Genomic DNA, 56,857 nt, shown 5'->3' with positions numbered 1-56,857 from the left:
CTGGAATACCTTCCTTCAGGTTCATCAGGACCGCGAGGATATTGATCTCGACCAGCAGCCCCGGCCGGTGAAACAGCCAGGCACCACAGATGAACAGCGCCAGCGTCATGAATGTCGTGATCATATGGGCGAGGTAGAGCGTGAATGCCCGCTTTGCCGCTTTGACCGCCGTTGCGAGCCGCTTGCCCGGTTCGAAGCGGCTCCCGTAAGCAAGGCCGACGGCAATGCCCGATATCAGCACGAAGGCTTCCGCGGCATCGGAGAAGCCGAAATTCTTCGTCGTGACATATTCGAAGATCTGTCCGGGAACATGATTGATGAAGATCATGATCAGGGCCAGGCCACGCAGCACGTCAAGCCGTGTATCGCGCCCCGGCGCAGCTGCGGAGAGGGAACTGCGCTTGGCGCCGATGGCTTCGGTCAGCGTGCTTGCCATGGGGTGTCTCCTGTTGTCCGACTTGCAAACGCGACGACGGCCAAAAGGGTTCCCTTTTGGCCGCTCGCCAAACGCCGTGATGTCAGCGTGAAGAAACGCTTTTATCCGAGCGGATATCCCTCTTCGGGGTCGGCGACTTCGCTGCCGTTGATCGACAGAGTGTAGCCGCTGGCATTGGACGCTTTTGAGACCGAAATGCGGTATTTGACGCCGCTCCGCTCTACCTCCGCCGCAAAACCGTCCCATTCCGACGGGAGCGACGGGCGCACATAGAGCCGGCCGTCCTTCAAGCGAATGCCGAGAATGCCCTCGACGGCGGCCCGGTAGAGCCAGCCGGCCGACCCAGTATACCAGGTCCAGCCGCCGCGCGACGTATAGGGCTCATGCCCATAGACGTCGGCTGCCACGACATAGGGTTCGACCCGATATTGTTCGGCCGAAGTCTTGTCGAGCGCATGCGTGATCGGATTGAGGATCTGGAAGCAGCGCAGCGCATCGTCGCCCCGCTTCAGTTCCGCGAGCGCCATCACCACCCAGGTCGCGGCATGGGTATATTGCCCGCCGTTTTCGCGTACGCCCGGCGGGTAGGCCTTGATGTAACCGGGATCCCTGGCGGAGTTGACGAAAGGCGGCGTGAACAGCCGGATGATGCGTGCCTCCTCATCGACCAGTTGGTCAAGCACGGCATCCATCGCCTTTTCGGCGCGGGCTGGGTCGCCCTCTCCGGATAGAACGCTCCAGGATTGTGCGATCGAGTCGATCCGGCATTCCGGGCTCTCCTTGGAGCCGAGCAATGCGCCGTCGTCAAACGTGCCGCGGCGATAGTAGCTGCCGTCCCACGCAGCAGTTTCCAGCGCCTTCTTCAATTCGGCGAGATGTGCCGACCAGCGTTTTACACGGGCCATGTCGCCGCGCTCTTCGGCATAGGGGATAAAGGCGCGCAATGCACCGGCCAGGAACCAGCCGAGCCAGACGCTGGTGCCGCGCCCGCCGATGCCGACGCGGTTCATGCCGTCGTTCCAGTCGCCGCCTAGGAACAGCGGCAGACCATTTGCGCCCTTGCGGGCGATGGCGACATCCAGCGCCAGCGCCGCATGTTCGTAGACGCTTGCCTTTTCCTCCGAAATCTCCGGCTTGTAGAAAGAGTCGTGCTGACCTTCGAGAAGAGCGGGACCCTCCAGGAAGGCAAGCTCCTCGTCGAGCACGCTCTTGTCGCCGGTGGCGCTGCAATAATGCTGGATCGCGTAGCTCAGCCAGACGACGTCATCGGAGATCAAGGTGCGAACGCCCGCACCCGTTCCCGGCAGCCACCAATGCTGAACGTCGCCTTCCCGGAACTGCCGTGAGGCGGCATTCAGAATCTGCCGCCGGGCGATCGAGGGGTTGTGTAGCAGGAAGGCCAGCGTGTCCTGCAACTGGTCACGGAAACCGAAAGCGCCGCTTGCCTGGTAGAAGGCGGTCCGAGCCATGATGCGGCAGCCGAGGCTCTGATAGGGCAGCCAGGTGTTGACGAGATTGTTCATCCCGCGATCCGGCGTCGAGATCTGCAGCCTGCCGGTGAAATCCCGCCAGAAGGCGCGATTTCCCTCGACGGCATCGTCGAACGAAGACTTGCTTATATCGCCGATCAAGGCGCGCGCTTCTTCTTCCGTTGGCGTATCGCCGAGGAAGAAGGTGAAGTCGCGCTCCTCGCCGGCCCCGAGTTCGATGTCGATCGCCAGAGCCGCAGCCGGATCGCCATCGAGTTCGGTGGCGCCCGAAAGCGGTGCTGCGGAGGTGACGGCGTGGGGCATCTGGATCGTTCCCGCCTTGCCGATGAATTCGCGCCGGCTTGCCGAGAAGCTCGAAAGCGTCTCGCTCGCCGCGAAGAAGGCGGTTCGGTTGGAAAAATCGATGCTGTAGGGATTGGTGGCAAACAGCGCCCCTGTCTCCTCATCATGTCTCGACAGGATGAATGGCGCCGTGCGACCCGGATTGTTGCCAAGCACCCATTCGACGTAACCGTAGAGACGCAGCTTGCGGCCGATCGAGCCGGTGTTGCGCAGGCGCAGGCGCTGCAGCTTTACCGGCTTCTCGCGGTCTATCGTCTGCGTCAGCTCGAGCGCGATCTCGTGCTGAACGGTGGAGAAGACGGAATAGCCCAGCCCGTGGCGGGCTTCGAAACGAATATCCGGCCGGCGCGAAAGCGCTGCGAACGGCGTCATGACGGCGCCGCTTTCGAGATCGGCGAGATAAAAGGCCTCGCCCGAGCGGTTGACCACCGCATCGTTCGACCAGGACGTCAGCTGGTAGTCGCGCGAATTGACGCTCCAGGTGAAGCCTGCGCCTTCGGCAGACACGTGGAAACCGAACCTGTCGTTGGAGATGACGTTGATCCACGGCTGTGGCGTCGCATGACCTCCCGGCAAGCGAACGACATATTCGCGGCCGTCGCGGGCAAAGCCGCCAATGCCGTTCCAGAAGTCGAGGTCGCCTTCCTCCTCGATGGCAACTGCCGGCACCACAGGCGGCGGCACCGGTGCGATGCGCTTGACCGGCGCCCTGTTGCGCTCGGCGCGCTCCATCTCCTGCAGTTCGTCCTTCGAAGGTGCAAAGAGGGCAACGGCGCGGTTGATCTGGTCGACCACCTTACCGTTCTTCGCATGCAGGGTGACACGGGAAGCCGCGATCAGCGCGTTGTAAGTGCCTTCCTCCATCAGGTCCTTGCGAACCGCGAAGATATGCTGGCGCAAGCCGTCGGCCTGGCCAATGCGGCGAACGTTCTCGCACATGGCGTCCAGCGCATGTTGCATATCCTGCGCATAGGAAGAGGCGCGTTCATTCATGATGACCAAATCGGCGGTGACACCGCGCGAGCGCAGATATTCCTGCGCCAGCAGCGCCTCGCGGGCGATATCGAGATCCATGTCGTCGTTGACGCGCAGCGTGAAAATCGGGAAGTCGCCGGAGATCGCCAGCGGCCAGAGCGCCGATTGCGATTGCAGGCCGGCCTCTACGGTCGCCTCATCCTTGCGCAGCTGCATGTCGGGATAGACGAGGTAGCGCCCGAGATGCTGGAAGGCGGCCGCCTGCTGCGAGGTGACGCCGACATGACGCATCTGCACCTGCGTGCGCGTCCAAGCCTGGACGAGCTCATGGTTGAAGGCATCGGGGTGACGGTAGCGGTTGACCGCCTTGTCGACCTCGTCGCGGCTCGGCGCGGCGATCGTCCAGAAGAACACGCTGACCTTCTTGCCGGCCGGCACCCGTACGGTGCGGCGCAGCGACATCACGGCATCGAGCATGAAGCCGTCGCTGCCGGAAAGCGTCGCACCCGGATCGAAGGCCGCCGCATCGGCAAGGCTGCGGCCACGGCCGATGAACTTGCGCCGGTCGGTCTCAAATTCGGTGTGACGGGTGTCGCCGGCATTGTCGACGATCAGATGCGCGATGCTGATGTTCGGCTCGTTCGGATCACGCTTGTTGCGTTCGGCGCGGATGACGTCGCCGCGCTTGCCGATCTCGGTCTTGATGAACATGCGGGCGAATGCCGGATGCGCGTTGTCCGTATCATCAGAGGTGATCACCGGCTCGAGATAGGATGTCACTTCGATGAAACGATCTTCCGTGCCCATGTTGAGCAGGGTGACGCGGCGGGCTTCGGCATCGTGCTCGGTCGCGATGATGCACTCCACCTCGCTCGTCAGGTCGCCGACCGTCTTGGTGAACTGCGCCTTCTCGTCGGCGAATTCGACCTTGATCTTTTCGCCCTCGACACCCTTCGGCTCTGCTGTCGCCGACCACCATTCGTTTGTGGCGGTATCGCGCAGGAAGATGAAGGTGCCCCAGCGGTCTTCGGTCGGATCGGCTTTCCAGCGGGAAACGGAAAGACCATTCCAGCGGGAATAACCAGCGCCCGTCGCCGTCAGCATCAGCGAGTAATGACCGTTCGACAGGAAGACGAGTTCGCGGTCGCGCGAAAGGGGATCACTGATCTTCCTGATTTCCGGCCGCAGCAGATCGTCCTGGATACTGGCCGGCGTATCGGATTCGTGCTTTCCGCTCATCACGGGAATGTCGCGCGGCGCCTTTTCCTGCAGCAGAAGTTCCGCCGCCTCGATGACCGGGTCGGAGTGGAAGAGCTCACGCAGATGGCCGTTGAAGGCGACATTGGCGACGGCCGCGATCGACATGCCGTGATGGTGGGCATAATAGTTGTAGACCACTGCGCATTTCTTGCCTTCCGGCACGCGCGTCGGCGTGAAATCGACCGCGTCATGGAAGCCGAACTTGCCGAGCGCGCCAACCTTGCGCAGCCTCTGCAGGTTTTCGAGCGCGCCCGGCGGGTCGTACTGGCTGGCCAGCAGCGATGCATAGGGTGCGATGACGGCATTGTGGCCGAGGCCGCGCTTGAGACCGAGCGTCGGCACGCCGAAATTCGTGTACTGGTAATTGAGGTTATGGTCGCGGGCATTGAAGGCCGCTTCCGAAATGCCCCACGGGATACCGAGCTTGCGGGCATAGTTCATCTGCTCGACGACGACCAGATTGTTCGTCTGGTTGAGAATACCGCCGCCACGCTCCTGCATGACGAGCGGCGGCATCAGATATTCGAACATCGAGCCGGACCAGGACACCAGCGCGCCGCGTGATCCGACTGGTACGACCTGGCGGCCGAGACGGTACCAGTGTTCCGTTGGCAGATCACCCTTGGCGATGCCGAAGAGACTGGTCAGGCGGCATTCCGAGGCGAGAAGGTCATAGCAGGCCTGGTCGAGCTCGCCGCTTTCGACGCGGTAGCCGATCGACAGCAGGCGCCGTTCCGGCCGGAACAGGAAGCCGAAATCCATCGAGAAGGCGAGATCGCGGGCCTTGTCACGCAAAGCCACAAGGCGCGGCCGGAGCGCATCGACTTTCGAGAGATCGAAGGTGCTGTCTGATATATGCGCCTCACAGACCTTCACCAGCGACGCCGCCCATTGGGTGACCTCTTCGCTCTGCTTCGACTTGACCTCGTGGTCGAGATTGGCGGCAAGCTTCTCGATGTCGCGTGCGAGAACGGCAAGGTTGATGATGCGGATCGAGGCGAATTCGTGCTCGCGCTTGACGGCGGCAAGCGCATTCTGGAAGCCGATGATGCGCTCTTCCAGGCGCCGGCGCAGTGGGCGCACGGTCTTGCGGTCGTCGGGTAGATCCGCCAGCACTTCGCCGAGGATGCCGGCGGTGTCGCCGACACCGTCGAGATTGCCCTGCATGTGGGCCGACGGCGCCTCGGCCCAGTTGCGGCAGGCCGAGGAAACTGCGATCAGGTGACCGGCGAGATTGCCGCTGTCGACGGCAGAGACGTAACGCGGCCCAAGCGTCTGCAGCGTATCGGTATGATACCAGTTGAACAGATGGCCGCGGAATTTCTCCATTTTGTCGATCGTCGCGATCGTCTGCTCCAGCCGCTCGATTGTCTCTTCAAAGGAGAACCATCCGAAATGCCGGCCGGAAACCACGGAGAGCAGGTAGACGCCGATATTGGTCGGCGAGGTGCGCGCCGCCACAATGACATGCGGCGTTTCCTGGATATTGTCAGGCGGCAGATAATTCTGCTCGGGAGTGGTGAAGGTCTCGAAATAACGCCAGGTGCGCCGGGCGATCTTGCGCAGTTCGCTTGAAACGGAGTCGGCGACTTCGAGCCGGTCCTCGGTCTCGGCCGACTGGCTGACATACCAGGCGACGACAGGCGAGAGGATCCACAGCAGCGCGAAGGGGATGCCGACAAGGAAAGCGTTGTCGCCGGGAAGGGCCGCGAAACCGAGCGCCAGCAGTGCCAGCACCGGCGCATGCCACATCTGCTTGTAATAAGAGGCGAGGGTACCTTGCCCGCCGGCCTGAACGCTGGCGGCGGTCCGCCACTGCAGCATCAGCTTGCGGCTGACGAACAGGCGGTAAAGCGAACGGCCGATCGCATCCGCCATCATCGCCGCCGAATCGGCGATGAAGACGATCCGCAATGCGACCTGCGCATTGGCAGCCGTGATATCCGACCAGACGGTATAGAGATGGGCGCGGGCGACGATATCGCTGGTGCGCGGGATGATCCCGTTGATGAGCGACAGCGTCGGCGCCACGAACAGGCAGAAAATCAAGAGAATCTGCCAGACGAGCGCGCCGAGCGGACCCATGAAATACCAGCCGAGAACGGAGGCGAAGAACCAGGCGATCGGCGTCAGCGAACGGCGCAGATTGTCGAACATCTTCCAGCGGCCGAGCGCTGTGACGCCGTATTTCGGATTGAACATATAAGGCAGAAGCTGCCAGTCGCCACGTGCCCAGCGATGCTGGCGCGAGGTCTCGACCTCGTAGCGGATCGGAAAATCCTCGACCAGTTCAAGGTCGGTGACGAGCGCACAGCGCGCCATCGAGCCTTCGAGAAGATCGTGGCTTAGCACTGAGTTCTCCTCGATGCGGCCCTTCAGCGAGGCTTCGAAAGCATCGACATGATAGAGACCCTTACCGGTGAAGGTGCCTTCGCCGGCGAGGTCCTGATAAACGTCTGACACGGTGAAGACATAGGGGTCTAGGCCGCGGTTGATCGAGAAGACGCGCTGGAAGACCGAGGCATCCTTGCCCGTCGTCAGCGAGGGCGTCACACGCGGCTGCAGCACGCCATAACCGCTCTCAACGCGGCCGGTCTTCGGGTTGATGACTGGGCGGTTGATCGGATGATAGAGCTTGCCGACGAGCTTGGTGACGGCATCGCGCATCAGGCGCGTGTCGGCATCGAGCGTCATGACATATTGCACATTGGCCGGGACGGTGTTGGCGCCGGGCAGATAAGTCGTGTCGCGGTCGCCCCGCAACAGCATGTTCAGCTCATGCAACTTGCCGCGCTTGCGCTCCCAGCCCATCCACACGCCTTCCGAGGGATTGTAGAGGCGGCGGCGATGCAGGAGGTAGAAGCGCGTCTTGCCGTCATAGGCGTAACGGGCGGAAAGATTGGCGATCTCGCGCCTTGCATAGTCGAGAACCTCGAGATCGGCGGGCGTTTCCTCGACATCACTGTCCGGCCAATCGCTGAGCAGCGCGAAATAGATTTCCCCGCGCGGATTGGCAAGATAATGAACCTCGAGATTGCGCACCTGGTCGTCAACACTGTCGCGGTTCGAGATCAGGCACGGCACGACGAGCAGCGTGCGTGCATCCTCCGGAATGCCTTCCTTGAACTCGTAGCCGACGAGGCGGGCTGGCGTCACGAAGAAGGACAGCAGGGTATTGAAGAGGCCCGTCGCGCCCTCGGACGCCGGCAATGAGAACATGATCAGCAGGACTGCAATCTCGATCGCGCCCATTCCGGCACTTGCCATGAACCTGCCGACGATCGCCATGGCGATGATCGTCAGGAGCATGACAGGCAGCGCGATCGCCAGCCAGTTGAATCGGCGCACGACCCGCACGAAATGCTGGGTGAACGTCGGGCGATAATTCGCCCGCGCCTCGAGTTGCGGCCGTTGCGCTCCGGACAGGAAGCCGCCGACATTCGGCTCATGCGGCTGTGGCTTACCGGAGGCCTTGGCCCCTTCTGTCATATCGAGCGCCAGCTGGGCGATTTGCATTTCCGTCAGCGGCGAGCGCTTGGCCAGTTTCTCGATCTGCTTGCGGTACTTGTTACGCGAGCCGGAATCGAGGATGCCGTAATCCGAATGCTCCCAGAGCAGCTTGTCGACATGGCTGACCTGCTCGACCCAGACCGACCATTCTGTGTCGTCGATCTCGCGAAGGCTGCGGATGATGTTGCCCATCGTCACGTTGCCGGAAGAGAGACGGCTGTGTTCGGCCGTCGTCGCCTCTTCGGTGTTGCGGCCAAGCTCTTCCAGCCGCTGATCGAGCCAGGTGATCGCCAGGCTCGACGTCTGCGAACCGTCACGCAGGCGATAGAGGAACTGGGTCGAGAAGGTATTGTCCTCGGCAAGCGGCTCCAGCGTCTTCAGATAGGCGGCAGCCTTCGCCGAATCCGTCAGGCGCACCAATTCGTCCGCCGCCTCGTTGGCGCGGCGGCGCAGGCGGCGGCTGGCTTCGACACGGCTCGAAATGCGGCGAAGATTTTCCACCAGCACGTAGCGCACGAGCGAGGGCAAAGCCCAGAGTTCGCCGATCCTCAGCGTCTCGCTGGTTTGGAAGCCATCGACCAGGGCCGTCAGGCTTTCCTGCGAGACCGTGCTATGGGTATGGGCGACATAGAGCCAGGCAAGAACCAGCGTACGCGGAATGTCGACGCCGCCGACGCGCATGGTCGGCAATTCGCGGTAGAAGCGGCGAGGAAAGTCGCGGCGCACCTCCTGGATCGCCTCTTCGACAATATAATGATTGTCGAGCAGCCATTCCGCCGCCGGCGTGATCGTCTCGCCAGCCTCGACGTCGGTCGCCGTCGTGCGGTAGACGCGCAGGATTTCCTTCTCGTTTTCCTTATGGCGCGCGAAGAAATCGAAGGCAGCGAAAGCCGGCAGCTTATTGACGCCGTTGCGGGCGACCGCCTCGCCCATCGCCTTGATGTCCTCGATGGAAAGATAGGTCGAGCGGATCGAATCATTGTGATCGATTTGCTTCGTCTCTGATTCGCGGGAAGGGCTCGGAGTAAGATAGGCAATAGACATGGGTTCGGTTCTGGATCCAAACAAAGTTATGGCTGTTTTGCTCAGCCTTTTGCACTGCTTATCATGACTGCTACATGAACGGAGCCCGTTTCTTCGAAGATCGATGAAGCGGGGGTGAATGACGTCTGGCAAGCGATTTAACCGGGCGCGGCCTTGGTCCAGGGCGACCCGAGGGGCGATCAATACCCTCTGCGCAAAACCTTGTCGAAAAGTTGGACACTATCGGGATAATTCAAGTCAAGTCGTGAGCCGAGCGAGCCGGCGCTTGCCAAGCGAGACCGTGTGGTCGCCATCTTGCGGCCCGACAGGAGCCTTTCAAAAAGGAGGCTCGCTCGCCAGATCGACGTCTGGCTGCGTTTTGATCGGCTTGCCCGGAGCGCGGACATGCGCCGCACGCATTGGCGAGCGGCGCCTTTCGATGACTTGAAAAGATGAGGGGATGACCAAGGCGTTCGAAACGCCGAAACAGATCGGAAGTCCGCGATTAATAAAGGCGGCAATGGCCGCAGCCTCGGCACCCGCCGAGGCTTATCAGCTGCCGTTATCCGAGGATGCCGCAGACCATGGCCACCACGAACAGGAACGCTGCGGTGAAAATCGTGCCATGGAGCACCGTCTGAAGCCTGTCGCGCGTAGCGTGCGGCTTCTTGGTGGAACCATAGTGGTTCACGTGAGTATGCGAAATACCCAGCTCTGCCATATGTCGCCTCCGTTGTTCTCATGCGGCCGGTTGTGCGGCTCGCTGTTATATTTCTTATTCTCTATCAGGTAGGTAGAGATAAATTTCCGTCCAGAGAGAGCGGAAGAGAAAATTCAACCAACTCCTTAGCAGAGTGTGCGCCATGCCCAGATCAAGGAGCGCTCGACGGCGTTCTCGCTCTGCTGCAGATTGGCGGTTTCGATCAGGCGCCGGTCCTGTTCAGCAGGCATGGAGACGGCAATCTGTTCCTTGCGATCGGCTCTAACGGGAGGAACGAGGTAGCCCATGGTCATCCCACCGAGAAAGAACATGCTTCGACCTCCATCGATCACGAAAGCTAACAATCGTTAACAGGATCATGACAGAAGCGGGGCAGCTGTCAATAGTCTAGCTGAATGGTCGTCTATTAGGGGAACATTATCCTTAACACTGCCGGCGGATCTTTCTTTTCAATAGCTTGAAATGAATTGCGTTTCAGGCTTTGACGAAACCCTTGCTCGCGATCATCAAATTTTTCGTGTAATCCTCCTGGACCGCACCCTTCGCAAGCTGCTCTGAGCTTAATCGTTCGACGACGGCGCCGTTGCGCATCACGGCGAGCCTTTCGCACATGTGGGTGATGACGCCGAGGTCATGGCTCACCATCACGAAGGTGAGTTTGCGGTCGCGGCGGATCTGTTCGAGCAGATTCAGCACCTCCGCCTGCACCGAGGCGTCGAGCGCCGACGTCGGCTCGTCGAGCAGCAGGATCGATGGTTCGACGATCAGCGCCCTGGCGATCGCCACGCGCTGCCGCTGGCCGCCGGAAAGCTGATGCGGGTAGCGGAAACGGAAACCATTGCCGAGACCGACTTCGTCGAGCGCCCGGGCAATGCGCCTGTCGCTGTCGGCAATGGCGTGGATCGCTAGCGGTTCGAGCAGCAGCCGGTCGATCGTCTGGCGCGGATGCAGCGAGCCATAAGGATCCTGAAAGACCATTTGCACACGCCGGTAAAAAGCCTTGCTGCGCTTCGAACCTTTCAGCGCTTCGCCGTCGATGTGAATCGCGCCGCCATTGATTGGCGCAAGCCCGGCAATAGCGCGCAGCAAGGTCGATTTCCCGGACCCGGATTCACCGACGAGGCCGAAGGATTCTCCACGTTCGACGCTGATGCCGACATCCTTCAGCGCATGAAAATGATCGTAGACGACACTGAGATTGTCGACATGGAGGGCTGTGCTCATGCCGCCCACTCCGGCCTGCGATCGAGCACCGGCAGCGGATGACGGTTGGCGCCGATCTCCGGCATGCAGTTCAGCAGTCCCCGCGTGTAGGGATGCTCCGCATGTTTGAGATCGGCGGCCGCGAGCTCTTCGACGATCTTTCCCGCATACATGACGATGACCCGGTCGCAGAAGGAAGAGACCAGCCTCAGATCGTGGGAAACGAAGATCAGCCCCATGCCGCGCTCGGAGACCAATCTGTCCATGATTCGGAGAACATCGAGCTGCACCGTCACGTCGAGCGCCGAAGTGGGCTCGTCGGCAATCAGCAGTTCGGGTCCGGCAATCAGCATCATCGCAATCATGGCGCGCTGCCCCATGCCGCCGGAGACCTCGTGCGGATACAGGCCGAAGACGCGGTTCGGGTCGCGGATCTGCACGGCTTCCAGCATGGCGAGCGCCCGCTCGCGCGCTTCCGCTTTGCCGATCTTCTCATGCGTGCGCAGCGTCTCGCAGATCTGCCGGCCGATCGTCATGACGGGATCGAGCGAATATTTCGGATCCTGCAGGATCATGGCGATGCGCTTGCCGCGCAGCCTGCGCCTTTCTCCGACGGACGCCTTGAGGAGATCAATGCCGCTGAAATCGAGCCTGTCGGCCGACACGATCCCGTGTTTCGGCGTCAGTCCCATGATCGCCCGGCCGGTCTGCGACTTGCCGGAGCCGGATTCGCCGACGATGCCGAGCCTTTCCTTGCCGAGCGTGAAGGAGACGCCGCGCACGGCCTCGATCAAGCCGGTGCGGGTGGGATAGCTGACCTTGAGCTTGTCGACCGTCAGAAGCGCCGTCATTGACCGCTCTCCTTCGGATCGAGCGCGTCGCGCAGGCCGTCGCCGAGGAGATTGAAGCCGAGGCTGACGATGAGGATGGCGATGCCGGGCATGGCCGCCACCCACCACTGATCCAGAATGAAGCGCCGGCCTGAGGCGATCATCGCGCCCCATTCCGGCAGCGGCGGCTGTGCCCCGAGGCCGAGGAAGCCGAGACCGGCCGCCGTCAGGATGATGCCTGCCATATCGAGCGTCACGCGCACGATCAGCGAGGATATGCAGAGCGGCATGACATGGCGCACGATGATGCGGAACGGCGAAGCGCCCATCAGCTTCACGGCTGAAATATAATCGGAACGCCGGACCGTCAGCGTCTCGGCGCGCGCGATGCGGGCATAGGGGGGCCAGGAGGTGATGGCGATGGCGATGACCGCATTCTGGATGCCGGGCCCGAGAGCGGCGACGAAGGCGAGCGCCAGCACCAGCTTAGGAAAGGCAAGAAAGATATCGGTGATGCGCATCAGCGTCGCATCCACCCAGCCTCCGGCATAACCGGAGACCGTGCCGACGATCAGCCCGATCGGCGCGGAGATGATGGCGACGAGCACGACGACGAACAGGGTCAATCGCGATCCGTAGATCAGCCGTGAATAGATGTCGCGGCCCTGATCATCCGTGCCGAGCAGGTAGCCGCTCGTTCCCGGCGGCAGCAGGCGGGCATTGCGGAGGTCGCCGACGACGGGGTTGTGCGTGGCGAGGAGATCCGCGAAAGCGGCGACGAGGAGCAGGGCGATGATGATCAGCAGGCCGACGACGGCGAGCCTGTTGGCCGTGAACTGCCGCCAGGTGACGTAAGCGCGGCCGAGACGGGCCTGCCTGCGCGATTGCGGCCGGTCGGAAAGCAGCCATTCGCGGCGGCTCATCGCAGGAGAGGGGCTGGCAGGAGCCGTCATCGGGTTCGCGTCCTCGGATCGAGCGTCCGGTAGAGAAGATCGGACAGAAGGTTGATGCCGATGAAGATCGTCCCGATGACGATCGTGCCGCCGAGCACGGCGTTCATATCGGCGTTCTGCAGCGAATTGGTGATGTAGAGCCCGATGCCCGGCCAGGAAAAGACTGTTTCGGTCAGTACCGATCCTTCGAGCAGCCCGGCATAGGAAAGCGCGATGACGGTGACGAGCGGCACGGCGGCATTGCGCAGCGCGTGGCCCCAGATCACCCGCGTTTCCGAAAGCCCCTTGGCCCGCGCAGCGACGATATATTCCTGGGAAAGCTCGTTCAGCATGAAGCTGCGGGTCATGCGGCTGATATAGGCGAGCGAGAAATAGCCGAGCAGCGAAGCGGGCAAGATGATGTGGCGGAAGACGTCATAGAAGACATCCCATTGCCCCTGCCAGGCGCTGTCCAGAAGATAGAAGCCGGTGATCGGCGTGAAGGTATATTCGAAGACGATGTCGATGCGGCCGGGAAAGGCCACCCAGCGCAGCTGCGCATAGAAGATGACGAGCGAGATCAGTGCCAGCCAGAAGATCGGCACGGAATAACCGATCAGGCCGATGACGCGCACGATCTGGTCAGCGATGCTGCCGCGGCGCACCGCAGCGAGAACGCCGAGCGGCACGCCGACGCAGGCGCCGATCAGCGTTCCCAACGTCGCGAGCTCGATCGTCGCCGGCATGACCCGGCGGATGTCGACCATGACAGGATTGGTCGTCAGCACCGAATTGCCGAAGTCGCCGGACAGGATGCCTTTGATATAAATGTAGAACTGCTGATAGAGCGGCAGGTTGAAACCCATCTCCTGTCGCACCCGCTCGACGACGTGGGTAGGAGCGCGGTCGCCGAGGATGGCGAGCACGGGATCGATCGGCACGACGCGGCCGATGAAGAAGGTGACGGCCAGCAGGCCGAGATAGGTGGTGGCGGCGGCGAACAGGAACCGCCCCAAAGCCTTAGCGAAGGGGCCGGCGCGGCCCTTGCGGGGCCGCGCCTCCCGTGTGGTTTCGATGGTGCTCACGCCGTTAATCCCGCCGGATTATTCCTTGGCGATCGGGCCGACGAAATTGGTGTCGAAGCTCGGACCCAGCTTGAATTCCTTCAGATTCTTCCGATAGCCCGCCACCTCGGTCTGCTGGAAGATGATGACGAAGGGGCTGTTGGCGAGGAACTTCTTCTGGATATCCTCGTACATTGCCGCCCGCTTGGCGTTGTCACGTTCGAGAAGCGCGGCCTTGGCTATCTTGTCGAGCTCCGGCGTCTCCCAGGTGTTGCGCCAGGCGAGCGTCTTCACCGTGCCGGCATCGGAATTATCCGGATTGCTGGTGAAAGTATCGGCGTTGGAATTCGGATCGAAATAATCCGAGCCCCACTGGCCGATATACATGTCATGAGTGCGGGCGCGATATTTGGTGAGCGTCTGCTTGCCGTCGCCAGGGATGATTTCGAGCTTGACGCCGGCCTGCGCCAGCGTCTGCTGCATGGATTCAGCGATACCGGTCACCGGCTGCGTGTTGCGCACGTCCATGGTCACCGAAAAGCCGTCGGGGACGCCCGCCTTGGCCAGCAGTTCCTTGGCCTTGGCGACGTCGAGCTTGTAGGGGTTTTCGTCGAGTGCGCCCAGCTGGCCCTTCGGCAGGAAGGTCTGGTGGATCTCGCCGATGCCCTTGATCAGGGTTGCGCCGATCGCATCATAGTCGACCAGGTACTTGAAAGCCTCCTGGACCTCGGGCTTCTTCAGGTTCTCATTCTTGTTGTTCAGGCTGACATAGTAGATCGTGCCCTTGGGCGCGCTGGTCGTTGCGAGATCGGCATGCTTGGAAACGGCATCGATGTCGCCCGGCTCGAGATTGCGGGCAATGTCGATATCACCGGCTTCAAGCGCCAGCCGCTGCGCCGAACTTTCCTTCATATAGCGGTAGATGACGCGATTGAGCTTGGCCTTGTCACCGTAATAATTGTCATTGCGCTCCAGCACGACGACTTCGTTGGCTCTCCATTCGCGCAGCTTATAGGCCCCGGAGCCGGCATAACCGGTCTTCAGCCACTCATTGCCGAAGTCATTGTCGTATTTGTGCTCGGCATCCGGCGTCACCGCCTTCACATGTTCCATCACGAGCTTCTTGTCGAGGACGGAAGCGACGGTCGCCGTCAGGCAATTGAGCACGAAGCTCGGCGCATAGGCCTTGTCCACGGTGAAGACGAAGGTATTGGCGTCGGCCGCCTTGGCCTTCTCGGTGACATTGTCGCCGGTCAGGCCGAACTGGGTAAGGATAAAGGCCGGGCTCTTGTCGAGCTTGACGGCGCGTTCGAAGGACCAGGCGACGTCTTCGGCGGTGATCGGATTTCCGGAGGCGAATTTCAGGCCGGGCTTCAGCTTGAACGTATAGGTGAGGCCGTCATCGGAAACGCTCCAGCTTTCGGCAAGATCGCCTTTCACCTTGGATGTGTCGGCGAGATCAAGACGGACAAGAAGGCTGTAACTGTTGCTGGTAATCTCGGCCGTCGACAGTTCGAAGGCTTCGCCCGGATCCATGGTGATGATGTCGTCGATGGCAAAACCCTGGACCAGCGTATCCTTGGGCGTTTCGGCAAAGGCGGCAGGTGCCGTCATCATCAGGAGTGAAAGGGCGGCTCCTGCGGAAAGCAGGCGGAAATTGCGGCTGAGCTTGGCGATCATCATAGTTTGTTCCCCTGTTCTTGATCGATTACGAAGCTTTTTGTGGTCATTTCCCGTGAAAACTATTGTCCGTTTCCAGAGCGTCCAGAGGTGCGCGGCGCTTTAGGCGCGGCCCTCCCGCCACGCTTGCGCCAGAATACGAAGCCAATTTTCACGGGCAAGTTTCGTCAGGTCGGCTTCACCATATCCAACCTCCCGGAGAGCGGCAATCAGCTTCTGATTGCCGGACGCATCGCCGATTTCCTCGGGAATGGTGGCGCCGTCGAAGTCCGATCCGAGCGCCACACATTCGATGCCGATGCGATTCACCAGATAGTCGATGTGACGGACGACATCGGAAAGCGGCGTATCGCTGTCCGAGCGGCCGTCGTCACGCAGCATGGCCGTCGCATAATTGATCCCGACGAGCCCGCGGCTTTCACGGATCGCGTCGAGCTGCCTGTCCGTCAGGTTGCGCGCGACCGGCGTCAGCGCGTGGGCGTTGGAATGGCTGGCGACCAGCGGCTGGTCCGTCGTTTTCGCCACGTCCCAGAAACCCTTCTCGGTGATATGGGCAAGGTCGATCAGGATGCCGAGGCGATTGCATTCCCTGACGAGCGCGAAGCCGGCATCGGTCAGGCCGGGGGCTGTGTCTGGCGACATCGGGAAGGCGAAGGGCACGCCGTAACCGAAGACATTGTGCCGGCTCCAGACCGGCCCGAGCGATCGCAGCCCCGCTGCATAGAATACATCGAGCGCCGAAAGGTCGGGGCCTATCGCCTCACAGCCTTCCATATGCATGACGGCGGCAAAGATGCCGTCCTGCATGGCGCCGCGGATGTCCTTAACCGTACGGCAGAGCCGCCAGGCGCCTGCCTGGTCGAGCCGCAGGGCGATCGCCGCCATTTCGGTGGCGATGGCAAGCGACGGCAGCGGATCGAGAGGAGCCGCCATCGGCGTGATGTAGCGGCCATCGGCATCCGGATCGGCGAAGACAAGATCGCCCGAGGGAATGTAGATGGCGCAGAGGCCGCCTGAGAGGCCTCCTTCCCTGGCGCGACGCGCATCGATATGGCCGGTCGTCGTTCCGTCTGCGAATTCCGCGATCGGGTCGCTGCCGTCTTTTGAATGTGTCCAGAGCCGGAGGAGAACGTCGTTGTGACCGTCGAATACGAATTGCATCTGTCTTCCTGCGCTGCCCGAGGCGGGCGTATGGCGTGGCAGAATAGAAAAGCTGGCGGGATTCGCCATCCCTTTTTTAAAAAATCTGTCGTCGCCTCCAAGAGCTTCGCCGCAAATGGAAACGGGGGCCGAAGCCCCCGCAAATAATCGGTTCGCGCTGCCTGAGATCAGTGCTTGCGCCTTTTCTTCTGCCTGTAGACGTCGATGACGACGGCCGCGACGATGATAAAGCCCTTGACGATCTCCTGGTAATAGGCGTCGATCCTGAGGAAGGTGAAGCCCGAGGTCATGACGCCGAGAATGATGGTGCCGATGACGGTGCCGGTGATGCGCCCGACGCCGCCGGTGAGGGAGGTGCCGCCGATGACGGTTGCGGCGATCGCGTCCAACTCATATCCGACGCCCATGCTTGCCTGCGCGGTTTCCGCGCGTGCCGCCGTGACGATGCCGGCGAGACCAGCAAGCAATCCAGCGATCACATAGACTTTGACGAGGTGCGCTTCGATGTTGATACCGGAAACGCGGGCGGCCTGGGGGTTCGCGCCGATGGCGTAGGTGAACTTTCCATAGCGTGTGTAGCGCAGTGCGATATGGAAGATCAGCGCAACGAGGAGGAAGACGACGACCGGCCACGCTTTCGTTCCAATGAAATGAAACTGTTCGGTGATCCCGGAAACCGGCTGTCCCTTCGTATACCACTTGGCAACACCTCTGGCCGAAACGAACATGCCGAGCGTTGCAATGAACGGCGGGATCTTCGTGTAGGCGATGAGCGCGCCGTTCGCCAGACCGGCGGTCGCCCCGATCAGCAGGCCAATCATGATGGGCACGACAGCCGGCAGGTCGGTCAGCGAGGGGAAGACGGCCCGCCCCCAGGTGGAGGACTGGGCGAAACTTGTTGCGATCATCGCCGTCATGCCGACGACCGAGCCCGACGAAAGATCGATGCCGCCTGTTATGATGACCTGCGTTACGCCGACAGCGATAATGCCGATGACCGAGACCTGCAGGATCATGATTGTCAGGCGCTGCGAATTCATCAGGAAGCTTTGGCCGATGAACATCCAGCCGAGCACTTCGTAAATAAGCGCGATGCCAACGAGCACGAGGAAAATGCTAAGCTCAGTCGGCATGCGCCGCCGCCTTTGCCGGGTTGCGAGCGGCGCCGCGCCCTCTGCTGCCTTGGTACTCATGTCAAACCTCCCTTCGGCGATTGCAGGCGGCGCATCACTGCGCAGCCAGCTCCATCACCTTGATCTGCGTTGCTTCATCGCGATTGAGGAAACCGGTCACGCGTCCTTCATGCATGACCATGATGCGGTCGCTCATGCCGAGAACCTCGGGCATTTCGGATGAGATCATGATAACCGCCACGCCGTTTCTCGCCATTTCCGTGACCAGCCGGTGGATTTCCGCCTTGGCGCCGACGTCGATGCCGCGCGTCGGTTCATCGAGGATCAGGATCTTCGGATGGGTGAGCAGCCAGCGCCCGATCAGGACTTTCTGCTGATTGCCGCCCGAAAGGTTTTCCACCCGCTCGTAAAGATTGGGCGTTTTCACGCGCAGCCTTTTCGCCATGTCTTCGCAGGTCGCCTCGAGCGCTCCCTGCTGCACGAAGCCGCCCTTGACATATTTGTCCTGAAGGACAGCAATCTGCATGTTTTCCAGAATATCCAGGATCAGCAGGCAGCCGGTGTCTTTCCGGTCCTCTGTCAGGAATGCCATCTGGTGACGGATGGCCTCGGTCGGCGAGGAAATCGTCACCGGCTTGCCGAACAATTCGATCGTCCCGGAGCTTGCCGGCGTCACACCGAACAGCGTTTCGGCGACGTTCGATCGTCCCGAGCCGACAAGGCCGGCCACGCCGAGAATCTCGCCGGCCCTGACCTCGAAGGAAACATTGCGGAAGACGCCGCTGAGACAGAGATCTTTGACGGACAGCACCACCTCGCCGATCGGAACGTCTTCTTTCGGAAACATCTGCGTGATCTCGCGCCCGACCATCATGCGGATGATGTCGTCGCGGGTGACGTCGGTCGAGGCATGCGTGCCGATATATCGGCCATCGCGGAAGACGGAAAACTCGTCGGCGATCTCGAAAAGCTCGTTCATCTTGTGGGTGATGTAGACGATGCCGATGCCCTGGGACCTGAGGTCGCGGATGATGCGGAAAAGATGTTCGACCTCGCGCTCCGTCAGGGCTGAAGTCGGCTCGTCCATGATGAGGACATCGGAATTATAGGAAACTGCTTTGGCGATCTCGACCATCTGCCGGTTGGCGACCGACAGGTACCGGACCTCGATATCGGGATCGATATCGATGTTAAGCCGGGCAAAAAGCTCCTCGGTCATACGATGCATCACGCCGTGATCGACGAAGCCGAGGCGGTTCTTTGGTTCGCGGCGGATCCAGATGTTTTCAGCAACCGTCATGAACGGCATCAGGTTCAGCTCCTGATGGATCATGGCAATGCCGTTCTCCAGCGCGTCGAGCGGAGATTTCAGCCGGATCTCGACACCTTTGAGGCGAATATCGCCTTTATCGGGCGTATAGATACCGGCGAGGATCTTCATCAATGTCGATTTGCCGGCGCCGTTTTCGCCCATCAGCGCATGCACGGAAGCCCGCTTCAGCCGAAACTGCACGTCATCGAGTGCGACGACGCCGGGAAACTCCTTGCGAACGCCCTCGGCGCTCAAGAGAAACTCCGCATTCGGAACGGCGCCGCTCGCACGCACGGCTGCCATGGTTGTCGGACTGACGGCCATATCATCTCCTCCGGATACGGACAGGCTGAAAAGATGCGGGCAGAGCCCGCATCCTGTTTGGCACTCGCCTCAGTTCTTGGCGACGAAGTCCTTGACGTTTTCAGGCGTGACGAGCTGGAAGGGGATGTAGACCTTCTTCTCGACCTTTTCGCCTTTGGCAATCTTGAGCGCCGTATCGAGCGCGCCCTTGCCCTGGCCAGCGGCGTCCTGGAACACGGTGACGTCGAGGTCGCCTGCCTGCATGGCGGCGAGCGCGTCCTGGGTGGCGTCGACGCCGCCGATGACGACCTTGCTCATATCCTTGCCGGCTGCCTTCAGCGCCTGGATGGCGCCGATTGCCATTTCGTCGTTGTTGGAGATGACCGCGTCGAACTCGATGCCGCTGGAGAGCCAGTTGGTCATAAGGTCGGCGCCCTGGGTACGATCCCAATTGGCCGTCTGCTCTTCGACGATCTCGATGCCCTTGCACTCGTCGGTCTTGATGACGTCATGGATGTCCTTGGTACGCATGCGCGCAGCCTGGTTGGAAAGCTCGCCCATGATGACGACGGCTTTGCCCTTGCCGCCAAGGATGCGGCAGATTTCCTTGGTTTCCAGTGTGCCGGATTCCTGCTCGTTGGAAGCGACGAAAGCCTGCTTGTCCGGAAGCGTGTCGACGTTGACCGGCTCGCGGTTGACGTAAACCAGCGGAATGCCGGCATCGGCGGCAAGCTTCGACATCGCGGTCGTGGCGTCGGTGTCGACAGGGTTAACGATGATTGCATCGACCTTGGAGGCGATGAAATTCTGGATTTGGCTCTGCTGCTTGGAAACGTCGTTTTGCGCGTCTTCGACCTGCAGGGTAACGCCATCAAGCGTCTTCGCATAATCGGTCATGCCGTTGCGAAGAACGGTCAGGAAGTTGTCGTCGAACTTGGCCATCGACACGCCAACCGTTTCCGCATGGGCCGCCGTCGACATGACGAGCGCCATCGCGGTGCCCAGGATAAACTTTTTCATTTTACTTCCTCCACAAAGTGGTGCCCGGCTGCACCCTCCTCACGCCGGAGCTCCAGGCATCTGCCCTGAAGCCGCAGTCTGCTGCGCCGCCTCTCCCGCGGCGTTCCGAAAACGGAACAAACAAACCGTAAAATTTGTTATGCGGAATATTTATTCCATTTTCTGGGAACCGCGTCAAGTCTCTCTTTAAAGGCGATGGGATATTCAGCGGGCGATGGATCGGATTGCTGACCGTCCGGCGTTGTGTAAGGCGGGATCAGCATCCATCTATGGGAAGCTCGAAGACAGGCTCACCGCCGCAGGCCCTTCGATATCCGCCGCGGCCGCTCATTTGAAGATTTTGGAGACAGGACTGATGTCCATTTCGATCTACCGCCTTACCGTTCCCATGTTCCAGCGCGGCCTCGCCAGCCTGAAGACATATCTCGACAAGGCTGAAGCCTATGCGAAGGAGAAGAATATCGACCCTGCGATCCTCGTCTCCGCTCGACTTGCGCCCGATATGCTGCCGCTCGCAGGCCAGTATCAGCGGGCCAGCGACAGCGCCAAGTTCACGCTCGCACGCCTGACGGCGACCGACGCTCCGAAGTTCGATGATAACGAGACGACGATCGAACAGCTGCGCGAGCGCCTGGCGAAGACCGAAGCCTATCTCGCCAGCTTCTCCTCTGAGGCGCTGGAGGGCGTGGAAAGTCGCCAGATCACTCTGCCGGGCAAGAGCGGCGCGGTGCTGCCCGGCGACGAATATGTCGCCTCCTTCGCGCTACCGAACTTCTACTTCCACGTCGCCACCGCTCATGCCATCCTGCGTAACCAGGGCGCGCCGATCGGCAAGCGTGACTATCTCGGTTGATTCAAGGCAGCTCCAGCAAAAGTGCACAACGGCCTGCTGGAACTGCGCAAAAATTAAAGAGCATCGCCGTCATTCCAAGAAGAGGGAAATGCTCTACCGGGGCCGGCGCGTCACCGGCCCCCTTTCCGTCAGCTCGGTATAAGCAAGCGTCTGGTCGAGATGGCGCGCTCTCAGCGAAAGCAACTTCTCGGCATATTCAAGCCGGGTCGCCGCATAGGCCGGATCAGTCGCGACATTGTCGAGTTCCATCGGATCGTCGCAGAGATTGAAGAGCAGCGGCGGCAGTGCGGCAAAATGCACATATTTGAACCGATCGTCGCGGATCACGGCGAGATTGCACTGGTTCGACCTCAGACCGAAATGCCGCTCCGCCTCGCCCTTGGCGATATCGCGGAAATCGAACTCCCAGAATATCGCGTCGCGCCAGCTCTCAGCGCGCCCGCCCATGATGAATGGCATCAGGGACCGGCCGTCGAGCCCGTTCTTCGCCTCGATGCCGAGCCTTTCGCAAAGGGTCGGAAAAATATCCGCGGCGCTGGTGAAATCGTCGACGATCCTGCCGGCAGCACCGTTTGCGGGATCGCGGATTATCAGCGGGATATGGTAGCCGCCGTCGAAGAAGCCGCCCTTGCCGAGCGTCCAGTGATCTCCCGCCATCTCGGCATGGTCCGAGGTGAAGACGACGAGCGTGTCGTCCCAAGCGCCCGCATCCTTGAGCGTCTGCCAGATGCGGCCGAGCTGCGCGTCGACCTCCGATATCATCCCGTAGTAAATCGCCCGGATCGCCGCGAAATCCTCGCTGTTCCAGGCGCTGAGCGGCCCTTGCGCCCCGTGGATGAAGCTGCCTTTGTCGGTGAGCGGCATGGCATAGGCGAGATAGGGATGGGCTGCCTGTTCCGCTTCGCAATTTTCCGCACGCGCAAAGGCCGGCCCGGCATCCGGCTTGAACATCCGGTTGAACGGCGCCGGCACCGAAAATGGCGGGTGCGGCCGCAAGAAGGAGACATGCGCAAACCACGGCCGGTCCTGTTCGCCCATCCATCGAATGAACTCGCCGGCCAGGAAGGCGGTCTGGGTCTCATCGCTGGAATAGGCTGGCGCCGCATCGGAAATTTCGCCGGCCTGCGCACCGACGGGGATATGAATGTCGCGGCTGACAGCATTCAAATGGCCACGTGATCTGAGCCATGATAGCCATTGCCGCTCATGCTCGGGTAGCAGCTGGCGAGCGGTAAAACCAGGCAGCACGCCTTCATAGGTCGTCAGATGCGGGTCGGCCGGATCCATGCCGCGCGGATCGGGCGCCGTGTCCGTATAGCCGAACAGCGTCGGGTCGTATCCCGCCCGCCGGGCTGCCAGCGCCAGATTGTCGAAGCGCGCGTCAAGCGGCGAACCATTGCGGCAGACGCGGTGGTTCATCTGATACAGGCCGGTATAGAGCGTGGCCCGGGCCGGCGAGCAGGGGGCGGCCCCGGCATAGTGCCGCCGGAAGAGCGTGCCTTCCCTTGCCAAGACATCGAGATTAGGCGTTTTCACGCAAGCATGGCCGAGCGCCGACAGGCAGTCGCCACGCCATTGGTCCGCAGTGATCAGCAGAATATTGGGCCGGCGGAGCTTCTCAATGCTTATTGGCTCAATGCTGGTTGGATTTTGCATGCCAGTTCCAGGCGGAGCGGATGATCTCGGACAGATCATACTGCGGCACCCAGCCGAGCACGTCACGCGCCTTGTCGTTGTTGGCGACCAGCGTATGCGAATCTCCTTCGCGCCGCCCGATATATTCGACGGGGAAGGGCCGGTTCGACACGTCCTCGATCGCCCCGAGCAATTCCTTGACCGTCGTTCCCGTGCCGGTGCCGAGGTTGAGCGCGACGGATTGGCCGCCTTTCAGCAGATATTCGACGGCGCGCACATGCGCGTCGGCAAGATCCAGCACATGGATGTAGTCGCGCACGCAGGTGCCGTCGCGCGTTTCGTAGTCGCTGCCGAACACCTTGAAGCCCTGGCGACGGCCGAGTGCGGCGTCGATCGCCAAGGGAATCGCATGCGTTTCCGGCTGATGCCACTCGCCGATCCGGCCTTCGAAATCCGCACCGGCCGCATTGAAATAGCGCAGCACCACCGAGCGCAGGCTCTTGTACTGATCGTAATCGGCAAGCGCCTGTTCGACGATATATTTCGTCCGCCCGTAGGGATTGATCGGCAGCTGCCGGTGCGTCTCGTCGAGCGGCACGCTCTGCGGCAGGCCATAGGTGGCGCAGGTGGAAGAGAAGACGAAGGCCTCGATACCGGCCGCCTGCGCCGCCGAAAGTAGCGTCAGAGTGCCGATCACATTGTTTTCATAGAAGGAAACCGGATCCTTGACCGATTCGCCGACTTCGATCAGCGCCGCGAAATGCAGGATGGCCGAAGGCTTGTGCTTGGCCAGCACCTCATCCAACCGGGCGCGATCGCGGATATCGCCCTCCTCGGCCGGCCCCCATTTGACGAACTCGCGATGGCCGTTCGAAAAATTGTCGAAGACGACAGGACGATAACCCTTGTTCGCCAGGTCGAGGCACGTATGCGAGCCGATATAACCGGCGCCGCCGACCACAAGAACCGTTTCACCTGCCATGCACCACCCTTAATTATCAGTGAGAGATGGAAGAAACCTAGACGAGATAGACGTCAATAAAAAGAAGGAACTGCGAACGGCACGAGCGGACAATACGTCAAATGCCGCAACCCGCGGTCTCCCGCGCGATTTGCCCGAAGCGGCGTCATTGATGAATTATTCGCGTGATTTGCATAACCACCCGATTTAAGCGGCTTCTACCATCGCATGATGATCAACGATCCGCGGCAATCCGGCAGGGAGAACGGGAATGAGGAAGGCATTGATCGTCTGGGGCGGCTGGCAGGGCCATGAGCCGGAACAATGCGCCCATATCGTCGCCGATCTCCTGCGCGAAGACGGCTTCGCTGTGGAGGTGACCGGCGATCTCGGCATATTCGGATCTCCGACCCTGGCTAAGGCGGATCTGCTGGTGCCCATCATCACCGGCGAAACGCTGGAAAAGCCCTATGCTAGCGCCTTGGTCGAGGCCGTGCGCGGCGGGTTGGGACTTGCCGGCCATCACGGCGCGCTCGCCACCTCCTTCAAGGAAAGCGCGCCGTTCCGCTACGTCTCCGGCGTCACCTGGGTCGCTCACCCCGGCAACATCATCGATTTCCGCGTCGCCGTCACCCGGCAGGACGATCCTGTCATGGCGGGCATTCCCGACTTCGACTATCGCTCGGAGCAATATTATCTGCATTATGATCCGACAGTCGAAATCCTCGCCACCACCACCTTCACCGGCGCCTACGATCCGGCGGCGCGCAATGTAGTAATGCCCGTCGTCTTCAAACGCCATTTCGGCGCCGGTCGCATCTTCTATTCCGCTCTCGGCCATGTCGCCGCCGAATTCGACCATCCCTATATGCCGCTCATCCTGCGGCGCGGCCTCGGCTGGGCCGCTCGCCAATAGCACCAGGCCGGCACTTGCTGTCCCGTGCGGGCAAGGTGCTTCAATTTGGTTCAGCAAGTTCTAACGAGCGGCTTTCAGCTGCAGGTCGTTCTCGAGGGTGGAAGGCTGCTCGTCATAGACCCGCATCAGCCGCCCGGCCGCCTTCAGCTTCTCGATGAGTTCGTTCCCATCGGGCGAGGCCCTGGTCAATTCCAGCTGCTCGAATTTCTTCACTGCCTGCATCCATAATACTCAACACGACGATGAAGATTTCTGCAAGTACCCCGACGCCAAGTCAAAGAGTTGGAGCAGTTCGTCCGCTATCGGTTGTTGGAGGTAGAATGAGGCAGCCGAGAGCCAGTATCGATGGGCTGGAGTCCAGCATTGTCTCAGGTGGAGGTAATTCAGAGGCAGCGGATCTCCGATTTGGGATCCGGATATTTGGATCCGCAAAATTGGATCTGGACGTTCGGATCTAGATCAGTCATATAAGCCTTGCGGTCGAGAGATCGCCGGGCCAAGGCCCAATAAAAAAACGGGCCCACCGGCTGGTACCCGGGGAGCCCGTTCCATTAACCCCACCTACGAGGTTTTTTCATGCTTACTGACATTACTCCTGAATTGGAAGATAAATTGATGGCGCACCCCACCTTCACACCTGAACCCGGCCCCTTCACAGCCCCCCGGTCGATCCCCGTCATCATGGGGCCTAAGCTTATTCGGGCCGAAGTTCCGATCGTTACGGGCTTCATTCCGGCGGGCGCGCTCATCCCGGATAACTTCGTGGTCCCCCACCGCGACCCGCGAACCGGGCGCGGGTATCAGCGCCTACCACAGGAGACGCGCATCAATGAACTCGCGACGGATTTGCGGAAGGGCCGGGTCGATCTCCCTACCTCGGTGCTTCTGAATATCCGCAACCGCGAAGCGAGGCGCGCTTTCAACGATGGCCAGCTTAATCTCGTGCCCTTCAACGATTCCGGACGTTCCTTGGGCTACGAGCCGAAGTTCTATGTTGTCGACGGACAGCACCGTATTCTCGCTCTCAAGCGCCTGATCGAAGACTTCGAGGAAGAGCGGTGGTCGAAGTACATGATCCCCTTCACCTGCATGCTCGGCGCCACCGAAGATGAAGAGATGGACCAGTTCTACATTGTCAACTCGAAGGCCAAGTCGGTTCGCACCGACCTCGCCTACGAGCTCCTGTCGCAGCGGGCGCAGGACCCAGAAGTAATGGAATCGCTCGTCGAACGTGGCCGCGACTGGCAGGTCCACGCCACGAACATCGTCAAGCAGCTGTCCGAGGAGAGCCCCGTCTGGCGCAACCGCATCCGCTTCGCCGCAATGGAAAAGGGTGACACGGTTATGCCGTCTGCGTCGATGGTGTCGTCGCTCAAGCCGGCGCTCAACTCGCCCTACTTCAAGGCGCTTTCGCCTGACCAGCAGGTGTCGATCCTCGACGCCTACTGGCGCGGCATCAGGGCGGTCTTGCCCGAGGCATTTGACGAGTCGTCGGAGTTCTCGGTCCAGAAGGGCATCGGCGTGACCGTGCTCCACATGCTCCTGACCCAGGTGATCGAGATTGCTCGTTCGCGCGGAGATGGCGTCACGGAGCCAACGAGCTACGCCAATATCCTGCGCGGGGCGCTCGAAGAGGTCGAAGGCGAGAACGCTTCAGGCGACCCCGTTAAGGGCGTCACCTTCTGGCGGGCTGCCCCGCTGGGTGCCGCCGGATCCTACTCCAGCAGTGCTGGGCGTCGTGTGCTGGTTGCAAAGATGCAGCAGCGCCTCCCCAAGATCAGCGTTCAGTGAGGTGTGTCATGACAAAGCGCGCTGAAGCCAGTGGCATCATCCTCTCGGCAGCCGATGCAGCAATCGTGAAGGGGATGTTGACCCGAGGCGACCGGCAGCATGACATTGCTGCGTGGTTCGGAGTAAACGGCGGCCGGATTGCAGAAATCGCGACCGGCTGCCGCTTCCCTCTGGTGGACCCGGCAGAGCCCAAAGATTTGCCGCCGTCAGGCCCCTATCCGGCCGGAAGGGTCGCCGTGAGCGCGATCGCCGCCCTGTCAGCAGCCAAGGCGGCTCTTGCATCTGCCGAAGCGATGATCCGCAAACACGGAATGTGAAATGCATGCCCCCGGCGCCAGTCGCCGGGAATTTTTTTGTGCCCCTGAATACCTCTAAGACTTAGGGGCTTTTGCCGTCAGCCTCCTCCACACCTCAGCACAAATAGCAGCTGCAGAGGAGAGCCACATCACCGACGATATACAACTGGCCCCCTGCCCGAGCCAACTGGGGAATGCGGCTTTCGGCACTTGGAGTCGGCACCGCCTAACGAGCCGCTTTCAGTTGCAGGTCGTTCCCGGCGGCGGGGACTGCCACGTCACAGACCCGCATCAGTCGTCCGGCCGCCTTCAGCTTCGCGATGAGATCTTGTCCGTCGGGCGAGGCCTTGGTCAATTCCAGCTGCTCGAATTCCTTGAGTGCTTGGCCCCAATGGCTTTCCCCACGCCCCTCCGGCCTGCCTTCCGATTCCCACAGCGAATAAGCGCGCTGGCTGACCCAGACGTCTTTATTGTGACTCATGACAAACCCCAGCCGAAAAAATTGGAAGCAAATATCGATAGGCAGCAAGGTGCCAAAACCGGCTTTAGGAGTCGTTACGAGGCAGCGTTATTTTTTAGATAATACGAAGAAATGCCGATACTTAGGTCCTGATAAAGTAATATGAATCGACGACAGAATTGCCGCTAACATGCTGCTGCGGCCCTTGCCGGTATGGCAAAGACCGCAGCATTGTCGGAGACAATCAACGGCGTTCCCGTTTACGACGCCAGGGTGCATCCCTCTGTCAGTCGCCGGCCATGATGCTTCCATACGGGACGACCTCGTCGACCACCTCGGCCAGACCGTAATGCTCGATCGGGGCGCGAACATTGGCGGCGGACTTGTAGGCGCTCGGCAGTTCCGAGGCGTCGGCGAAGCCCGAGAAGAAGCGAACGTCCAGGCCCGCCGTGTCCTTTTCCAGGATCGCCGCCAGGTTGTTCGGGCTCAAGCCGCGGGCATCGGCGCCATATTCTTCCGCCAGGCGCCTGAAATGGGCGCTGCGCGAAAAATTACGGCCGGCGCCGTGCGGCGAGAAGCCGAGGCCATGGGCGGCGTTGGAGCTGCGGACGATCAGGATCGGTTCCGCCATGTTGAGCGGAATGATCGTCAGATCGGTCGCATCCTCGGCCCATTTGTCGAAGGCCGGCGTCGCTCCCTTTGCCGTGGTAGAAAAGACCATCGGATTTCCGGAAAACGAAATTGTGCTCGTTCCAGAACCGATTGGCCACCTTCGCCGAGAGCCTCTCCGCTGCCATGCCGCCCAGCAACGCTGCCGGTCTGGACGACGGCGCTCACGTCGCCCGTTGCGCAAGCCGCATGGGAAGCCGCCTGTCTGCCGGCAGGACCAGTATGCCGTCAAGCGGCTCGCTGAAGTTCGAGCGGTCTGAGCAGTTTGCGGGATCGATGGCCGTATCCATGTCGGGACCTCTGGCGACCGCATTGCGACCAAAACCGGCGTAAAAGTGCTTTACCGCGAGCGCATCCCGCTCTCCGACTGGCTTAGTGGCTTTACAGGCGTCTGCATAAAGCCGTGTTGACTCTTCAAGATAAATCAACTCACGTCAGATAACGCCGATCTGATTCGTAAAATGTCCCCATGACAAATCCACATCTAACTGTGTTCGTAGAAGGCCCAACAGACCATTCGATGGTGCAAACGCTGGTCAACGCTTTAGGGCTGCACCAGAAAGCGCACATCAGCATTCGATCATTGGGCGTTAAGCGAAATATTGCATCTCATATCCGCCAATTGAGAAACGATGATCTGCATAAGTTTGTTGCTCTCGTTGACGCCGACGAAGCGAGCGTCGCAGATTCGAGGGAATTGGCACGTCAGCAGTTGGGGCGCCCTTCAATTGATGTATTCTGCGCGGTTCCGACAATCGAAGCATGGATATTCGCTGATCCCGACTTTGCAAAGAGTGCTGCCCGCAGCCCCCATGCTAGGGAAATGATCGATCGCGCGCCCCTACCTGAGGCAATTCCCTACCCAAAGCAGTTCGCGATGAACGTATTTGGATCGGCTAGTAAATACCCGGTTGCCGGGGATTTCGATGTTAACTTAGCTGCTGCACGCTCTCCTTCTTTACGGACATTCGTTGAGGGAGTCGCCGCATTGGTGGGTGCTGACCTCGATTTTAAATTACCCGTTGGCAAACTCTCGGATACCCGCGATGTGGTTTCCACATTGTTACGAGAACTTCCTGAAACGAAGGTCGTTTGGAAGACAATGGCAGGTGCAAGGATTAGCGCTGGCGAGCTGGCAAAAGCAATTGCCGATGGAACGCCCCTCGGAAATCAATATGCTACAGAGCTATTGCGAGTTGCCCGTGATCTCATCGCACGGCAGGCGAACAAATGACCATCTTTTTTGTTTCCTCCACGGACCCTGCTACGCAGGCCAATCATGCTATTGCATTAGAAATGCTGGTGCAAAGTGACCTCGCTCTCTTTGCAGCAGATGCAACTCGCGCACGTCTACATTCCGAGTTTCAAATCGTCCCGCCGGATAATCTCATCTTTGCAATGAGTCACGGTTCACCAGATGCCCTTTGGGATGCAAATGGAGAAGTAGCGTTGTCCGCGGCCGACGCGGTGAACCTGCAAGGATACAAAATCTTCTGCTGGGCGTGCCACACAGCTAAAGAGCTTGGGCAGTCCTTTGCGGCACACGATTCCACATGGTGGGGATATGACTGTGCAATAACTGCTCCCGACGCACGCCCGCCATATTCAACAGTTTTTCGGGATTTGTTCCTCAATCTAAAGCAAAGTTTTCCAGTCGGCGTAGATACCGCCTCAGTCATTTTAGTGTTCACAGCAATTAAAAACGCGTGCATTGATGCAGAAACGCGATTAGAGGAACTTGGAGCGTCCGACGATCACGACGCGATGTCCATCTACTCATGCTGTAATCAGATGTGGCAGCACCTTTGCGTCTGGATGGCTGGGCACACACAGCCGATGAACCACCCCGACGCTCCAAGGTCCTCGATCTTTGGGTAGTGTCGCGCACTCATTTGCACAAATGAGTCCGCCCGCACCCTTTCCTTTGAGCAATCGCGGCGAGCGTACAACGCAGGTAGGCGAGCGGATCGACAGGTTGAGATTGCATATCTCGATCAGCGAAGCGACTGTCCCCGATTCTCCGCTCTGGTGTCATGCTCCCGGCTAAGAAGAAGTTCGTGAAATTGAGCGCGATCGGCCTAAGCATAGCCTTCAGGGCAGCAATATTGACTGGGAAGATCGGCGGTTTTTAACATGGTCGAAGTCTATCGAAGCCAGGTGCGCGTTCGGCCTTGGAATTTGCCGCCCGATCCATCGTGCCGCATCTATTCGATAGCATATGGGCGCTCTTGCCTCCATGCACGGACCCGAGGCAAGTCGAGCCGAGCAAACAGCGCCTCTAATTGGGCATGGCCCAAGACGATGCGCTGGGCGGAGGTGCTGACGCGCCGCGGATACCCTTCTTCGAAAGTTTTTGAATGGGCGGGTTGATACATTGGCCGCTATCGACGAAGTGAGATTTACGGCGCCGATTTGCTGACCTACCCAGCCCCGCATGAGGTGAAAGCCCGCGCCTTGTGAGTCGCGGGCTCCTATTCAGGGTTAATCATCTGTTGAGTGTCATGCCGATGTCATTCGAAACCGAATTTAGGTCAATGCCGTTCGCCAGAAGAGCTTGTTGAAGAGCGACAGGAAGCGGCAGTCGCCAGGCATTTTCAGGATCGTTTGGCACAGTTTCGTCGTCGAAGTCATTAAAGAACGTGATATTCACGTTCTCCCATGCTCTATGGAACTTCTCCGGAAGAAATTTCTTGACGGCAAACAACGTAGGACGTCTGTCGCCGAAAGCGGACGTTTGCACCAAAATATCTTCCGGTACGCGAATGCCGCGATCCTCTAGCTCTTTGCTACTAAGGATCACCGTTTCGACAAATGTCGGTCTTTCAGATGGTGGCAAGGCCATCAACGTTCGGTATAAACTTCGAAATTCATCGGTGCTTACGAATTCAAGCAAATCATCGTAGTAGCTTGCCATCGCAGCACGTAACTCTGCCTGCGTGAAATCTAATCCTGGGTAGTTCATGAAGGCCTCCCTTCCGGCAGCCGTTGAACTTAGCTAGCGGCCGGTCAGGTAGCTCCACCGCAGCCGCCGCACGCTGTAGCAGCGCCTCCACAGCAGCAACCTGCCATGATGCCTGGGCCTGAGGATAGGAGTTGCTTCAGAAGAGCCGGGTTTTCGATTCGAAGCCTGTCCAAAAGATCCGGCTGCGCGGCGGCGAGGCCGGTAATCACATTTGCGCCGCCATCCTTCAGATCCCCGTATTCCACATAGTCTGGCAGGCCTTCCTCAAAATATCGGCTTGATATGCGCATTTTTTCGGGAAGCGGTACGCCTTTCTCGCGGAGTGAGCGAGGAGTCAAAAGAAGTGCGCCCCGTGCCAACCGCTTGTCGATCGGTGTGTCCCTCACTTCCTTCATAGCCGCCACGTAGGCAGGGTGAGTAAGCGCCTCCAACATTTCAGTGATTTCGGTTTTCAATAAGTCGGGAGAAAGTTCTCTAGCTGCTGCTGGCATGATATTGTCCCCTCTCGGTTGACCAATGGTTGAACAATGTGAGCAAAAGAATGCGCTTGCAATTCAAAGTTAGTCCTGTTTTCTGCATTGTTCAATCCAAGGGCGAGTAGCTATAAGGGCGTAGCTCGCTTGGGTAGTGCATTCGGATTTGTAGACACATGATGGAACGGTCAGTTTTCTGACGCCCTGGGGAACATGTTCAGTGGTAACCGTACTGCATCGCGTTAAGTCCTGCGGGCGACTTTTCAATCGCCAAATAGTTAATTTCCAGAAAGCAGAATTTCTGTGTTAAATTCAGGGGTTTACAAGCTTTTACCCAGATGATGTACATAAAAAGTGGAAACATCCGGGGGTGGGGCTTTTGTGGAATATTTTATAGAAGACGGTGTATTAGACATTATCATGTCGCTTCGCACCGCTGTCAGTAGTTCCCGGCAGATCGATATGGATGACGCCTTGGAGGTTGCTCCCCGGCTTGAGATCTTGCGGCAGCTTTACGTTAGAAACCGTCGGGTTTTCACTGAAAACAGTATGGTCCGCTTTTTCTCGGAGATCACAGCGATCCAAGAAAGCGCATCATTCAGGCAGTTTGCTCAAAACCCGGTTGTGATCCGAGAGCACATCCGAAGCTCAACTGGAGCTAGAGAACGCCAGGAACCTGTTCGGACAACTTTTGCAGGCGCGTTGGTTCTCCTGCGTGATCGAGTGCGGAACGCGGTACAGATAGACGCAGATCAGGAGCAGCTCGCGCTGGGGGAGCCGCGGGAGCTTCGCATTCCAGACAAACGCACCATCGAGCGCCTTTCTGAACTTGTTCCGGAGCAAAAGCTTGCCCCAGTGCAATTCAAGATCCAAGAAGCTTTCTTGACCGTGGATCACCTCCCCGCGACCACTTCCAAGCAAGACACCAAGAGTGCTGAATCGGCCCGAGAGGCGCTTGTGTCTCAAGGGAAAACGGTTGTTGAGGAGCTGCGTCGTTCAAATTGTGACACTCGATTTCTCGAAACGGTTATTTCGCTCCAATCGAAACTCCAAGCTGCGGACGACATTATTCAACTCGGTATAATGAACATTTCATGCGTCGAAATGGCCAAAAAGTATGACGCTGAGCTTAGCGATGCCGTGTCTGCACGACTGCGCGCGCACCTAAACTCTGTCAACGCGTACGTGGCTCAGTTTCCCGATTGGCGCCGATATACAGAAAATGCTGCCGTCGTGGAGCTTGATGAAAGCGATATTAAGAAATCGGTAGCAATCGCTGATGAAATTATTTCAAGTCTAAGTGCTGAACCAGATCTAGTCGACGCTGAAGTTCCCCGCACGATTAAACTTATAAAAGAAGCGGTTGGCGACCCTAAACGCGCCTTCAAACGAACATCATATGCTTTGTTCAGGACCTTAGAAAACTTGTTCAGCAAGGTATTTGAGTATGTGGCCCAATTCGCGTCCGATTTCGCTACCCAGACGTCCACAAGGCTAGCAAAATGGGGGTCGCGAACTGCGGCGGGCGGGCTCATCACACTTATGTTGGGGTGGGCGGGAGCGCTCACCCCAATCTACGAACGGCTGCCCGACGCGGAATGGTTGAAACCCGCAATCACAATATTGCGTTCGTTTGTATTCTAATTGGCGTGCGCGCTCGCGTTTTCACTGGGTTTCGATCATTCCTGCTTCGGCTGACATCGGCGTATCTGGTGGCTCGTCATCCTTCCCATTGTAAGTCAAAGGGCGATACATCCGGCCGCCTCTTTAGGTCGCCTGGCGTGATCGGAATATTTCTCGCATAATTCACCATTTATGTTGACAGGGCGCCGAGCACTATTCGCAGTTGGGGCGAAATCAAGGGCCGGAGCAATTCGAAGTGTTTTGCTGGACGAATCCTCTGCACCTCACTGAGAGCAGTCGACGGCGAAAGTGAAGCCGCCCTGCCGGGCAGCCCAAGTCTCATTGATCCGAAAGGGAATTTTGGAGCGGGCGAAGGGATTCGAACCCTCGACCCCAACCTTGGCAAGGTTGTGCTCTACCCCTGAGCTACACCCGCTCAATCCGCATCGGTCCGGGGTAGTTGTTGGACCGTGGGCGCCGCCTCGTGGCGACGGGCGCTATATGGCCTAACGGATTTTCAAATGCAACAGGGAAATGACGAAGAGGCGAAGAAAAATTCAGGCGCCTGGGGAGGCGGAGCGGAAAGGCCGCAAATGCGGGGGTAGAGCGTCGGTTGCGAAGATTGCCAAATATTATGGACGGACTTAATCAGGACGCCTCGATTTCCTCTTCCGCCTAATGGATCGCCAGATGTCAGAAAATACCTGCAAGACAAGAGAAGAATTGTTCGCCTTCCTCGACCGGCTGGGCATCCCGCACAAGACGGTCGATCATGCGCCCGTTTTCACGGTGGCCGAATCGGTTGCCCTGCGCGATGAAATTCCCGGCGGTCACACCAAGAATCTGTTCGTCAAGGACAAGAAGGACAGGTATTTTCTGCTGACTGTGGAGGAGAATGCCGAGGTCGACCTCAAGCAGGTTCACACCATCATCGGCGGGTCGGGCCGGGTCTCGTTCGGCAGAGCGGAGAAGCTGATGGAGTATCTCGGTGTCATTCCGGGAGCGGTTACGGCCTTCGGTGCGATCAACGATTCCGGTGGGAACGTCACCTTCGTGCTCGATGCCGATCTGATGGAAGAGGAGATCGTCAACTGCCACCCGCTCTCCAATAATGCGACGACATCGATTGCGAGCGGCGACCTGATCCGTTTCATGGAAGCGACCGGACATAAGCCGCTTGTCTTGAAAGTGACGTCCTGACATACGATTTTAGCGCTACAATCATGCCGGCAGAATCGGCGCGGCGGGAGATACCTATGAGCGGCAGCAACAATCCCTATAATGGTTCCTTCGGAAATCAGATGTCGGCAACGGCCAGCTTCGGCGCTCAGACTGAACCGGCGGCTGCGGCCGGCAGCTACATCACCGACACGACGACTGCGAATTTCGGCAAGGACGTTATCGAGGCATCGCGCAAACAGCCGGTGCTGGTCGATTTCTGGGCGCCCTGGTGCGGTCCCTGCAAGCAACTGACGCCGGTCCTGGAGAAGGTGGTCAACGAGGCTAATGGCCGCGTTCGGCTGGTCAAGATGAACATCGACGACCATCCCTCGATAGCTGGCCAGCTCGGAATCCAGTCGATTCCTGCCGTCATTGCCTTCGTCAACGGCCGTCCGGCCGACGGCTTCATGGGCGCGGTGCCTGAGACCCAGATTCGCCAGTTCATCGACCGGATCGCCGGTCCGGCCGGCGCCGACGAGGCGGCCGAGATCGAGGCCGTACTGACGGAAGCGGCAGAGCTTCTCGCCGCCGGCAATGTCAACGAGGCCGCGCAGCTTTACGGCGCCGTCATGCAGGCCGATCCCGAGAATGCCAAGGCGCTTGCCGGAATGGCCGAATGCATGATCGCCGCAAACCAGCATCAGCGGGCGCGCGAAACGCTGACTGATCTGCCGCAGGAGCTTGCGAAGGATGCCGGCATCCAGGCGGTGCTGAAGAAGCTCGACCAGATCGAAGAGGCGCGCAAGCTCGGCGATCCCGTTGCGCTCGAGCGTGAACTGGCTGCCAATCCCGATAATCACGAGGCGCGGCTGAAGCTCGCCAAGATCCTCAATGTCGAAGGCCGGCGCGAGGAAGCCGCCGAACATCTGCTTCTCATCATGCGCAAGGATCGCGCCTTCGACGATGACGGCGCCCGCCGGCAACTGCTGCAGTTCTTCGAGGTCTGGGGATTCAAGGATCCGGCGACGGTGGCCGCCCGGCGCAAGCTTTCGGCGATGCTGTTCTCTTAAGATGAATATCCGCCCTTGCGTTTTCGGGCGGGGGCACCACATTCTCGTCAGGACGGGCATGCCCGTCTGCCAGAATGCGGGACGGTTTCATGCAAGTCGGTAATGCCAGATACCTGAAGCCGGGCGATCTGCCTGATGCGATCGCCGTCTTCCCCCTGACCGGGGCCCTCCTCCTGCCCGCCGGGCAGCTTCCCCTCAACATCTTCGAGCCGCGTTATCTGGCTATGCTGGATGCAGCACTTGCCGGAAACCGGCTGATCGGCATGGTACAGCCGGCGCTCGGCGAACATGAGGACAAGGGCGGCGAGCCGAGCCTTGCCACCGTCGGCTGCCTCGGTCGCATCACATCCTTCGCCGAGACCGGCGACGGGCGCTATATCGTGTCGCTGACCGGGGTCTGCCGCTTCCGGCTCTTGGAGGAGAAAGCGACCAGCGATCCCTTCCGCACCTTCCGCATCGCGCCCTTCATTTCCGATCTCTCGGCTGAGAACGAGGAGGAAGCGGTCGACCGCACGGCGCTGCTGACCGCCTTCAAGGCCTATCTCGACGCCAATAAGCTGGAGGCCGACTGGGAGAGCGTCGAGCGGGCCAGCAACCTGACGCTGGTCAATTCACTCGCCATGATGTCGCCGTTCGGACCGGCTGAAAAGCAGGCGCTCCTGGAGGCGCCGGACCTGAAGACGCGGGCCGAGACGCTGATCGCCATCACCGAAATCGTGCTGGCGCGGGTCTTCGGTGACTCCGATACGGTTCTGCAGTAGACTGCAGCGATGGACGAAAAATTGAGCCGCGTCGATCCGAAATTGTTGGAGCTCCTGGTCTGTCCGCTCTCCAAGGGGCGGCTCTCTTATGATCGCGAACATAATGAGCTCGTCTCGGAAAAGGCGCAGCTTGCCTATCCTATCCGCGACGGCATTCCGATCATGCTGGTGTCCGAGGCGCGGCGCCTCGACGAATAGCGCCTCCTTCAATCCGGCTTGAGCGGTTGCGCGTTTCACGAAGCGCAAAACCGCTCCGGGCTTTTGTATCTACGGAATTTCCGGACGGAAAACCGCTTCACACTTTCCTGGAACTGCTGGGCTATATCATCTGGCCGGCCAGCAGCCGCGGATTGTCCCTTGCGGCTGTTCCGGCAGCCTGGCTGATGAAGAAGGATTTGAGGCGCGGCAGCCGGTCGACGACGCCGAGGCCAATGTCGCGGGCGATTCGGATCGGCGTTGTGTCGTTGGAGAAGAGCCGGTTGAGAACGTCGGTCGTCACGCCCATGCGGAAAGTATCGAAGCGCCGCCAGGTCTGGTAGCGCTCGAGGATGTTGATCGAGCCGATATCGAGACCGAGGCGGTCGGCCTCGACGATCGTTTCGGCGAGCGCCGCCACGTCCTTGAAGCCAAGGTTGAGGCCCTGTCCCGAAATCGGGTGGATGCCGTGCGCGGCGTCGCCGGCCAGCGCCAAACGCGGAGTGACGAAGGAGCGGGCAAGCGTCAGGCCGAGCGGAAAGGCGCGTTTGTCGCCGATGACTTTGAGCGTCCCGAGCTTATGGCCGAAGCGGCGTTCCAGTTCCTCCTCGAAGATCAGATCGTCGGCGGCGACCAGCCTGTCGGCATCATGCGTGCGTTCCGTCCAAACGAGCGAGGAGCGGTTGTTCCGGAGCGGCAGGATGGCGAAGGGACCGGCCGGCAAAAAATGCTCCTCGGCGCAGCCGTCATGGGGCCGCTCATGCTCGACCGTCGCGACGATGCCGGACTGGCCGTAGTCCCAGGTGACGGTCCTGATGCCGGCGAGATCGCGCAGCTTCGAGCGCACGCCGTCGCAGGCGACCACCAGCCGGGATTCCAGCGTATTGCCGTTCGAAAGCGTGACGCTGACATGGCTGTCCTGCGTTTTGAGCTCCGTCGCGCTCAGTCCGTGGCGTATATCGATGCCGTGCCGTTCGCAGGCGCCGCGAAGTGCTGCGACCATCGCGACATTCGGAACCATGTGAGCGAAGGGCCGGCCTTCCGCCACTTCACCGTCAAAGGTGAGGAAAACCGGGCGAACCGGATCGGAGGTCCGGGAATCTGTCACGATCATCTTGGTAATCGGCTGCGCTTCCGGCTCGATTTCGGTCCAGATGCCGAAGATTTCGAGCATCTTTGCCGCCGCCGCGATGACGGCGGAAGCGCGCGTATCGTTTTTCCAGACATGCTCGGGCGCGGCCTCGACGACCGTGACATTCAGATGGGGCGCTGCCTGCTTGACCGCGACGGCCGCGGAAAGGCCGACATAACCCCCGCCCACAACCAGCATATCCAGCATCGCGCTGCTCCCGTACCTTATGCCTCAGATATCACCTATATAGATCATCGCAACTTCACTTCCTACCGCCGGGAGGCATGCAAAATGACGCGCGAGACATCAGAACCTTCGGCGATGGAGAGGCTGCTTGCGACACTCGATCTGGAGCCCATCGAGGTCGATATCTTCCGCGGCCGCAGTCCGCAGGCCGGCTGGCAGCGTGTCTTCGGCGGGCAGGTGATCGGTCAGGCGCTGATGGCGGCGCAGCGCACCATCGAGGCCGAGCGCTTCGTCCATTCACTGCACGCCTACTTCATACGCCCCGGCGATCCCTCGGTGCCGATCATCTATCAGGTGGAACGCATCCGCAACGGATCGAGCTTCAACACCCGGCGCGTGGTCGCGATCCAGCACGGCAAGGCGATCTTCGCGCTCTCGGCTTCTTTCCAGGTGGAGGAACCCGGCTTCGACCACCAGATCGCCATGCCCGCTGTGGCGATGCCCGAAGACCTACTCGGCGAACAGCAGATCAAGGAGCAATATCTGGCGCATGCGCCGGAAGCGATCCGGAAATACTGGGAGCGCGAGCGGCCGATCGAGATCCGCCCCGTCTCGCTGACCCACTATTTTTCCGACAAGAAGCTCGATCCCATGCAGGACGTCTGGGTGCGCGCCACCGGTTCGGTTCCCGACGACCGGCTCTATCAGGCTGCAGTGCTTGCCTATCTCTCTGATATGACGCTGCTCGATACCTCGCTTTATGCGCACGGAACTTCCATCTTCGATCAGAGCCTGCAGGTTGCAAGCCTCGATCACTCCATGTGGTTCCACCGGCCCTGCAAGCTCGACGACTGGCTGCTCTATACGCAGGATAGCCCCTCGGCTTCAGGCGCCAGGGGATTGACTCGCGGGAGCCTGTTCACCCGTACAGGTGTGCTGATCGCGTCTGTCGCGCAGGAAGGATTGATTCGGAAAAAGGCAAATGAATAAAGAATAGGCAGAATTGCAAATTTGCGCATTATTTATGCGCTTATTGCTCAGTCAAATGCCTGTTTATTGGTATCATTAATTATAACATTTACTTTTCAATGGGTTAGCTTCTGCTTCGAATCTGGCACGTCCTTTGAATGTATATCGCCGGTCGCTGTTCAGGAACGTCAGCGGCAAGGAGAGTCGGCTCCGCGCCGAGGATAACGAAGGATGGGAAACCAGATGAAAATTGTGATGGCTATTATCAAGCCGTTCAAGCTCGATGAGGTCCGCGAAGCCCTTACGGCGATCGGCATTCAGGGCCTGACCGTAACCGAGGTAAAGGGCTACGGGCGCCAGAAGGGACATACCGAGATCTATCGCGGCACCGAATATGCCGTCAGCTTCCTGCCGAAGCTCAAGATCGAAATCGCGGTTGCATCTGAACTTGTCGACAGGGCGGTCGAAGCCATCGCGGCGTCGGCCAAGACCGGCCAGATCGGTGACGGCAAGATCTTCGTCTATTCGATCGACCATGCCGTGCGCATCCGTACGGGCGAAACCGATTCAGAAGCGCTGTAAGAACGGCAGATCAAGGAGCCTTTTCCAATGTCAATTTCGAAGTTTTCTTCCACCTTTGCGCGGGTCGGCGCAGCATCGGCTGCGCTTCTTGCGCCGGCCGTCGCCTTCGCGCAGGAAGCTGCTGCGCCAGCCGCTGCCGCCGCTGCTCCTGCTCTCACGATGGACAAGGGTGACAATACCTGGATGCTCGTCTCCTCGGCGCTCGTCCTTTTAATGACCATCCCCGGCCTTGCGCTATTCTACGGCGGTCTTGTCCGCGCCAAGAACATGCTCTCCGTGCTGATGCAGGTCTTCATGATCACGGCCGTGGTGGCGCTGCTCTGGGTGACCTACGGCTATTCGCTCGCCTTCACCGACGGCGGCTCGCTGAACAGCTTCGTCGGCGGCTTCTCCAAGGCGTTCCTTGCCGGCGTCGATCCCTCGTCGCTGGTCGAGACCTTCTCGAAGGGCGTCGCAATTCCCGAATACACCTTCATCGTCTTCCAGATGACCTTCGCCTGCATCACACCCGGCCTCATCGTCGGCGCCTTTGCCGAGCGCATCAAGTTCTCGGCCGTCATGCTCTTCGTCGTGCTCTGGGTCACCTTCATCTACTTCCCGATGGCGCACATGGTCTGGTTCTGGGGCGGTCCGAGCTCCTACACTTCGCCGGCCGGCCTTATCTTCTCTTACGGCGCAATCGACTTTGCCGGCGGCACGGTCGTTCACATCAATGCCGGTATTGCCGGTCTTGTCGGTGCCATCATGCTCGGCAAGCGCACGGGCTATAAGAAGGAAATCATGGCTCCGCATTCGATGACGTTGACCATGGTCGGTGCCTCGCTGCTCTGGGTCGGCTGGTTCGGCTTCAACGCCGGTTCCAACCTCGAAGCCAACGGCTATGCATCGCTCGCCATGATCAACACCTTCGTCGCGGCGGCAGCCGCCGCGGTATCCTGGTGCATCGTCGAAAGCCTCGCCCGCGGCAAGGCTTCGATGCTCGGTGGCGCTTCCGGCGCCGTCGCCGGCCTCGTTGCCGTCACCCCTGCCGCCGGCTTTGCCGGGCCGATGGGCTCGATCGTTCTCGGCCTCATCGTTTCGCCGGTCTGCTACTTCTTCGTCGACGTCGTGAAGAACAAGTTCAACTACGACGACAGCCTCGACGTTTTCGGCGTCCATTGCATCGGCGGCATCATCGGCGCTCTTGGCACAGGCATCCTCGTCAATCCGGCGCTGGGCGGTGCAGGCATCGTCGACTATTCGACGGCCGATTTCGCCGCCACCTATGCCGGCACGGCAACCCAGGTCTTGAACCAGGCGAAGGGCGTTCTCACGACTCTTCTGTGGTCGGGTATCGGCTCGGCGATCCTCTTCAAGATCGTCGACGTCGTCATCGGCCTGCGCGTCAGCGTCGAAGCCGAGCGCGAAGGTCTCGACCTCGCGACCCACGGCGAAGCCGCCTATCACTCGTAACATCGGCTTTGGGCGCCCCGCATGAGGGCGCCCTTCACGGCCCGTCGCGGCTCTCAACATGAGCCGCTCTTGGCCCGAACCTTGCACGGTTCGGGCCTTTTTTCGTTTCCCCTCGGGAATGCGCACGCCGGCACGCATGGTTAACATCGCTTTAACCCCGCTCTGGTTAGGTAGAGCGGACGCATTTGGTATGGCGAGGCTTCGGCGATTCGCCTGCCCTCAGGCATTGGACGGGTTAGACACATGGCAAGAAGCACGTCGCCGGCAATGGATGGCCGTCCGGATCGGTTCTCCTTCTCGGCATTCATGCTGCGGCAGATCCAGGCACTCATCGGCTTTGCGATCTTTCTGCTACTGGCGTTCTGCGTTGCGGCGCTGGCGACATGGAACGTCGCGGATCCGAGCTATTCCTACGCCACCGCCAACCTGCCGACGAATATCCTCGGCTATAGCGGCGCCGCCTTTGCCGACATCGTGATGCAGTTCCTGGGGCTTGCCAGCGTCGTGTCGATGCTGCCGATCGTGGCCTGGGCGCTGACGATGATCTCCGGCCGTCGCTTCGACCGCATCCCCGCCCGCATCGGCGCCTGGCTTGCCGGCTCGGTGCTTTCCTCCGCCGTCATAGGCTGTTTCCCGCCACCGCTTACCTGGCCGATCCCGAACGGTATCGGCGGCGTGATCGGCGATATGATCCTGCGCTTCCCCGCACTCTTCGTCGGCGCTTATCCCACCGGCACTTTCGCCATGGTGGTCGGCTGCATCTTTGCCGTGCCGACCGCCTGGATGATGCTCTTTGCATCAGGCCTCGTCGGCCGCAGCGAGGATGATGACGAACTCGAGGACGACTACGTCGAGACAACGAGCAAGGCTCGAGTCGTCGGAGACGAGGACGAGGAAGAGGACGCGTCACGCTGGGTCGCTTTCAGCGGCGCCATGACGCATGCCTGGTACATGAGCCAGGGCCGGCTGCGGCGGCTCTTCGGCATGGGACCGCGCAAGCGGCGCCAGGGCGATTTCGAGTCGCCTTATGATTTCAACGACGATGAGTTCGGCACGCTGAACGAACCGGTCCGCGCCAAAGCGCCCGCCGTCCGCGGGGAGCGCCTGGAGCCATCGATGGAGCCGCGGGCGGCTTCGCCGCGGCGCGTCGCCGCCACGCCGTCGGTTTCCATCGACGACGAGGATATGGACGACGATCCGCCCTTCGATGCCGACATGCCGCCGCGTCCGGCCGACATCCTGCCCGACGACGACGATGACGACGACTGGATGATCCGCGCGCCGGCGAAAGCCGCCGCCAAGCCGGAGCCTCGTGTCGTCCCTGCGATCACGCGCCCGAAGCCCGGCGTGCGTGTCGAGCGGGAGGCGCAGGGCTCGTTCATTCGTCCCGAGGGCTTCCAGCTTCCGTCGATGCATTTGCTTGCCGAGCCCAGGAACGTGGTGCGCGATTCGACACTGTCGGCCGATGCGCTGGAGCAGAATGCCCGGATGCTCGAGGGTGTGCTGGAAGATTTCGGCGTCAAGGGCGAGATCATTCATGTCCGTCCGGGCCCCGTCGTCACGCTATACGAACTGGAGCCGGCGCCCGGGATCAAGTCGTCGCGCGTCATCGGCCTTGCCGACGATATCGCTCGCTCGATGAGCGCCATCGCCGCTCGCGTTGCCGTCGTGCCGGGCCGCAATGCCATCGGTATCGAACTGCCGAACCAGACGCGCGAGACCGTCTATCTCCGCGAATTGATCGCCTCCCGGGATTTCGACGCCAGCAAGGCCAAGCTTGCCATGGCGCTCGGCAAGACGATCGGCGGCGAAGCCGTCATCGCCGACCTCGCGAAGATGCCGCACCTGCTCGTCGCCGGCACCACCGGCTCGGGCAAATCCGTCGCCATCAACACGATGATCCTATCGCTGCTCTATCGCATGACGCCGGAACAGTGCCGGCTGATCATGATCGACCCGAAGATGCTCGAACTTTCCGTCTACGACGGGATTCCGCATCTGCTTTCGCCCGTCGTCACCGATCCGAAGAAGGCCGTCGTCGCGCTCAAATGGACCGTCCGCGAGATGGAAGAGCGCTACAAGAAGATGTCGAAGATCGGCGTGCGCAACATCGACGGCTTCAATCCCCGCGTCGAACAGGCGCTGTCGAAGGGCGAGGTTATCCCCCGCACGGTGCAGACCGGCTTCGACCGCCACACCGGCGAGGCCATGTATGAGACCGAGGAATTCGATCTCAAGCCGATGCCCTATATTGTCGTCATCATCGACGAGATGGCCGATCTGATGATGGTCGCCGGCAAGGACATCGAAGGCGCGGTTCAACGCCTGGCGCAGATGGCGCGTGCGGCGGGCATCCATGTGATCATGGCGACCCAGCGTCCGTCGGTCGACGTCATCACCGGCACGATCAAGGCGAACTTCCCGACCCGCATCTCCTTCCAGGTCACCTCGAAGATCGACAGCCGCACCATTCTCGGGGAACAGGGCGCCGAACAGCTGCTCGGCATGGGCGACATGCTCTACATGGCCGGCGGCGGGCGTATCCAACGCGTCCACGGTCCCTTCGTCTCGGATGTCGAGGTGGAAGAGATCGTCTCCTACCTGAAGACGCAGGGCTCGCCGCAATATCTCGATGCGATCACCGCCGATGACGACGAGGAGGGCGATTATGGCGGCGGGCCGGCCGGCACGTCGAACCTTTCGGATTCGGAAGATCCCTATGATCAAGCCGTCGCCATCGTGCTGCGCGACGGCAAGGCTTCGACCTCTTACGTCCAACGCCGGCTTGGTATCGGCTATAATCGCGCCGCCTCGCTGATCGAGCGTATGGAGAAGGAAGGCATCATCGGGCCCGCCAACCATGCCGGCAAACGAGAAATCCTCGTTCCGACCGAGGGCGACATCCTCGACCGCTGAGAGAAGCGCCATATATTTCTGATATAGCCGCTTGGCGAAAACGCGGCGGCATTAACGCCGTTGCTTTTCGCGCCGATCGCAGCGCCTTGAAGACGCCGCCTTTCAGCGGCATGCAGATCGCATAAAGGAGATTTAGATGCGTAACTCCGATTCCTTGCTCGCCGGCCTGGCGATGACGCGCCGCGATCTTCTCGGCGCTTTCGCCGGCGCTGCGATCGCCAGCACCGTCCCCTTCAGCGCCATCGCGCAGGCGGCAGCGCCCGCCTCCGGCACGGCGCAGGCAATCGCTGATCATTTCTCCGGCGTCACGACGATGCAAGGCGAATTCGTCCAGTTCGGTCCGCGCGGCGAACAGACCGGCGGCAAGTTCTTCATCCAGCGCCCGGGCAAGCTGCGTTTCAACTATGACGATCCGTCGCCGATGCGGGTGATCGCCGACGGCAAAAACGTCGCCATCGGCAATATGAAGCTCAAGACCTGGGATCTCTATCCACTCTCCAAAACCCCGCTCAGCCTGCTCTTGGCGCAGCGTATCGACCTTTCGGCCGGCATGGTGAAGGGCGTGAAGGAGGAGTCGGACCTGACGACGATCGCGCTCGGCAACAATACGGTGTTCGGAAACTCGACCATCACCATGATGTTCGATCCGAAGACCTACGACCTGCGTCAGTGGACGATCACCGACAACCAGGGCAAGGACACGTCGGTGATGATCTTCAACGTCAAGACAGGCGTGAAGTTCGACGACCGGGTCTTCCGTGTGCCTTACGAGAGCATTCCGGGCACGGCAGCTTCACGCGACTGAAGCATTTTCGGTTGATCTTCGGCCGCTTTCGCAAGCGGCCGGTTCCCTCACGTCCGCCATTGTTCTAAAGCCCTTTCATGAAAGCGCGTCGCGTCGAGCTGCAGTTCCGTGGGTCGGCTGGCATGCGGGATTGGACGCGAGAGGGCATGGCATGGGCTTTTCGATTACCACCTGGAACATCAACTCGGTGCGGCTGCGAATGCCGATCGTCGAACAGCTCGTTCTCAAGCACAGGCCTGACATCCTGTGCCTGCAGGAAACCAAGGTGCCGAATGAGCTCTTTCCCGCGGCACCCCTGCGGGCGATGGGCTACGACCACATCATCATCCACGGCCAAAAGGGCTATCACGGGGTGGCGATCGCCTCGCGCATTCCACTGACGGAGGATCACCGGCAGGATTATTGCGGCGTGGGCGATGCCCGCCACATATCGGCAGTGTTCGAGCGGGGCAATCGCCGCATCCGGCTGCATAATTTCTACGTCCCAGCCGGCGGCGATGAGCCCGATCGTACCATCAATCCGAAATTCGGCCACAAACTCGATTTCATCGAGGAGATGAAGCAGCTGAAGGCGAATGGCGAGGCCAATACGTCCGCCATCCTGGTTGGTGACCTCAACATCGCGCCGCTGGAGCAAGACGTCTGGTCGCACAAGCAACTGCTGAAGATCGTCAGCCATACGCCCGTCGAAACCGACGGGCTGCTCGAGGTGATGCAACGCGGCGGCTGGCTCGATCTCATGCGTCATCATGTGCCGGCTAGCGAAAAGCTCTATACCTGGTGGAGCTACCGCGCTAAGGACTGGGAGGCGGCCGATCGCGGCCGGCGCCTCGACCACATCTGGTCCTCATCCGATCTGGGGCCGCATCTCCAGCGGATCGAGGTCCTGAAGGAGGCACGCGGTTGGGACCGGCCGTCGGACCATGTGCCGGTAACGGCGCATTTCGACTTCTGACGGCAATCAGCTGAAGCGGTGAAATTGGCTTGCGGCCTTTGCCGCAAGTTCGGCGAGATTGTCGCGGATGCGATTCTCGATCAGCCGTGCTGCGTCCGGATATTCCTCGAGCAGCCGATGGAAGAGGGCGCGGGTGATGCGGATGATGCTCGTGTCCTCGCGCGCAATCGCTGTGAACTTGCGCTCCACCAAGGTGACCAGCGCCAGCTCGGAAATCAGTGTTCCCGGCCCGGCGACTGCCTCGGTCCGCTGCATGCCGTCGCTGCTCGTCGTGCTGAGTTCCAGGCTGCCGCTCAGGACGACATAGGCGCTCTCGGCCGGCGAGCCTTGGCGGAACAGCATTTGGCCGGCGGCGATCATGCGCCGGTCGGCGCCGAAGGCGATCAGCCGCAACTGGTCCTCGCTCATGTCCTTGAACAACGGAAGTCGCGAGAGCAGATGAATGTCGTCAGTCAGCGCCATCAGGGCTTTTTCGCCTTAGAGCAGTTCCAGCAAAAGTGCATAGGGCCTTGCATCCGAAATTGCGTGAAAACAAAGAGAAAGACATTCCGTGATCCGAAGAAAAGCGGAAATGCTCTAGGGTATGATCTTGTAGCCGCCGTTTTCCGTGACCAGAATTTCGGCGTTGGAGGGATCGCGCTCGATCTTCTGGCGCAGCCGGTAGACATGGGTTTCCAGCGTGTGCGTCGTTACACCCGAATTATAGCCCCAGACCTCTTCAAGAAGCACGTCACGGGTGACGACCTTCTGTTCGGCGCGGTAGAGATAGCGGATGATCGCTGCTTCCTTTTCCGTCAGGCGGATCTTCTGGCCATTGTCGGTGGTCAGCAGCTTCTGGCTCGGCTTGAAGAGATAGGGGCCGACGGTGAAGGTCGCGTCCTCGCTCTGCTCATGCTGGCGCAGTTGTACGCGGATGCGCGCGAGCAGCACGGCGAAACGGAAGGGCTTGGTGACGTAGTCGTTGGCGCCGGCTTCGAGGCCGAGGATCGTGTCCGAATCGGTATCGTGGCCGGTCAGCATGATGATCGGCGCTTTGAAGCCGCCCTTGCGCAGGAGCTTCACCGCCTCGCGGCCGTCCATATCTGGCAGGCCGACATCCATGATCAAGAGGTCGACCGGCGTCGAACGGGCGGTCGCAACACCTTTGCCGGCGTTCGCTTCCTGCAGAACCGTGAACTCCTCATATAGCGACAATTGCTCCGTCAGGGTCTGACGAAGGTCCTCGTCGTCATCCACCAGAAGAATGGTGCGTGCGGTCATGCCGTTGCGTCCTCAAAGTTAATTCCCCTAGTCCTACGCCAAATTGCAGCTTTGGCCAAGGATCGGCTGGCGGGCTGTTGCCGGGCAGGTTTTCATATGATTTCAATTATGACCTCAGGCAATGCAAGACATGCGAGAAAGATGGAAAAAGCAAGGCGGAGCCGGGGCATGCGGCCATCGACGATCGTGGTGCGCCCCGCTCCAGGGCGGAAGAGCCGCGCGATCGTCCGGTTCGGCGCAATCACCGTCCCGGCCGCGATCGGCCGTTCGGGGCGTACCATCCTTAAACGCGAGGGCGATGGCGCCACGCCGATCGCGGCGATGCGGTTGATATCCGGTTTCCGGCGCGGTGAACGGAACGGTCAACTCATCACCTCGCTTCCCATCCGGCGTATCCGCGCGGACATGCTCTGGTGCGACCAGCCCGGCGATGCCAACTACAACCGCCTCGTCCGGGCGCCCTTCGCCGCAAGCCATGAGGAAATGCGGCGCGGAGACGGCGTCTACGATATCTGCCTGGTTATGGACTGGAACATTTCCTCGCGGGCGCGCGATCGAGGTTCGGCGATCTTCTTCCATCTTATCAGACCCGGCTACGAGCCGACGGCCGGCTGCGTGGCCGTAAGCCTCAGCGATATGCGCCGCCTTCTGCCTCACCTTCGAAAGGGAACGATTGTCCGGGTCCTCTGATTGTCTTCAAGCCGCTGCCACCTATATGGTCTCGGTGACCGGACGCTCCGGCTGAAATGCGATCCGGGACGTCCGCAGGTGCGGACGCAATCCATGCCTCGTCCAATTCTTCAAACTCCCGGAGATATATTGTGACCGCTCAACCCATCATCACTTTCCATGACGGACATTCCATTCCCCAGGTTGGTCTCGGCGTCTGGCAAACGCCGCAGGAGATTGCCGCCCCGACGGTACGCACTGCCATCGCCGCCGGCTATCGGCATATCGATACGGCTTCGGGTTACGACAATGAAGAGGGCGTCGGCGAAGGCATCCGCTCGTCCGGCCTCGACCGCAAAGATATATTCGTCACCACCAAGCTCAGGAACACCGATCAGGGTTACGACAATACTTTGCGCGCCTTCGACGGCAGCCTCAAGAAGCTTGGTTCGGACTATGTCGATCTCTATCTCATTCACTGGCCGTCGCCGCATCGCGGTCTCTACACCGAGACCTGGAAGGCTTTCGTGCGCATCCGCGAAGAGGGCCGCGCCCGCTCGATCGGCGTGTCGAATTTCTATCCGGAACATCTCGAGCGCATCATCGGTGAGACCGGCGTCGTTCCGGTCATCAACCAGATCGAACTGCACCCCGACTTTCAGCAGAGGGCGGCGCAGGAGGCTCACAAGAAACTGAACATCGCCACCGAATCCTGGAGCCCGCTCGGCCAGGGCAAATTCATCTCGAACCCTGCCATCGGCGAGATCGCCAGGAAGCATGGCAAGACGCCGGCCCAGGTCATCATCCGCTGGCATATCGATACCGGCCTCGTCGTGATCCCGAAATCGGTCACGCCGTCGCGAATCGAGGAGAACTTCCAGGTGTTCGACTTCAAGCTCGATGCCGACGACATGGCGGCGATCGCCAAGCTTGACAATGCCGGCGCCCGCATGGGGCCGGATCCGATGACGGCGGCTTTCTGATCGCCGGTCACGCTCGATATAAAAGCCGCCCGATGCGCAGAGACGCGTCGGGCGGCTTCATCCTTCATTCCGCCGGACGGATCAGTTCCATTCGCGGATATCGACGAAGTGCCCGGCAATCGCGGCGGCGGCGGCCATGGCCGGCGAGACGAGATGCGTGCGGCCCTTGAAGCCCTGACGACCTTCGAAATTGCGGTTCGACGTGGAGGCGCAACGCTCGCCCGGTTTCAGGCGGTCGTCGTTCATGGCAAGGCACATGGAGCAGCCGGGCTCGCGCCAGTCAAAACCGGCGGCCTTGAAGATCTTGTCGAGGCCTTCGGCTTCAGCCTGTTCCTTGACGAGGCCGGAGCCCGGGACGATCATCGCATTGACGGTCGCGGCGACCGTCTTGCCCTCGACGACCTTGGCAGCGGCACGCAGGTCTTCGATGCGGCCGTTGGTGCACGAGCCGATGAAGACGCGGTCGACGACGATGTCGGTCATTTTCGTGCCCGGCTTCAGGCCCATATAATCAAGCGCCCGCCACTTGGAGGCACGCTTCGTTTCGTCCTGGATTTCGTCCGGGTTCGGCACGGTGCCCTGAACGGAGACGACGTCCTCCGGCGAGGAGCCCCAAGAAACGATCGGCGGCAATTCGGCGGCGTTCAGTTTGACGACGCGGTCGAAATGAGCGCCTTCGTCTGATTTCAGCGTCTTCCAATAGGCGATCGCCTGTTCGAGTGCTTCGCCCTTCGGTGCGCGCGGCTTGCCCTTGATATATTCGAAGGTGGTTTCGTCAGGGGCGATGAGGCCGGCGCGGGCGCCGCCTTCGATCGACATGTTGCAGATCGTCATGCGGCCTTCCATCGAAAGCGCACGGATCGCTTCGCCGGCATATTCGATGACGTAGCCAGTGCCGCCTGCAGTGCCAATCTCGCCGATGATGGCAAGAACGATATCCTTGGCGGTGACGCCCGCCGGCAGCTGGCCGTCGACCTGCACCAGCATGTTCTTCGCCTTTTTCTGAATCAGCGTCTGGGTGGCGAGAACGTGCTCGACCTCGGACGTGCCGATGCCGTGGGCGAGAGATCCGAAGGCGCCGTGCGTGGAGGTATGGCTATCGCCGCAAACGATCGTCATGCCCGGCAGGGTGAAGCCCTGTTCCGGCCCGATGATGTGGACGATGCCCTGGCGTTTATCGTTCTCGGAATAATATTCGACATTGAACTCGGCGGCATTCTTGGCGAGCTGCTCGACCTGGATGCGGCTTTCCTCGTTCTTGATGCCGAGATGGCGGTCGGCCGAAGTGGGAACGTTGTGATCGACGACGGCAAGCGTCTTCTCCGGGGCGCGAACCTTGCGGCCGGACATGCGCAGGCCTTCGAAAGCCTGCGGCGAGGTGACTTCATGGACCAGGTGACGGTCGATGTAGAGAAGACAGGTGCCGTCTGCCTGTTCATCGACCAGATGGTCGTCCCAAATCTTGTCGTAGAGGGTACGCGGTGCGCTCATTGCGGTAAGTCCGTTTTTGGAAGCTTTTGAAAATCGGAAAAAAGCGGATCAGGCACCGCCGGCCGTCATTCGATCAACGAAGTCGGCTGTTGAGCGCACCGGAAACGCATGCGAAGAACCGCGCCGGCAGGCGATAATGATCCTGCAGCACGAAAATATGCGCGCCAGTGCATCTGAACTTGGATTCCATGGCGCTGGATATAGCGATTTTTGATGGAAACGGCAATTCGAATCATGAAGCTCTATCGCCGCGGCATCTGCTTCATCTTCTTCTCGATCCGCCGCAGCGCCAGCGATAGGCCGATTGTCAGGATCAGGTAGATATAGGTGACAATCGAATAGGTCTCGAAAAAGCGGAAGGAGCCGGACGCATAGACCTTGCCCATCTGAGTGATATCGGCCACGCCGAGCACGGAGACGAGGGAGGAGTCCTTCACCATCGAGACGAAATCGTTGGAGAGCGGCGGCAAGATGACCCGGATCGCCTGCGGGAAGACAACGAGCCGGAAGCGGCGGTAGCGCGACAAGCCGAGCGACTTTGCTGCCTCGATCTGGCCGATATCGACCGACTGAAAACCGGCGCGGAAGATCTCGGCAATGAAGGAGGAATAGCCGATCATCAGCGCGATGATGGCCCGCCACATCAACGAGAGGTCGCGCACCAGGATCGGTTCGGCGACGCCGGCCTTCACCAAAGGTGTGATGATCGCGTTATAGGCCGCGACAAATCCCGGCGCGCCGACGAAGGCGACGTAGAAAAGCAGCACCAGGATTGGGATTCCGCGGATGATCTCGATGTAGAAGCGGGCGATCTGGCGCAGCACGACGCTGTCCGCCAGGCCGAGCAGCGCGATGCCGAGACCAAGCACCGTAGCCAGCGCAAAAGCGACGAGCGTCACAAATACGGTGACGCCGACGCCATTCACCACGGTGCGGAAGACCTGGGTGTAAATGTCGTTGGTGATGATGACGACGGCGAGAACGATGCCGATCAGGATAAGGACGGCCAGCCACCAGGGACGGTCGTCCTTCTCCTGTCGCGGGGATGGTTGTGGCGCCATCTGCGATCGCTCGAGGGACTATTCGCCCATCTTGTAGTCGAGAAACCACTTCTTGTTCAGCGCATCGAACGTTCCGTCAGCCTTCAGCGCGGCGATGGCGGCATTGACGGGAGCGACGAGATCGGAGCCTTTCGGGAAGATGAAACCGAAATCCTCGGTGCCGAGCGGTTCGCCGACCACCTTCAGTCCGCCGTTCGAGGAATCGACATAACCCTTTGCAGCGACGCTGTCGGTGAGGACGAGATCGACGTCGCCTGTCTTCAAGGCTTGCACGGTTGCGCCGAAGGTTTCGAAAAGTTTGATGCGCGGGTTCTGCTCGTTGCCGTCGAGGATTTCATAGACGGCGGTGTAGAAAGGCGAAGTGCCCGGCTGGGCGCCGATCAGGCCATCCTTGAAATCACCGAAGGACTTGGCGTCGGTGAAGCGTTTCTCATCGCCGCGCACCAGCATGAATTGCTGCGAGCGCATATAGGGATCGGAGAAGTCGACCTTCTGCTTGCGGTCGTCCTTGATGGTGATGCCGGTCATGCCGATGTTGTACTGGCCGTCGGAAACCGCCTGGATCATCGCGTCCCAGCTGGTGTTCTGGTACTCGACCTTGAAATTCAGCCGCTTGGCGATCTCATTCATCGCATCATACTCCCAGCCGATCGCCTTCCCTGATTTCGGATCGACGAACTGCAGCGGCGGATAGGCATTCTCGGTGACGACGACGACGCTCTTGCCGCCGAGGTCCGGCAGTTCGGCGGCCGATGCGGCGAACGGCAGAAGAGAAAGGGCGGCGAGGCCCGCAAGGACGGTACGACGAAACAGCATTGAACGCTCCAAATTGAACGCGAAAATTGTCACGGAAAATAGGCCTGTGGCAAGGCCGTCATCTGCACGGGCGCGCAAAAAACAGAAAAGGCGATCCGAAGACCGCCTTTCCAGAAACAGAATTTTGCGCAGATATTATTCTGCTGCCTTCTCGGCCTCGGCTGCAGCGGCTGCTTCAGCAGCCTCGGCTGCTGCCTTCTCGGCGGCGAGCGCCTGGGCTGCTGCAACCTTCTCAGCTTCGATACGGGCCTTTTCCTCGGCGACAGCAGCGCGCTCGGCGTCGTTGAGCTTGCGGGCGCGAACGCCGGTGTCTTCAACGATACGGGCGGACTTGCCGCGACGGTCGCGGAGGTAATAGAGCTTGGCGCGGCGGACCTTACCGCGGCGAACGACGTCGACGCTTTCGATCAGCGGCGAGTAGACCGGGAATACGCGCTCGACGCCTTCACCGTAGGAGATCTTGCGGACCGTGAAGTTTTCCTGCAGGCCGCCTCCGGAGCGGGCGATGCAGACGCCTTCATAGGCCTGAACGCGGGTACGGTTGCCTTCCGTGACCTTGACGTTGACGCGGACGGTGTCGCCCGGGGAGAATTCGGGAAGCGTGCGCTTGGCTTCGATCTTGGCGGCCTGTTCGGCCTCGAGCTGCTGGATGATGTTCATCGTCTTAACCTTTGGTTCTTCTGAAACAGCCAGAGCGCTCGACACTGATCCCTTGGGTAACCTCAGGATTTTGCCCTTGCGGGCGGGAGCGGATTCGCCATTCTTTGTTTGCTGGCAGACGGGGTTAACCCCATTTCCGCGTGCGCCAATACACGAAAGGCCGGCGCTTGTCATCCCTCGCACGACATTTTTGTGAAATGGCCGGCGGAATCAGCCGTTTTTATCGCGCTTCGCCATTTCGAGCAGATCCGGCCGCCGCTCCTCCGTCAGTCGAACTGCCTGCTCGCGCCGCCATTTCTCGATCGCGCCGTGGTTGCCCGAGGTGAGAACCGAAGGAATTTCGCGGCCCTCCCACTCCTGCGGGCGGGTATAATGGGGATGTTCCAGCAGCCCGCCTTCGAAGCTTTCGTGCAGGCCGGAGAGGTCATTGCCCATGACGCCCGGCAGGATGCGGATGATCGCATCGAGCAGGACCAGCGCCGCTGGCTCGCCGCCCGACAGCACATAGTCGCCGATCGAGACTTCTTCCAGTCTACGCGCCTCGATTACCCGCTGGTCGACGCCCTCGAAACGGCCGCAGACGATGATGACGCCGTCACCCGCCGCAAGCTCGCGCACGCGCTGCTGCGTCAGCGGCCGGCCGCGCGGGCTCATCAGCAGGCGCGGGCGGAGGTCATCTTCACCGGCACTGTCGATCGCGCGCGCCAGAACGTCAGCCTTAAGCACCATGCCGGCGCCGCCGCCGGCCGGCGTGTCATCGACGGTGCGGTGTCTATCGGTGGCGAAGTCGCGGATCTGTACCGGATCCAGCGACCATTGCCCGCGCTCCATCGCCTTGCCGGCGAGCGAGAAACCAAGATGCCCCGGAAACATTTCCGGATAAAGTGTCAGTACGCGCGCGCGAAAAGCCATTACTTCTTCTTTTTTGGCTTGCCCGCGGTGAACGGCGAAAGCTCGGGGTCGTCGACCAGTCCCGCCGCCAGCGGATCGATCAGCAGCGTGCCGGCTTCAAGATCGATTTCCAGCACAGAGGCTTCCGAGAAGGGAATGAGAACCGGCCGCTTGCCCGGGCCCTTGAGCTCCAGGAGATCGCCGGCGCCGAAATCGAAGATGCCGGTGACCGTGCCGTAGCTGACGCCCTTGTCATCAAGCGCTTCGAGCCCTTCGAGATCGGCATAATAGAATTCGTCTTCCTCGAGCTCATCGTCCGGCAGGTTGTCTCGCTCGATATAGAGTTCAAGCCCGTTCAGCGCTTCGGCGGCGTTGCGGTCGTTGATGCCGCGGAAACGGACGACGACGACGTTCTTCATCTCGCGGATTTCGAGAATTTCGAAGCTGCGTCCGTCCATGCTGTGCAGATGGCCGTAATCGCCGATCGCCGTCGGATCGGCCGTGTAGGCCTTGGCGCGCACCTCGCCCCTGAGGCCCTGAGCGCCACCGATCGTTGCCATCAAAACCGGGTTTTCAAGCTTTGTCATGGGTTCCTTCATGTGAAGCCGGAAGACAGCTTCTCATAAACGAAGTGCGGGCGATTGGAAACGAAAACGGGCGGCATGTCGCCATGCCGCCCGCTCGATAAGGAGAGGTCCCGATTATTCCGCAGCGTCGGCAGCAGCTGCAGCGGCGTCAGCGGCCTTTTGAGCCTTTTCGGCGGCGCGTTCCTGGGCGCGCTTGCCGGGCTTAGCCTTGATCGGGTTGTTCTTGGCTTCGCGCTTGGCAACGCCGGCTTCATCGAGGAAGCGCAGAACGCGGTCGGTCGGCTGGGCGCCATTGTCGATCCAGTGCTTGATGCGCTCGGCGTTCAGCTGAACGCGCTTCTCATCGTCCTTGGCGAGCATCGGGTTCCAGGAGCCGAGGTTTTCGAGGAAGCGGCCGTCACGCGGGCTGCGCGCGTCGGCGAGCACGACGTGGTAGTACGGACGCTTCTTGGAGCCACCGCGGGCGAGACGAATTTTCAGTGCCATGTTCTTTACTCCTTAGGCTTTTCTTGACCGCTTCGTAGGGCGGTAGGGTTATCGGGCTGCGGCGCTCTGTTCAGCGTGATCCGCAGCGATCTGCTCATGATGCCGGATGACTTCCTTGATGACGAAGTTCAGGAACTTCTCGGCGAAATCCGGATCCAGATTGGCGGTCTTCGCCAGCTGGCGAAGGCGTTCGATCTGGTATTCTTCGCGCGCCGGATCGGCCGGCGGCAGATTATATTTGGCCTTCAGCAGGCCGACCTCTTTCGTGCAGCGGAAGCGTTCGGCCAGCATGTGCACGAGAGCGGCATCGATATTGTCGATCGACTGACGATAGCTCGCGAGTTGGGCTTTGACGTCTGGATCAATCATGGGGCAAGCGATCCTTTCACTTCTTCTTCGGCAAGCCGGGCAATCCCGGGAAACCACCGCCAAGGCCCGGCAGCTTGGCGCCGCCGAGGCCAGGCAAACCACCCGGCAGTCCGCCGAGACCGGGCATGCCCGCACCCGGCTTTCCAAGCCCCGCCGCTTCCGCCTGCTTCTGCAGGGCTTCTAACTGCTTCGGGTCGATATTCGAGAGGTCGGGCATGCCGCCGCCAAGCCCCATCTTGCCGGCAAGGCCGCTCATCATCTGCTTCATCATGCCGCCTTTGCCCTTGCCGCCCATCATCTTCATCATATCAGCCATCTGGCGGTGCATCTTCAGAAGCTTGTTGATGGCGGCTGCATCGGTCCCGGAGCCGGCGGCGATGCGCTTCTTGCGCGAATGCTTGAGCAGGTCGGGATTGGCGCGCTCGGCCTTGGTCATCGACTGGATAATGGCGATCTGGCGGCCGAAAAGCTTGTCGTCGAGACCGGCGGCGGCCATCTTGTCCTTCATGCCGGCCATGCCGGGCATCATGCCCATGATACCGCCCATGCCACCCATCTTCTGCATCTGGCGCAGCTGGTCGGCGAGGTCGTTGAGGTCGAATTTGCCCTTGGCCATCTTGGCGGCCATGGCGGCCGCCTTCTCGGCATCGATATTCTCGGCGGCACGCTCCACGAGCGAGACGATGTCGCCCATGCCGAGGATGCGGTCGGCGATGCGGCGGGGATGGAACTCCTCGAGCTCGCTCATCTTCTCGCCGACGCCGATCAGCTTGATCGGCTTGCCGGTGACGGCGCGCATCGAAAGGGCAGCACCGCCGCGGCCATCGCCGTCCATACGGGTTAGTACAAGGCCGGTGATGCCGACGCGTTCGTCGAAATTGCGGGCGAGGTTGACGGCGTCCTGGCCGGTGAGGCTATCGGCGACCAGCAGGATTTCGTGTGGGATTGAGCGCTTCTTGATGTCGGCCATCTCGACCATCAAGGGCTCGTCGATATGAGTGCGGCCTGCGGTGTCGAGAATGACGACGTCATGGCCGCCGAGCTTGGCCGCCTGCACGGCGCGGGCGGCGATATCGGTCGGCGACTGGCCTGCAATGATCGGCAGCGTGTCGATATTGGTCTGCGCGCCGAGCTGGCGAAGCTGTTCCTGGGCTGCCGGACGACGCGTATCGAGCGACGCCATCAGCACCTTCTTCTTATCGCGCGTCGACAGGCGATTGGCGATCTTGGCGGTCGTCGTCGTCTTGCCCGAGCCCTGCAGGCCGACCATCATGACCACGACAGGGGCCGGCGCATGCAGATCGATGCCTACACCGTCGCCGCCCAGCATCTCAACCAGTTCGTCATGCACGATCTTGACGACCATCTGACCAGGCTTGATCGACTTCAGGATCTCGGCGCCGACGGCTTTTTCACGCACGCGGTCGGTGAAGGAGCGGACGACATCGAGCGCGACATCGGCCTCCAGCAACGCGCGGCGAACCTCGCGCAGCGCTGCGGAAACATCGGCTTCCGAAAGCGCGCCACGGCCTGTCAGTCCATTCAGAATGGATCCAAGACGGTCCTGGAGGTTTTCAAACATCGGTTCTTCCTTGATACGTTTCGGGCGGGTTCGATATGCCCGGAAACGTCGTGCTTTTCCGTGACGAAAACAAGACGCAAAGCCAAAAAGCACCCGAGGGCGCATCGCGCTGTCGGGTGTTGACCTCCGGGATCTCGAAGTCCCGGTCGGCGGCTCGGAGTCATGCGGCTCGTCGCGGATTGGGCGCGATAAACAGGAAAGCGACGGGAAAGTCAAGGTGAATACGCGGAACAGGCGCGTGGCCGGATGTCAGAGGCCCATGTGGCGGGCGGCCGCGAACGTTAAAACTTCTGCTCGCAGTCACAATCCACAATACAAGGCAGTTGCAAAATATTCCGCTTATGATTCTATTTTCTACTTAAGTGCATCTGTAAAATGATTCGTGAATATCCTTGATGCCGGATGATCCGGCGGAGATATCGATGATGAATCCCGATATTGAAAGTTGGGCACTGGCACGAGCCCATCATATTGTTCTGAACGAAGGCCTTAGTCTTGCAAAGGCGGCACAGGACCTGGATCGAAAACGGTCCCGCTCGCTGGTCTACGAGCTGAGGAAGGTCATCACCGCCGCTATCGTCGAGGCGCATGCGGCGTCGTTCGAATCCGACGGCAGGCAGCGGTAGAATCCGGACTGCTCCGAAGGCTCAGTCGGCCGCAATGCCCCCGCGGCACTCACCCACTGGTAATTCCCTCGCATTTCCGCCATATACAGCGGAAAAGGCGGACGGAATGACAATATGAGTGCAACGGTCGAATTCGCAAGGATGAACGGGCTTGGCAA

52 protein-coding genes, 1 tRNA gene and 1 pseudogene (2 of these 54 only partly in view) are annotated in these 56,857 nt (G+C 60.3%); 21 read left to right on the top strand and 33 right to left on the bottom strand.

The window, feature by feature from the left end; genetic code table 11:
• The 13 genes from opgC to FFR93_RS33935 all read right to left on the bottom strand — a co-directional run.
• Positions 1 to 436, bottom strand: the start of a protein-coding gene (gene opgC / locus FFR93_RS33990) for an OpgC domain-containing protein (protein ID WP_138396411.1). Its footprint begins 803 nt before the window's first position; only the first 436 of its 1,239 coding nucleotides appear in the window; the start codon lies at positions 434 to 436; its stop codon lies off the left edge, out of view.
• Positions 437 to 537: 101 nt separating this feature from the next.
• Positions 538 to 9,057, bottom strand: a complete 8,520-nt coding sequence (locus FFR93_RS33985; protein WP_138396410.1) for a glucoamylase family protein — start codon at positions 9,055 to 9,057, stop codon at positions 538 to 540.
• Positions 9,058 to 9,598: 541 nt separating this feature from the next.
• Complete coding sequence (locus FFR93_RS41105) at positions 9,599 to 9,757, bottom strand: hypothetical protein (protein ID WP_167358964.1); 159 nt, start codon at positions 9,755 to 9,757, stop codon at positions 9,599 to 9,601.
• 125 nt (positions 9,758 to 9,882) lie between these two features.
• The gene (locus FFR93_RS33980) at positions 9,883 to 10,068 is read right to left on the bottom strand and encodes a hypothetical protein (RefSeq protein ID WP_138396409.1); all 186 of its coding nucleotides are present in this window, start codon (positions 10,066 to 10,068) and stop codon (positions 9,883 to 9,885) included.
• 163 nt (positions 10,069 to 10,231) lie between these two features.
• Positions 10,232 to 10,981, bottom strand: a complete 750-nt coding sequence (locus FFR93_RS33975; RefSeq protein WP_138396408.1) for an ABC transporter ATP-binding protein — start codon at positions 10,979 to 10,981, stop codon at positions 10,232 to 10,234.
• On the bottom strand, positions 10,978 to 11,811 hold the full coding sequence (locus FFR93_RS33970) for an ABC transporter ATP-binding protein (protein ID WP_138396407.1): 834 nt from the start codon (positions 11,809 to 11,811) through the stop codon (positions 10,978 to 10,980). The genes FFR93_RS33975 and FFR93_RS33970 overlap by 4 nt, the downstream gene beginning before the upstream one ends.
• The gene (locus tag FFR93_RS33965; protein WP_138396406.1) at positions 11,808 to 12,743 is read right to left on the bottom strand and encodes an ABC transporter permease; all 936 of its coding nucleotides are present in this window, start codon (positions 12,741 to 12,743) and stop codon (positions 11,808 to 11,810) included. The genes FFR93_RS33970 and FFR93_RS33965 overlap by 4 nt, the downstream gene beginning before the upstream one ends.
• The gene (locus FFR93_RS33960; RefSeq protein ID WP_138396405.1) at positions 12,740 to 13,807 is read right to left on the bottom strand and encodes an ABC transporter permease; all 1,068 of its coding nucleotides are present in this window, start codon (positions 13,805 to 13,807) and stop codon (positions 12,740 to 12,742) included. Before FFR93_RS33960 ends, FFR93_RS33965 begins: the two co-directional genes overlap by 4 nt.
• A gap of 18 nt (positions 13,808 to 13,825) precedes the next feature.
• Positions 13,826 to 15,469 (bottom strand): ABC transporter substrate-binding protein, encoded by a 1,644-nt coding sequence (locus FFR93_RS33955; RefSeq protein WP_138396404.1) that lies wholly within the window; start codon positions 15,467 to 15,469, stop codon positions 13,826 to 13,828.
• 99 nt (positions 15,470 to 15,568) lie between these two features.
• Positions 15,569 to 16,627: a dipeptidase gene (locus FFR93_RS33950; protein ID WP_138396403.1), complete on the bottom strand. Its 1,059-nt coding sequence runs from the start codon at positions 16,625 to 16,627 to the stop codon at positions 15,569 to 15,571.
• A 167-nt stretch (positions 16,628 to 16,794) separates the two neighbouring features.
• Positions 16,795 to 17,820, bottom strand: coding sequence for an ABC transporter permease (locus FFR93_RS33945; RefSeq protein WP_064708047.1), 1,026 nt, complete (start codon positions 17,818 to 17,820; stop codon positions 16,795 to 16,797).
• Positions 17,821 to 17,854: 34 nt separating this feature from the next.
• Positions 17,855 to 19,396, bottom strand: coding sequence for a sugar ABC transporter ATP-binding protein (locus tag FFR93_RS33940; protein ID WP_138396402.1), 1,542 nt, complete (start codon positions 19,394 to 19,396; stop codon positions 17,855 to 17,857).
• 69 nt (positions 19,397 to 19,465) lie between these two features.
• Positions 19,466 to 20,395, bottom strand: coding sequence for a sugar ABC transporter substrate-binding protein (locus FFR93_RS33935; protein ID WP_064708045.1), 930 nt, complete (start codon positions 20,393 to 20,395; stop codon positions 19,466 to 19,468).
• Between the two features lie 355 nt (positions 20,396 to 20,750).
• Here FFR93_RS33935 and FFR93_RS33930 point away from each other — a divergent pair, with 355 nt between their 5' ends.
• A complete protein-coding gene (locus FFR93_RS33930) occupies positions 20,751 to 21,248 on the top strand; it encodes a DUF1993 domain-containing protein (RefSeq protein ID WP_138396401.1) in 498 nt (165 codons plus the stop codon).
• 93 nt (positions 21,249 to 21,341) lie between these two features.
• Here FFR93_RS33930 and FFR93_RS33925 read toward each other — a convergent pair whose 3' ends face one another.
• Together FFR93_RS33925 and galE are read right to left on the bottom strand one after the other, a co-directional pair.
• Entirely contained in the window at positions 21,342 to 22,904 is a 1,563-nt protein-coding gene (locus FFR93_RS33925) for an alkaline phosphatase family protein (RefSeq protein WP_138396400.1), read from the bottom strand.
• The gene (galE, locus tag FFR93_RS33920; protein WP_064696613.1) at positions 22,882 to 23,865 is read right to left on the bottom strand and encodes a UDP-glucose 4-epimerase GalE; all 984 of its coding nucleotides are present in this window, start codon (positions 23,863 to 23,865) and stop codon (positions 22,882 to 22,884) included. The genes FFR93_RS33925 and galE overlap by 23 nt, the downstream gene beginning before the upstream one ends.
• A 250-nt stretch (positions 23,866 to 24,115) precedes the next feature.
• On the opposite strand from galE, the gene FFR93_RS33915 reads away from it, so the two are divergent.
• Positions 24,116 to 24,760, top strand: coding sequence for a ThuA domain-containing protein (locus FFR93_RS33915; protein ID WP_138396399.1), 645 nt, complete (start codon positions 24,116 to 24,118; stop codon positions 24,758 to 24,760).
• Between the two features lie 60 nt (positions 24,761 to 24,820).
• Here FFR93_RS33915 and FFR93_RS41100 read toward each other — a convergent pair whose 3' ends face one another.
• Positions 24,821 to 24,973 (bottom strand): hypothetical protein, encoded by a 153-nt coding sequence (locus FFR93_RS41100; RefSeq protein ID WP_171049293.1) that lies wholly within the window; start codon positions 24,971 to 24,973, stop codon positions 24,821 to 24,823.
• A gap of 402 nt (positions 24,974 to 25,375) precedes the next feature.
• Between FFR93_RS41100 and FFR93_RS33910 the strand changes: the two genes are divergently transcribed.
• The gene (locus FFR93_RS33910; RefSeq protein WP_171049300.1) at positions 25,376 to 26,551 is read left to right on the top strand and encodes a DGQHR domain-containing protein; all 1,176 of its coding nucleotides are present in this window, start codon (positions 25,376 to 25,378) and stop codon (positions 26,549 to 26,551) included.
• An 8-nt stretch (positions 26,552 to 26,559) separates the two neighbouring features.
• A complete protein-coding gene (locus FFR93_RS33905; RefSeq protein WP_138396397.1) occupies positions 26,560 to 26,868 on the top strand; it encodes a hypothetical protein in 309 nt (102 codons plus the stop codon).
• Between the two features lie 205 nt (positions 26,869 to 27,073).
• Here the strand turns inward: FFR93_RS33905 and FFR93_RS33900 are convergent, their stop codons facing one another.
• Positions 27,074 to 27,328, bottom strand: coding sequence for a DUF2934 domain-containing protein (locus FFR93_RS33900; protein WP_138396396.1), 255 nt, complete (start codon positions 27,326 to 27,328; stop codon positions 27,074 to 27,076).
• Positions 27,329 to 27,593: 265 nt separating this feature from the next.
• Positions 27,594 to 28,104: pseudogene (locus tag FFR93_RS33895) on the bottom strand (RtcB family protein); the annotation flags it as partial.
• A gap of 392 nt (positions 28,105 to 28,496) precedes the next feature.
• On the opposite strand from FFR93_RS33895, the gene FFR93_RS33890 reads away from it, so the two are divergent.
• Positions 28,497 to 29,210 (top strand): hypothetical protein, encoded by a 714-nt coding sequence (locus FFR93_RS33890; RefSeq protein WP_171049299.1) that lies wholly within the window; start codon positions 28,497 to 28,499, stop codon positions 29,208 to 29,210.
• Positions 29,207 to 29,854 carry a hypothetical protein gene (locus FFR93_RS33885; protein WP_138396394.1) on the top strand — a complete coding sequence of 216 codons (648 nt, stop codon included), beginning with the start codon at positions 29,207 to 29,209 and terminating at the stop codon, positions 29,852 to 29,854. The genes FFR93_RS33890 and FFR93_RS33885 overlap by 4 nt, the downstream gene beginning before the upstream one ends.
• A 607-nt stretch (positions 29,855 to 30,461) precedes the next feature.
• On the opposite strand, the gene FFR93_RS33880 is transcribed toward FFR93_RS33885, so the two are convergent.
• Together FFR93_RS33880 and FFR93_RS33875 are read right to left on the bottom strand one after the other, a co-directional pair.
• Complete coding sequence (locus FFR93_RS33880) at positions 30,462 to 30,938, bottom strand: hypothetical protein (protein ID WP_138396393.1); 477 nt, start codon at positions 30,936 to 30,938, stop codon at positions 30,462 to 30,464.
• A gap of 44 nt (positions 30,939 to 30,982) precedes the next feature.
• A complete protein-coding gene (locus FFR93_RS33875; RefSeq protein ID WP_138396392.1) occupies positions 30,983 to 31,429 on the bottom strand; it encodes a hypothetical protein in 447 nt (148 codons plus the stop codon).
• 402 nt (positions 31,430 to 31,831) lie between these two features.
• Between FFR93_RS33875 and FFR93_RS33870 the strand changes: the two genes are divergently transcribed.
• Positions 31,832 to 33,055, top strand: coding sequence for a hypothetical protein (locus FFR93_RS33870; protein ID WP_171049298.1), 1,224 nt, complete (start codon positions 31,832 to 31,834; stop codon positions 33,053 to 33,055).
• 340 nt (positions 33,056 to 33,395) lie between these two features.
• Here the strand turns inward: FFR93_RS33870 and FFR93_RS33865 are convergent.
• Positions 33,396 to 33,470: transfer RNA gene (locus FFR93_RS33865), tRNA-Gly, on the bottom strand.
• A gap of 254 nt (positions 33,471 to 33,724) precedes the next feature.
• Between FFR93_RS33865 and FFR93_RS33860 the strand changes: the two genes are divergently transcribed.
• The 4 genes from FFR93_RS33860 (at position 33,725) to FFR93_RS33845 (ending at position 36,224) form a co-directional block, all read left to right on the top strand.
• Positions 33,725 to 34,234, top strand: a complete 510-nt coding sequence (locus tag FFR93_RS33860; protein ID WP_138396390.1) for a prolyl-tRNA synthetase associated domain-containing protein — start codon at positions 33,725 to 33,727, stop codon at positions 34,232 to 34,234.
• A gap of 56 nt (positions 34,235 to 34,290) precedes the next feature.
• Positions 34,291 to 35,265 (top strand): thioredoxin, encoded by a 975-nt coding sequence (gene trxA / locus FFR93_RS33855; RefSeq protein ID WP_138396389.1) that lies wholly within the window; start codon positions 34,291 to 34,293, stop codon positions 35,263 to 35,265.
• A gap of 74 nt (positions 35,266 to 35,339) precedes the next feature.
• A complete protein-coding gene (locus tag FFR93_RS33850) occupies positions 35,340 to 36,026 on the top strand; it encodes an LON peptidase substrate-binding domain-containing protein (RefSeq protein WP_171049297.1) in 687 nt (228 codons plus the stop codon).
• A 9-nt stretch (positions 36,027 to 36,035) separates the two neighbouring features.
• Complete coding sequence (locus tag FFR93_RS33845; protein WP_003567459.1) at positions 36,036 to 36,224, top strand: Trm112 family protein; 189 nt, start codon at positions 36,036 to 36,038, stop codon at positions 36,222 to 36,224.
• 121 nt (positions 36,225 to 36,345) lie between these two features.
• Here the strand turns inward: FFR93_RS33845 and FFR93_RS33840 are convergent, their stop codons facing one another.
• Entirely contained in the window at positions 36,346 to 37,560 is a 1,215-nt protein-coding gene (locus FFR93_RS33840) for a ubiquinone biosynthesis hydroxylase (RefSeq protein ID WP_138396388.1), read from the bottom strand.
• A gap of 84 nt (positions 37,561 to 37,644) precedes the next feature.
• Here FFR93_RS33840 and tesB point away from each other — a divergent pair, with 84 nt between their 5' ends.
• From tesB to FFR93_RS33810, 6 genes are all read left to right on the top strand, one after another.
• Positions 37,645 to 38,529 carry an acyl-CoA thioesterase II gene (tesB, locus tag FFR93_RS33835; RefSeq protein ID WP_138396387.1) on the top strand — a complete coding sequence of 295 codons (885 nt, stop codon included), beginning with the start codon at positions 37,645 to 37,647 and terminating at the stop codon, positions 38,527 to 38,529.
• Between the two features lie 210 nt (positions 38,530 to 38,739).
• On the top strand, positions 38,740 to 39,090 hold the full coding sequence (locus FFR93_RS33830; RefSeq protein ID WP_003543684.1) for a P-II family nitrogen regulator: 351 nt from the start codon (positions 38,740 to 38,742) through the stop codon (positions 39,088 to 39,090).
• 27 nt (positions 39,091 to 39,117) lie between these two features.
• Positions 39,118 to 40,542, top strand: a complete 1,425-nt coding sequence (locus FFR93_RS33825; protein WP_064708036.1) for an ammonium transporter — start codon at positions 39,118 to 39,120, stop codon at positions 40,540 to 40,542.
• A gap of 243 nt (positions 40,543 to 40,785) precedes the next feature.
• Complete coding sequence (locus FFR93_RS33820) at positions 40,786 to 43,458, top strand: DNA translocase FtsK (protein WP_138396386.1); 2,673 nt, start codon at positions 40,786 to 40,788, stop codon at positions 43,456 to 43,458.
• 136 nt (positions 43,459 to 43,594) lie between these two features.
• Complete coding sequence (locus FFR93_RS33815) at positions 43,595 to 44,263, top strand: outer membrane lipoprotein carrier protein LolA (protein WP_064712526.1); 669 nt, start codon at positions 43,595 to 43,597, stop codon at positions 44,261 to 44,263.
• 151 nt (positions 44,264 to 44,414) lie between these two features.
• Positions 44,415 to 45,218 carry an exodeoxyribonuclease III gene (locus FFR93_RS33810; RefSeq protein ID WP_064708033.1) on the top strand — a complete coding sequence of 268 codons (804 nt, stop codon included), beginning with the start codon at positions 44,415 to 44,417 and terminating at the stop codon, positions 45,216 to 45,218.
• A 6-nt stretch (positions 45,219 to 45,224) separates the two neighbouring features.
• On the opposite strand, the gene FFR93_RS33805 is transcribed toward FFR93_RS33810, so the two are convergent.
• A complete protein-coding gene (locus tag FFR93_RS33805; RefSeq protein ID WP_138396385.1) occupies positions 45,225 to 45,680 on the bottom strand; it encodes a cyclic nucleotide-binding domain-containing protein in 456 nt (151 codons plus the stop codon).
• A gap of 114 nt (positions 45,681 to 45,794) precedes the next feature.
• A complete protein-coding gene (locus FFR93_RS33800) occupies positions 45,795 to 46,478 on the bottom strand; it encodes a response regulator transcription factor (protein WP_011427159.1) in 684 nt (227 codons plus the stop codon).
• A gap of 168 nt (positions 46,479 to 46,646) precedes the next feature.
• Between FFR93_RS33800 and FFR93_RS33795 the strand changes: the two genes are divergently transcribed.
• Positions 46,647 to 47,168 carry a L,D-transpeptidase family protein gene (locus tag FFR93_RS33795; protein WP_138396384.1) on the top strand — a complete coding sequence of 174 codons (522 nt, stop codon included), beginning with the start codon at positions 46,647 to 46,649 and terminating at the stop codon, positions 47,166 to 47,168.
• A 131-nt stretch (positions 47,169 to 47,299) separates the two neighbouring features.
• Positions 47,300 to 48,130, top strand: a complete 831-nt coding sequence (locus tag FFR93_RS33790) for an aldo/keto reductase (protein ID WP_064708031.1) — start codon at positions 47,300 to 47,302, stop codon at positions 48,128 to 48,130.
• 81 nt (positions 48,131 to 48,211) lie between these two features.
• On the opposite strand, the gene leuC is transcribed toward FFR93_RS33790, so the two are convergent.
• The 9 genes from leuC to ffh all read right to left on the bottom strand — a co-directional run bounded on the left by leuC (position 48,212) and on the right by ffh (position 56,073).
• Positions 48,212 to 49,621, bottom strand: coding sequence for a 3-isopropylmalate dehydratase large subunit (leuC, locus tag FFR93_RS33785; protein ID WP_138396383.1), 1,410 nt, complete (start codon positions 49,619 to 49,621; stop codon positions 48,212 to 48,214).
• Positions 49,622 to 49,863: 242 nt separating this feature from the next.
• On the bottom strand, positions 49,864 to 50,682 hold the full coding sequence (locus tag FFR93_RS33775; protein WP_064712531.1) for an amino acid ABC transporter permease: 819 nt from the start codon (positions 50,680 to 50,682) through the stop codon (positions 49,864 to 49,866).
• Between the two features lie 18 nt (positions 50,683 to 50,700).
• Positions 50,701 to 51,498 carry a basic amino acid ABC transporter substrate-binding protein gene (locus FFR93_RS33770; protein ID WP_064712587.1) on the bottom strand — a complete coding sequence of 266 codons (798 nt, stop codon included), beginning with the start codon at positions 51,496 to 51,498 and terminating at the stop codon, positions 50,701 to 50,703.
• A 135-nt stretch (positions 51,499 to 51,633) separates the two neighbouring features.
• On the bottom strand, positions 51,634 to 52,158 hold the full coding sequence (gene rplS / locus FFR93_RS33765) for a 50S ribosomal protein L19 (RefSeq protein ID WP_138396382.1): 525 nt from the start codon (positions 52,156 to 52,158) through the stop codon (positions 51,634 to 51,636).
• Between the two features lie 210 nt (positions 52,159 to 52,368).
• Complete coding sequence (gene trmD, locus FFR93_RS33760; protein WP_138396381.1) at positions 52,369 to 53,070, bottom strand: tRNA (guanosine(37)-N1)-methyltransferase TrmD; 702 nt, start codon at positions 53,068 to 53,070, stop codon at positions 52,369 to 52,371.
• The gene (gene rimM / locus FFR93_RS33755; protein ID WP_064708225.1) at positions 53,070 to 53,636 is read right to left on the bottom strand and encodes a ribosome maturation factor RimM; all 567 of its coding nucleotides are present in this window, start codon (positions 53,634 to 53,636) and stop codon (positions 53,070 to 53,072) included. Before rimM ends, trmD begins: the two co-directional genes overlap by 1 nt.
• Positions 53,637 to 53,750: 114 nt before the next feature.
• Positions 53,751 to 54,122, bottom strand: coding sequence for a 30S ribosomal protein S16 (gene rpsP, locus FFR93_RS33750; RefSeq protein WP_064708026.1), 372 nt, complete (start codon positions 54,120 to 54,122; stop codon positions 53,751 to 53,753).
• 48 nt (positions 54,123 to 54,170) lie between these two features.
• A complete protein-coding gene (locus tag FFR93_RS33745) occupies positions 54,171 to 54,491 on the bottom strand; it encodes a chorismate mutase (RefSeq protein ID WP_138396380.1) in 321 nt (106 codons plus the stop codon).
• A gap of 16 nt (positions 54,492 to 54,507) precedes the next feature.
• Positions 54,508 to 56,073 (bottom strand): signal recognition particle protein, encoded by a 1,566-nt coding sequence (gene ffh / locus FFR93_RS33740; RefSeq protein ID WP_138396379.1) that lies wholly within the window; start codon positions 56,071 to 56,073, stop codon positions 54,508 to 54,510.
• 422 nt (positions 56,074 to 56,495) lie between these two features.
• On the opposite strand from ffh, the gene FFR93_RS33730 reads away from it, so the two are divergent.
• Complete coding sequence (locus tag FFR93_RS33730; protein WP_064708224.1) at positions 56,496 to 56,699, top strand: hypothetical protein; 204 nt, start codon at positions 56,496 to 56,498, stop codon at positions 56,697 to 56,699.
• 114 nt (positions 56,700 to 56,813) lie between these two features.
• Positions 56,814 to 56,857, top strand: the 5' end (the start) of a protein-coding gene (gene dapF, locus FFR93_RS33725; RefSeq protein WP_138396378.1) for a diaminopimelate epimerase. It continues 862 nt past the right edge of the window; the window shows 44 of its 906 coding nt (coding positions 1-44); it begins with the start codon at positions 56,814 to 56,816; its stop codon lies beyond the right edge, outside the window.

It is taken from the genome of Rhizobium sp. MHM7A (assembly GCF_005862215.1).
GTDB lineage: Bacteria > Pseudomonadota > Alphaproteobacteria > Rhizobiales > Rhizobiaceae > Rhizobium > Rhizobium bangladeshense.
This window is presented reverse-complemented; position numbering and strand designations above follow the sequence as displayed.

Excerpts from the sequence above, each read along its gene's own strand:
- FFR93_RS33825 (WP_064708036.1), top strand. The coding sequence starts at position 39,118 with ATGTCAATTTCGAAGTTTTCTTCCACCTTTGCGCGGGTCGGCGCAGCA.
- rpsP (WP_064708026.1), bottom strand. The coding sequence starts at position 54,122 with ATGGCACTGAAAATTCGTCTCGCCCGCGGTGGCTCCAAGAAGCGTCCG.
- FFR93_RS33905 (WP_138396397.1), top strand. The coding sequence starts at position 26,560 with ATGACAAAGCGCGCTGAAGCCAGTGGCATCATCCTCTCGGCAGCCGAT.
- FFR93_RS33980 (WP_138396409.1), bottom strand. The coding sequence starts at position 10,068 with ATGTTCTTTCTCGGTGGGATGACCATGGGCTACCTCGTTCCTCCCGTT.
- leuC (WP_138396383.1), bottom strand. The coding sequence starts at position 49,621 with ATGAGCGCACCGCGTACCCTCTACGACAAGATTTGGGACGACCATCTG.
- FFR93_RS33900 (WP_138396396.1), bottom strand. The coding sequence starts at position 27,328 with ATGAGTCACAATAAAGACGTCTGGGTCAGCCAGCGCGCTTATTCGCTG.
- FFR93_RS33795 (WP_138396384.1), top strand. The coding sequence starts at position 46,647 with ATGCGGCCATCGACGATCGTGGTGCGCCCCGCTCCAGGGCGGAAGAGC.
- FFR93_RS33885 (WP_138396394.1), top strand. The coding sequence starts at position 29,207 with ATGACCATCTTTTTTGTTTCCTCCACGGACCCTGCTACGCAGGCCAAT.
- FFR93_RS33775 (WP_064712531.1), bottom strand. The coding sequence starts at position 50,682 with ATGGCGCCACAACCATCCCCGCGACAGGAGAAGGACGACCGTCCCTGG.
- FFR93_RS33935 (WP_064708045.1), bottom strand. The coding sequence starts at position 20,395 with ATGAAAAAGTTTATCCTGGGCACCGCGATGGCGCTCGTCATGTCGACG.
- FFR93_RS33860 (WP_138396390.1), top strand. The coding sequence starts at position 33,725 with ATGTCAGAAAATACCTGCAAGACAAGAGAAGAATTGTTCGCCTTCCTC.
- FFR93_RS33845 (WP_003567459.1), top strand. The coding sequence starts at position 36,036 with ATGGACGAAAAATTGAGCCGCGTCGATCCGAAATTGTTGGAGCTCCTG.
- FFR93_RS33810 (WP_064708033.1), top strand. The coding sequence starts at position 44,415 with ATGGGCTTTTCGATTACCACCTGGAACATCAACTCGGTGCGGCTGCGA.
- FFR93_RS33930 (WP_138396401.1), top strand. The coding sequence starts at position 20,751 with ATGTCCATTTCGATCTACCGCCTTACCGTTCCCATGTTCCAGCGCGGC.
- rimM (WP_064708225.1), bottom strand. The coding sequence starts at position 53,636 with ATGACAAAGCTTGAAAACCCGGTTTTGATGGCAACGATCGGTGGCGCT.
- FFR93_RS33800 (WP_011427159.1), bottom strand. The coding sequence starts at position 46,478 with ATGACCGCACGCACCATTCTTCTGGTGGATGACGACGAGGACCTTCGT.
- FFR93_RS33840 (WP_138396388.1), bottom strand. The coding sequence starts at position 37,560 with ATGCTGGATATGCTGGTTGTGGGCGGGGGTTATGTCGGCCTTTCCGCG.
- FFR93_RS33975 (WP_138396408.1), bottom strand. The coding sequence starts at position 10,981 with ATGAGCACAGCCCTCCATGTCGACAATCTCAGTGTCGTCTACGATCAT.
- FFR93_RS33730 (WP_064708224.1), top strand. The coding sequence starts at position 56,496 with ATGATGAATCCCGATATTGAAAGTTGGGCACTGGCACGAGCCCATCAT.
- FFR93_RS33805 (WP_138396385.1), bottom strand. The coding sequence starts at position 45,680 with ATGGCGCTGACTGACGACATTCATCTGCTCTCGCGACTTCCGTTGTTC.
- FFR93_RS33985 (WP_138396410.1), bottom strand. The coding sequence starts at position 9,057 with ATGTCTATTGCCTATCTTACTCCGAGCCCTTCCCGCGAATCAGAGACG.
- FFR93_RS41105 (WP_167358964.1), bottom strand. The coding sequence starts at position 9,757 with ATGGCAGAGCTGGGTATTTCGCATACTCACGTGAACCACTATGGTTCC.
- FFR93_RS33965 (WP_138396406.1), bottom strand. The coding sequence starts at position 12,743 with ATGACGGCTCCTGCCAGCCCCTCTCCTGCGATGAGCCGCCGCGAATGG.
- FFR93_RS33875 (WP_138396392.1), bottom strand. The coding sequence starts at position 31,429 with ATGCCAGCAGCAGCTAGAGAACTTTCTCCCGACTTATTGAAAACCGAA.
- trxA (WP_138396389.1), top strand. The coding sequence starts at position 34,291 with ATGAGCGGCAGCAACAATCCCTATAATGGTTCCTTCGGAAATCAGATG.
- FFR93_RS33870 (WP_171049298.1), top strand. The coding sequence starts at position 31,832 with ATGTCGCTTCGCACCGCTGTCAGTAGTTCCCGGCAGATCGATATGGAT.
- FFR93_RS33950 (WP_138396403.1), bottom strand. The coding sequence starts at position 16,627 with ATGCAATTCGTATTCGACGGTCACAACGACGTTCTCCTCCGGCTCTGG.
- trmD (WP_138396381.1), bottom strand. The coding sequence starts at position 53,070 with ATGGCTTTTCGCGCGCGCGTACTGACACTTTATCCGGAAATGTTTCCG.
- FFR93_RS33940 (WP_138396402.1), bottom strand. The coding sequence starts at position 19,396 with ATGGCCGTCAGTCCGACAACCATGGCAGCCGTGCGTGCGAGCGGCGCC.
- rplS (WP_138396382.1), bottom strand. The coding sequence starts at position 52,158 with ATGAACATCATCCAGCAGCTCGAGGCCGAACAGGCCGCCAAGATCGAA.
- FFR93_RS33925 (WP_138396400.1), bottom strand. The coding sequence starts at position 22,904 with ATGCAAAATCCAACCAGCATTGAGCCAATAAGCATTGAGAAGCTCCGC.
- FFR93_RS33915 (WP_138396399.1), top strand. The coding sequence starts at position 24,116 with ATGAGGAAGGCATTGATCGTCTGGGGCGGCTGGCAGGGCCATGAGCCG.
- ffh (WP_138396379.1), bottom strand. The coding sequence starts at position 56,073 with ATGTTTGAAAACCTCCAGGACCGTCTTGGATCCATTCTGAATGGACTG.
- FFR93_RS33955 (WP_138396404.1), bottom strand. The coding sequence starts at position 15,469 with ATGATGATCGCCAAGCTCAGCCGCAATTTCCGCCTGCTTTCCGCAGGA.
- FFR93_RS33945 (WP_064708047.1), bottom strand. The coding sequence starts at position 17,820 with ATGAGTACCAAGGCAGCAGAGGGCGCGGCGCCGCTCGCAACCCGGCAA.
- FFR93_RS33910 (WP_171049300.1), top strand. The coding sequence starts at position 25,376 with ATGGCGCACCCCACCTTCACACCTGAACCCGGCCCCTTCACAGCCCCC.
- FFR93_RS33970 (WP_138396407.1), bottom strand. The coding sequence starts at position 11,811 with ATGACGGCGCTTCTGACGGTCGACAAGCTCAAGGTCAGCTATCCCACC.
- FFR93_RS33890 (WP_171049299.1), top strand. The coding sequence starts at position 28,497 with ATGGTGCAAACGCTGGTCAACGCTTTAGGGCTGCACCAGAAAGCGCAC.
- galE (WP_064696613.1), bottom strand. The coding sequence starts at position 23,865 with ATGGCAGGTGAAACGGTTCTTGTGGTCGGCGGCGCCGGTTATATCGGC.
- FFR93_RS33815 (WP_064712526.1), top strand. The coding sequence starts at position 43,595 with ATGCGTAACTCCGATTCCTTGCTCGCCGGCCTGGCGATGACGCGCCGC.
- tesB (WP_138396387.1), top strand. The coding sequence starts at position 37,645 with ATGACGCGCGAGACATCAGAACCTTCGGCGATGGAGAGGCTGCTTGCG.
- FFR93_RS33850 (WP_171049297.1), top strand. The coding sequence starts at position 35,340 with ATGCGGGACGGTTTCATGCAAGTCGGTAATGCCAGATACCTGAAGCCG.
- FFR93_RS33770 (WP_064712587.1), bottom strand. The coding sequence starts at position 51,498 with ATGCTGTTTCGTCGTACCGTCCTTGCGGGCCTCGCCGCCCTTTCTCTT.
- FFR93_RS33745 (WP_138396380.1), bottom strand. The coding sequence starts at position 54,491 with ATGATTGATCCAGACGTCAAAGCCCAACTCGCGAGCTATCGTCAGTCG.
- FFR93_RS33820 (WP_138396386.1), top strand. The coding sequence starts at position 40,786 with ATGGCAAGAAGCACGTCGCCGGCAATGGATGGCCGTCCGGATCGGTTC.
- FFR93_RS33880 (WP_138396393.1), bottom strand. The coding sequence starts at position 30,938 with ATGAACTACCCAGGATTAGATTTCACGCAGGCAGAGTTACGTGCTGCG.
- FFR93_RS33830 (WP_003543684.1), top strand. The coding sequence starts at position 38,740 with ATGGGAAACCAGATGAAAATTGTGATGGCTATTATCAAGCCGTTCAAG.